General features: G+C 53.2%; 36 protein-coding genes (1 of these 36 running past the window's edge). 25 read left to right on the forward strand and 11 right to left on the reverse strand.

All coding sequences use genetic code 11. From position 1 onward, the window contains the following. Positions 1 to 776: 776 nt before the first annotated feature. The 4 genes from HFP08_RS20710 to HFP08_RS20725 all read right to left on the reverse strand — a co-directional run bounded on the left by HFP08_RS20710 (position 777) and on the right by HFP08_RS20725 (position 7,374). Positions 777 to 1,880 (reverse strand): nitric oxide synthase oxygenase, encoded by a 1,104-nt coding sequence (locus HFP08_RS20710; protein WP_168122520.1) that lies wholly within the window; start codon positions 1,878 to 1,880, stop codon positions 777 to 779. Between the two features lie 153 nt (positions 1,881 to 2,033). Beyond that, the gene (gene uvsE / locus HFP08_RS20715) at positions 2,034 to 2,981 is read right to left on the reverse strand and encodes a UV DNA damage repair endonuclease UvsE (RefSeq protein WP_168122521.1); all 948 of its coding nucleotides are present in this window, start codon (positions 2,979 to 2,981) and stop codon (positions 2,034 to 2,036) included. 114 nt (positions 2,982 to 3,095) lie between these two features. Continuing rightward, the gene (pepT, locus tag HFP08_RS20720; RefSeq protein WP_168122522.1) at positions 3,096 to 4,334 is read right to left on the reverse strand and encodes a peptidase T; all 1,239 of its coding nucleotides are present in this window, start codon (positions 4,332 to 4,334) and stop codon (positions 3,096 to 3,098) included. A gap of 148 nt (positions 4,335 to 4,482) precedes the next feature. After that, positions 4,483 to 7,374 (reverse strand): EAL domain-containing protein, encoded by a 2,892-nt coding sequence (locus HFP08_RS20725; RefSeq protein WP_168122523.1) that lies wholly within the window; start codon positions 7,372 to 7,374, stop codon positions 4,483 to 4,485. Between the two features lie 287 nt (positions 7,375 to 7,661). Between HFP08_RS20725 and HFP08_RS20730 the strand changes: the two genes are divergently transcribed. Then, a complete protein-coding gene (locus HFP08_RS20730) occupies positions 7,662 to 10,223 on the forward strand; it encodes a hypothetical protein (protein ID WP_168122524.1) in 2,562 nt (853 codons plus the stop codon). 118 nt (positions 10,224 to 10,341) lie between these two features. Here the strand turns inward: HFP08_RS20730 and HFP08_RS20735 are convergent, their stop codons facing one another. Next, positions 10,342 to 18,702, reverse strand: coding sequence for a carbohydrate binding domain-containing protein (locus HFP08_RS20735; protein WP_168122525.1), 8,361 nt, complete (start codon positions 18,700 to 18,702; stop codon positions 10,342 to 10,344). Between the two features lie 139 nt (positions 18,703 to 18,841). On the opposite strand from HFP08_RS20735, the gene HFP08_RS20740 reads away from it, so the two are divergent. The 7 genes from HFP08_RS20740 to HFP08_RS20765 all read left to right on the forward strand — a co-directional run bounded on the left by HFP08_RS20740 (position 18,842) and on the right by HFP08_RS20765 (position 28,582). Continuing rightward, entirely contained in the window at positions 18,842 to 19,885 is a 1,044-nt protein-coding gene (locus tag HFP08_RS20740) for a LacI family DNA-binding transcriptional regulator (protein ID WP_168122526.1), read from the forward strand. Positions 19,886 to 21,387: 1,502 nt separating this feature from the next. Further along, positions 21,388 to 22,347 (forward strand): ABC transporter permease, encoded by a 960-nt coding sequence (locus HFP08_RS20745; RefSeq protein WP_168122596.1) that lies wholly within the window; start codon positions 21,388 to 21,390, stop codon positions 22,345 to 22,347. A 12-nt stretch (positions 22,348 to 22,359) separates the two neighbouring features. After that, complete coding sequence (locus tag HFP08_RS20750; protein WP_168122527.1) at positions 22,360 to 23,232, forward strand: carbohydrate ABC transporter permease; 873 nt, start codon at positions 22,360 to 22,362, stop codon at positions 23,230 to 23,232. A 201-nt stretch (positions 23,233 to 23,433) separates the two neighbouring features. After that, positions 23,434 to 24,210 (forward strand): extracellular solute-binding protein, encoded by a 777-nt coding sequence (locus HFP08_RS29355; RefSeq protein ID WP_240941654.1) that lies wholly within the window; start codon positions 23,434 to 23,436, stop codon positions 24,208 to 24,210. Then, positions 24,207 to 24,971: a type 2 periplasmic-binding domain-containing protein gene (locus tag HFP08_RS29360; protein WP_240941656.1), complete on the forward strand. Its 765-nt coding sequence runs from the start codon at positions 24,207 to 24,209 to the stop codon at positions 24,969 to 24,971. The genes HFP08_RS29355 and HFP08_RS29360 overlap by 4 nt, the downstream gene beginning before the upstream one ends. A gap of 112 nt (positions 24,972 to 25,083) precedes the next feature. Next, positions 25,084 to 26,718 carry a response regulator gene (locus tag HFP08_RS20760; protein ID WP_168122528.1) on the forward strand — a complete coding sequence of 545 codons (1,635 nt, stop codon included), beginning with the start codon at positions 25,084 to 25,086 and terminating at the stop codon, positions 26,716 to 26,718. A gap of 22 nt (positions 26,719 to 26,740) precedes the next feature. Further along, on the forward strand, positions 26,741 to 28,582 hold the full coding sequence (locus tag HFP08_RS20765) for a cache domain-containing sensor histidine kinase (RefSeq protein ID WP_240941658.1): 1,842 nt from the start codon (positions 26,741 to 26,743) through the stop codon (positions 28,580 to 28,582). Positions 28,583 to 28,657: 75 nt separating this feature from the next. On the opposite strand, the gene HFP08_RS20770 is transcribed toward HFP08_RS20765, so the two are convergent. Beyond that, positions 28,658 to 29,707, reverse strand: a complete 1,050-nt coding sequence (locus tag HFP08_RS20770) for an acyltransferase (protein ID WP_168122529.1) — start codon at positions 29,705 to 29,707, stop codon at positions 28,658 to 28,660. 245 nt (positions 29,708 to 29,952) lie between these two features. On the opposite strand from HFP08_RS20770, the gene HFP08_RS20775 reads away from it, so the two are divergent. The 9 genes from HFP08_RS20775 to HFP08_RS20815 all read left to right on the forward strand — a co-directional run bounded on the left by HFP08_RS20775 (position 29,953) and on the right by HFP08_RS20815 (position 42,390). Next, entirely contained in the window at positions 29,953 to 32,388 is a 2,436-nt protein-coding gene (locus tag HFP08_RS20775) for an EAL domain-containing protein (RefSeq protein WP_240941659.1), read from the forward strand. Positions 32,389 to 32,490: 102 nt separating this feature from the next. Further along, a complete protein-coding gene (locus HFP08_RS20780; RefSeq protein WP_168122530.1) occupies positions 32,491 to 32,829 on the forward strand; it encodes a hypothetical protein in 339 nt (112 codons plus the stop codon). A 217-nt stretch (positions 32,830 to 33,046) separates the two neighbouring features. Beyond that, positions 33,047 to 34,855 carry a cache domain-containing sensor histidine kinase gene (locus tag HFP08_RS20785; RefSeq protein WP_168122531.1) on the forward strand — a complete coding sequence of 603 codons (1,809 nt, stop codon included), beginning with the start codon at positions 33,047 to 33,049 and terminating at the stop codon, positions 34,853 to 34,855. Beyond that, positions 34,845 to 36,479 carry a response regulator gene (locus HFP08_RS20790; protein WP_168122532.1) on the forward strand — a complete coding sequence of 545 codons (1,635 nt, stop codon included), beginning with the start codon at positions 34,845 to 34,847 and terminating at the stop codon, positions 36,477 to 36,479. Before HFP08_RS20785 ends, HFP08_RS20790 begins: the two co-directional genes overlap by 11 nt. Positions 36,480 to 36,593: 114 nt before the next feature. Continuing rightward, the gene (locus HFP08_RS20795) at positions 36,594 to 37,997 is read left to right on the forward strand and encodes an ABC transporter substrate-binding protein (protein WP_168122533.1); all 1,404 of its coding nucleotides are present in this window, start codon (positions 36,594 to 36,596) and stop codon (positions 37,995 to 37,997) included. Between the two features lie 117 nt (positions 37,998 to 38,114). Further along, positions 38,115 to 39,011, forward strand: coding sequence for a carbohydrate ABC transporter permease (locus HFP08_RS20800; RefSeq protein ID WP_168122534.1), 897 nt, complete (start codon positions 38,115 to 38,117; stop codon positions 39,009 to 39,011). 14 nt (positions 39,012 to 39,025) lie between these two features. Continuing rightward, entirely contained in the window at positions 39,026 to 39,889 is an 864-nt protein-coding gene (locus HFP08_RS20805; protein WP_168122535.1) for a carbohydrate ABC transporter permease, read from the forward strand. Positions 39,890 to 39,950: 61 nt separating this feature from the next. Further along, positions 39,951 to 41,306, forward strand: a complete 1,356-nt coding sequence (locus tag HFP08_RS20810) for an FAD-dependent oxidoreductase (protein WP_168122536.1) — start codon at positions 39,951 to 39,953, stop codon at positions 41,304 to 41,306. Between the two features lie 79 nt (positions 41,307 to 41,385). Then, on the forward strand, positions 41,386 to 42,390 hold the full coding sequence (locus HFP08_RS20815; protein ID WP_168122537.1) for an SGNH/GDSL hydrolase family protein: 1,005 nt from the start codon (positions 41,386 to 41,388) through the stop codon (positions 42,388 to 42,390). Between the two features lie 151 nt (positions 42,391 to 42,541). Here the strand turns inward: HFP08_RS20815 and HFP08_RS20820 are convergent, their stop codons facing one another. Further along, entirely contained in the window at positions 42,542 to 44,152 is a 1,611-nt protein-coding gene (locus HFP08_RS20820) for a sensor domain-containing diguanylate cyclase (RefSeq protein WP_168122538.1), read from the reverse strand. Between the two features lie 217 nt (positions 44,153 to 44,369). Between HFP08_RS20820 and HFP08_RS20825 the strand changes: the two genes are divergently transcribed. The 5 genes from HFP08_RS20825 to HFP08_RS20845 all read left to right on the forward strand — a co-directional run bounded on the left by HFP08_RS20825 (position 44,370) and on the right by HFP08_RS20845 (position 51,433). After that, the gene (locus HFP08_RS20825) at positions 44,370 to 47,435 is read left to right on the forward strand and encodes a hybrid sensor histidine kinase/response regulator (protein ID WP_168122539.1); all 3,066 of its coding nucleotides are present in this window, start codon (positions 44,370 to 44,372) and stop codon (positions 47,433 to 47,435) included. Positions 47,436 to 47,558: 123 nt separating this feature from the next. Next, complete coding sequence (locus tag HFP08_RS20830; protein ID WP_168122540.1) at positions 47,559 to 48,596, forward strand: agmatine deiminase family protein; 1,038 nt, start codon at positions 47,559 to 47,561, stop codon at positions 48,594 to 48,596. Positions 48,597 to 48,699: 103 nt separating this feature from the next. Beyond that, the gene (gene aguB, locus HFP08_RS20835) at positions 48,700 to 49,578 is read left to right on the forward strand and encodes an N-carbamoylputrescine amidase (RefSeq protein ID WP_168122541.1); all 879 of its coding nucleotides are present in this window, start codon (positions 48,700 to 48,702) and stop codon (positions 49,576 to 49,578) included. 248 nt (positions 49,579 to 49,826) lie between these two features. Beyond that, positions 49,827 to 51,161, forward strand: coding sequence for a sulfatase-like hydrolase/transferase (locus HFP08_RS20840; RefSeq protein ID WP_168122542.1), 1,335 nt, complete (start codon positions 49,827 to 49,829; stop codon positions 51,159 to 51,161). 50 nt (positions 51,162 to 51,211) lie between these two features. Further along, on the forward strand, positions 51,212 to 51,433 hold the full coding sequence (locus tag HFP08_RS20845) for a hypothetical protein (protein WP_481856590.1): 222 nt from the start codon (positions 51,212 to 51,214) through the stop codon (positions 51,431 to 51,433). A 375-nt stretch (positions 51,434 to 51,808) separates the two neighbouring features. Here the strand turns inward: HFP08_RS20845 and HFP08_RS20850 are convergent, their stop codons facing one another. Next, on the reverse strand, positions 51,809 to 52,690 hold the full coding sequence (locus tag HFP08_RS20850) for an AraC family transcriptional regulator (RefSeq protein ID WP_206109300.1): 882 nt from the start codon (positions 52,688 to 52,690) through the stop codon (positions 51,809 to 51,811). A 223-nt stretch (positions 52,691 to 52,913) separates the two neighbouring features. On the opposite strand from HFP08_RS20850, the gene HFP08_RS20855 reads away from it, so the two are divergent. The 3 genes from HFP08_RS20855 (at position 52,914) to HFP08_RS20865 (ending at position 54,542) form a co-directional block, all read left to right on the forward strand. Continuing rightward, complete coding sequence (locus HFP08_RS20855) at positions 52,914 to 53,093, forward strand: hypothetical protein (RefSeq protein ID WP_168122545.1); 180 nt, start codon at positions 52,914 to 52,916, stop codon at positions 53,091 to 53,093. Beyond that, positions 53,080 to 53,982 (forward strand): HNH endonuclease, encoded by a 903-nt coding sequence (locus tag HFP08_RS29365; RefSeq protein ID WP_240941661.1) that lies wholly within the window; start codon positions 53,080 to 53,082, stop codon positions 53,980 to 53,982. Before HFP08_RS20855 ends, HFP08_RS29365 begins: the two co-directional genes overlap by 14 nt. A gap of 149 nt (positions 53,983 to 54,131) precedes the next feature. Further along, a complete protein-coding gene (locus tag HFP08_RS20865; RefSeq protein WP_168122546.1) occupies positions 54,132 to 54,542 on the forward strand; it encodes a VOC family protein in 411 nt (136 codons plus the stop codon). Positions 54,543 to 54,555: 13 nt separating this feature from the next. On the opposite strand, the gene HFP08_RS20870 is transcribed toward HFP08_RS20865, so the two are convergent. From HFP08_RS20870 to HFP08_RS20880, 3 genes are all read right to left on the reverse strand, one after another. Next, positions 54,556 to 55,743 carry an anhydro-N-acetylmuramic acid kinase gene (locus tag HFP08_RS20870; protein WP_168122547.1) on the reverse strand — a complete coding sequence of 396 codons (1,188 nt, stop codon included), beginning with the start codon at positions 55,741 to 55,743 and terminating at the stop codon, positions 54,556 to 54,558. Between the two features lie 111 nt (positions 55,744 to 55,854). After that, the gene (locus HFP08_RS20875) at positions 55,855 to 56,841 is read right to left on the reverse strand and encodes an N-acetylglucosamine kinase (RefSeq protein ID WP_168122548.1); all 987 of its coding nucleotides are present in this window, start codon (positions 56,839 to 56,841) and stop codon (positions 55,855 to 55,857) included. Positions 56,842 to 57,220: 379 nt separating this feature from the next. Beyond that, positions 57,221 to 57,671: the 3' portion of an exo-beta-N-acetylmuramidase NamZ family protein gene (locus HFP08_RS20880; protein ID WP_168122549.1), read on the reverse strand. 695 nt of this gene lie beyond the right edge of the window; the window shows 451 of its 1,146 coding nt (coding positions 696-1,146); the start codon falls outside the window, past its right edge; it ends in the stop codon at positions 57,221 to 57,223.

Consider the following 57,671-nt stretch of genomic DNA (forward strand, 5'->3'; position numbering starts at 1 on the left):
CGACTTTGATTCAGCGTCAACTCCAACACTGGATCGCCGCTTTGCCCAGCTACATCAAGGCCTACCTACCTATTTCAAGCTGCGAAAGTTGAGTTATAGAGAACAAGAAGATATAGAGCGAGCAGCAGCCAGCAACAAAATTTGATGAAAAATTTCATTTTAATATTCCCTTCGAATTCTGCTTATCGATAGATCATTCATTAGCCGACTCTAGTAGGAAGATTCTTGCTTCCTATTGTACCATCAATTGCCATTTAAGGGTATTATGGTTTTTCAAATCTGCACGCATAAGAAAGCTTGCTTCGCCAAGGGGGGCTATACTATTTGAAATTCCATCGTTTCATCTTGCAGTCATTTATATAATTTGAGTAACGTACTTTTTTAGGCGATTTTAGCTATATGATGCTTTCAAAGCTGCTTTGCTCTGGAAGCTGCAGGTTGAACATAACGGAAAGATCTCGATAAGAGGCTTGGATGAAGCCAGGCGGAGCGCTAACGAAACTGGATAACGTTAAGAGCATAAAAAGGCATCCTATTCCATTCTAACGAAGATCTATCGTCTTATTTCATGGTTTTGGGCTGCAATCATGCTCGTTTGGATGAAATAACGATACCAATATTCGTTAGATTCATGCAGGCCGGAGATTCAGGCGTTTAACGTTATGAGTCTTCGTTAATCCAATTTGGTAGGTTGAGTTCAAATCATGCTTATGCAAATAGATGGAGGAGATCCACAAAATGGGCTTTAGTGCGCACAAAAAAACCGCAGCCATCAATCAGCTGCGGGTTAATATCGGCACGGGAGCCTGGTTGAAGAAGTTCGGCCGTACGACAGTATTGTCGAAGGGACGATGGAAGATTTCCGTTGTGGCAGGCGAGACGGGCGGGATAAGCCATACCCAGTTACCGGTGATCGCTCGACCGGCGGCTCGCTCATTCTCTTCGAAGCGGCCGAATTGATGCGCGGCCGTGTGATGATCGACGATAGAGACGCCTTGTCGCTTGAAGGAGTGCAGCACAGCGACATTAAGCTCAACCAATGCTTTATCACGCCATAAGCTAGACTCGCGACTTCGGTCAAGACCCATAAGCTCGGCCACCTGAGGCAGCTTATTATAACGGCTCTGATCGGCCAGGTTGCGGGCTCCAATCTCCGTCCCCATATACCAGCCGTTGAACGGGGCCGCGGTGTAATGGATACCGCCGATCTCCAGTCGCATATTGGAGACAATGGGAACGCCGTACCATTGAAGTTCAAGCTCGGAGAATGAGGCAATCTCGGGATGCACAATGTCTACTTCACAAATGATTTCGTCAGGAATTTTGAACCACCGCGGTTTGCGATCGCCAATCTGAATAACAAGCGGAAGCACATCGAAGTTCGTGCCGGCTCCGCGCCAGCCCAGCTCCATGCACCGCTTCGTCAATGCCACGGAATCGGGATCTCCGACAATGCCATCGGCGGACTCATAGCCCGCATAGCGGATAAGCTGATAATTCAAGATGCGGATTTCCTCATTGCCAGGCGAAGCGGGTCTGAGGGCGGTGACGAGCGGCCTTATCTTGCCTCCGTTGGTTGCCAGCTCGATGTGGGCGAGCAGCGCCTGGGCTATTTCCTCTTCCGTCTGGAGCCTTCTTGCGTCGATCACGTTCAGACTGTCCCAGAACAGTCGCCCGATACAACGATTATTGTTTCTCCAGGCAAGCTTGGCGCCATAGGCCAGTTCCTCCACCGTATGCGCGTAGCTCCCGCTTGACTGTATTTCCGCATGAATCTCGGTTATTCGTTGATCTCTCCAGCTGTCTTCAAGTTGTCTTTCCCGATGCAGCAAGCGGATGAAAGCATCCGCCTCCTCCATCAAACGTTGTGTCTCAAGCATAATCCGTCTCCCCAGTCTTATGTACTTCTATCATTATAACGGAAGGGGAGAGGCATTCCAAAGCGGCCGGAATGAATGCCCGTGAGCGGCAGCTTATCGCATATCGGATGATGTGACAGTCTATCCGCATGTGGATACGAACGCCATGAAGCTTCACCACTGCAGAACAGCGCCGTCCAGTCGCTTCACGCCTCGGATTTTGCCGAGATCCTCAGCCAGCTTGAGGGCGGCCAGATCTTTCATCTTCGCCTCCACCATCACGTCAACCTGCGGCACGTCGAGCTCGCGGCAGCGGCGGAGAAACGCGATCAATTGCTCGGGGTCAATATAATCATGATGCGCCCTGAAATCCTTCTCGTCCCGTGGCGAGGAGACGTGAATCTTGATCGGGATATCGTCCCATGACTCGCGGATGAACGGAATCATCTCGAGCGGACTCGTCTCGGAAGGGTTGCACCAGTCATGATGGAGATCGAGCATAAGCGGCCGCTTCATGCGCCGGCACACCTCGGCCGTTTCCTCCAGCGTATAGGTTTTGTCATCGTTCTCGAAGGTCATGCGCCGCTGAATATGCTTGGGCACGAGCGGGAAGTTGTCGACGAGCCGCTGCATGGCCGCCGTCTTGTCTCCGTACACGCCGCCGACATGAATGTTGATAATCGCTTCATCGCCAAGCCCCATGCCGTCCAGAATTGCCGCATGGTATTCAAGATCGCGAACGGCTGCGGCAACGACGGCATCCTTCCCGTTCAGCAGCGTGTACTGGCTTGGATGCATGCTGAGCCGCATGTTATGCTCCCGCGCGAACGCGCCGAGTCTCTGCAATTCCTCGCGATATTCTTTCGCCACATCAATGTCGACGTCGGGATGCGTAGCGAGCGGAATAAGCGACGAAGACAGCCGGAACAGCTGGATGCCATGGGCAGCATTGTAATACAGAATGCGCATCGTGGCATTCAGATTTTTGCGTCCGACGGCAATCGCATGCTGAAGCGCCTCTTCACTCGGACGCTGGGAGAAGAGCTTGTAGGTGAAGGTAGAGCTGGGCGTATTATTGTAGATCGCGAGTGCCGTTGAGACGAAGCCGAGACGAATTTTCATAGGTCACCGCCAGCAGAGCGCTGTACCACAATGGAGCCGCTCGCAAGGAGGATACCGTAATCGCCGTTGCTCGTCCCGTCAGGCGCTCCATACGACGGGGCAGCTTGTGAAACTTCAGCTCTGGGCTTCATAGAGTCGCACCATTTCCACAATAGTCTGAACGGCAAGCTGCATATGATCGACGGATACATACTCATAACGGCCATGATAATTGCGGCCCCCGGTGAAGATATTCGGTGTGGGCAGACCCATATAGGAAAGCTGCGAGCCGTCGGTGCCGCCTCTAATCGGCTCGATTAACGGCGTGATGCCGAGATTGACCATGGCTTGCTGCGCAATGTCGACGATTTCCATGACAGGCTTGATTTTCTCACCCATATTGAAATATTGATCCTTCAACTCAAGCTTCAGGCGCTGCCCGCTATACTTCGCGTTCAATACCTTGACGATCCTTGCCATCTCCGCTTTTCTCTCATTGAAATGATCCTGATCATGATCGCGGATAATATAGCGCAGCTCCGCATTCTCGACATCCCCTTCCATGGAGATGAGATGATAGAAGCCCTGATATCCCTCTGTATATTCGGGAGCTTCGTTCACGGGCAGCTCGTGGTGGAGCTCCATCGCGATCTTCGCAGCATGAATCATCTTGCCCTTGGCCGTGCCGGGATGCACATTCTTGCCCCGGATCGTAATATGGGCCGAAGCGGCGTTGAAGCTCTCGTATTGCAGCTCGCCAAGCGGGCCTCCGTCCATCGTATAAGCGTACTTGGCTCCAAATGCGGCGACATCAAAACGATGTGCGCCTCGTCCGATCTCCTCGTCCGGCGTGAATGCCACCCGAATTTTACCGTGCTTGATCTCGGGGTGGGCGAGCAAATAGACCATGGCGGTCATAATCTCCGTCAACCCCGCCTTATCGTCTGCGCCAAGCAAGGTCGTGCCGTCCGTCATAATAAGCGTATGGCCTTTGTATTCCGGCAATTCCGGGAAGTCGCGCGGGGAGAGCACAATGTTCTCCTCCGAGTTCAAGATAATATCTCCGCCGTCGTAGATATCGACGACCTTCGGCTTCACGTTCGCGCCCGTGAAGTCGGTCGCCGTATCCATATGTGCCAGAAAGCCGATGACCGGCACGTCCTTGTCCGTATTCGCCGGCAATGTGGCCATCACGTAGCCGTTCTCGTCCATGGTCACTTCCTGCATGCCGACGGCCTTCAGCTCCTTGACCAATTGTCGCCCGAGCGTCAGCTGCCCCGGAGTGGAGGGACATTCGGTATTGTTCTCATTCGACTGCGTATCAATCTTTGCATAAGAGATGAAACGAGAAATAATCTCGGATTTCGTCGTCACTTGCAGATCAGCTCCAATTCAGTGGGTTTTGGGTATGAGCCCAGTATAATACAATCGATGTTCAAGCCCAAATCGCGAAATCTCTCCCCCAAAAAATGCCAAGCGAAATCGCCGAATGGGCTTCACGATCGATGGCAGACGGAGACAGTTAAATTCCATCTTCCGGGATGTCCACGGCATGTCTCCGCATGAAAGCTGTCAACAGCGCGTAAAGCTTCTTGCGATGACTCTCAACCATACGGAATTCGACGCCGTAGTTGTGATATTCATTGCCCTCTGACGTCCAGACCAGCTGTCCGAGCGCGCTCACGCTCTCGCCAAGCATGACCCAGTGGAAGAGATAGATGACCTTGTTGTTAACCGGCAGCTTGAGCGGAGTTCGAAAGCATAAGCCGGCGAGTCCGATATTCTCCAGCATAATGGTCGAGCTGCCTACGACAACAGGCTTCTCGTCGACGGTGTGAATCGTCATCGTCGCCGGAATCGGCTCGGGAAGGTCGACCCGGAAGTATTTTCTTCTCTCAATACCAGGCTTGACCTTCAAGCTCTTGGGCGTCAGGAATGTGTTCTTGAGCTGCGCTTCCACTTCCTCGGCGCTGACGGGCTTGCTGAAGAAGAAACCTTGAATGACATCGCATTTCATCTTCTTCAGAATATCGAATTGGCCCTTCACTTCTACGCCTTCCGCAATGACCTTCATATTGAGGCAATGGGCAACCTGAATAATCGATTTCACGAGCATCTCGTTCTTCTCGTCCAGCATGTCGGCAATCAAGGATCGGTCGATCTTCAGACTGTGGAAGCGGAATTGCTTGAGATAATTCAAAGAGGAGTAGCCTGTTCCATAATCATCAAGCGAGAAGGTAATGCCAAGCTCCATCAGCTTGTTAAGCTCCTTGAGCACGTTGCTCTCATGTCCGAGCAAGGAGGTCTCCGTAATCTCGATAATGATGAGCGGCGCCGGTACTTCATAGCGCTTCAACATAGCCGACACCTTCTCCGCGAGCGCGGAGCGGTAGAAATGCTTTGCGGACATGTTGATTGCGACCGGCTTCAGCGGAATGCCGGCCTTGATCCAGCTCGACAACTGCTCGACAGCCTTCTTGAACACGTACTCATCGATCTTCAGAATAAGATCGCTCTGCTCGGCAATCGTGATGAATTCCTGGGGAGAGATAATGCCCCATTCGTCATGCCTCCAACGTACCAGCGCCTCCATGCCTACGATGCGCTTCGTGAAGGCATCTACCTTCGGCTGATATTCCAGGTAGAGCTCATGCCGATCCAGCGCTTTTCGCAGATCACGCTCAAGCGTGTACGTTTTGAAAGCGTCGATATCCGCAGCCTGGGCATAGATTTGATAGGTGTTTTTGCCCGTGTTTTTGGCGCGGTACATAGCTTGATCCGCCTTCTTCAGAAGCTCGTCAACCGTATCTCCGTCATTCGGATAGAAGCAGACACCTATGCTCGCGGAGATAAACAGCTGATAGTCTTGAAGCTGGAAAGCCTCCTGCAGTCTGGTGATAATATGCTCCATTCTCTCGTGCAGCTCCTCCTCGAATTCCTTCGTGGGGAAGAGCAAGGCGAATTCATCGCCTCCGACGCGATAGGCATATCCCATTCCTCTGGATACATGCTCGAGTCTGATCGCGCAGGCCGCCAGCAGTTGGTCGCCGATCTCATGCCCGAGAGAATCATTGATTCGTTTGAAGCCGTCCAGGTCCAGCATGCAGATGCCGAAGGATGTTTGAGTGCCGATCCATCTCTCCATATCCTGATTCAACGCGTTGCGGTTAAGCAGCTTCGTGAGTTGATCGTGGTTGGCGATATGGGCCAGCTGGTTGTCCGACAGCTTCTGCTTCGTAATATCCTGCACGATGCCGTCGAGCTGCACAAGCTGACCGTTCTCATCGACCGTCGGGATAATATGGTCCCGAACCCACTTGATTTCCTTGTCGTAGCCGACGATGATTCGGTATTCATGATTCAGAATTTCTCCTCGTTCGAGAATGCGTTGATTGCGCTCGACCAGGTCGATATCGTCGGGGTGAATGGCTTCCTTCCACATAAGCGGATTAGCAAGGAAAGCGCTTACGGGAATCTGATAAATACCCTCGCATGCTTTGGAGCAGAATGTAATTTTATTCTGGGCAACATCCATCGACCAGATGCAAACATCCAGATTGTTGAAAATAATGTGGGAGTGGCTTTCCTTGTTCTGCGCATCCGACTTCAGAAATTCGCGATCCGTAATATCCTGGAGAATCGCGAACATTCGACTAGGCTCGCCGCGCTTGTCCATGTGGAACACCAACTGTCCGCTAATGGAGCGATGAGCGCCGTCGGGCCGGATGATGCGGTATTGAACGGCAACCTCCTTCTGGCTGTCGACGGCCTCGATTAAGCTGTGCTGCAGAGCCGGGGCATCCTCCGGATGCACGAAGGCCATGAACTGCTCGAAGGTGAAATTCGGATATTGCGCAGGATGGATGCCAAGTATGCGATAGGCGTTATCAGACCATATGTATTCGTCGGTAGAGATTAGATATTTGCAGCTGCCGACATTCGCGAGCTTCTCCGATTCGTTCAGATTGATCTCCTGGTCATGTACGGTGGCTTGAATCGCATCGAGCTCGGAGAGGTCCCGATAGACGCCGAATGCGCCAACGAAAGCATCACTGAACATAATGGGAATGAGCATAATCTCGACATGCAGCTTCTCCTGAGTATGATCGTGAATGAACGATTTGAATTGCTGCGGTCTCTTGTCGGCCGCGCATCGGCGGAAATGATGGATGAACGTAGGGTCGCTGAATTGCTCCAGATATTTCGGAATTCGGTCAGGATGCAGCTTGGAGAAGGCAATAATTTGCTGATTATAGGCGACGACTTCGCCGTCTGTGTTCAGTATAATGACCGGAGAAGGGTGGTTTTCGATAAAAGAAAGATGAAGCGGCTGCTCCAGCAAATAATCGTAGTCAGGGTTGATCGCTATTATTTTTCCAGTTTGATGATTTCTTTTCTTCTTGAACAGCTTCATGGTGATCATCTCCTCAAATCGGAATGAGTAACGATAGTAACCTATCATGCAAGGTGAGGTTGTGGCGCATGTAGTTCTATTCTACTGCATTCGGCTTCATTTGTAATGGAGTTTATGACCGGCGACTCATAATTTTACGCACACAGTTTAAGGGATTATACCCTTTTCGTCAAAAAATGAAACAGAAGATAAAATGAATATCTATTTTCCATTCCTGCAATGATAAGGAACTTTTTGGCTACTTGAAGCGTTTAGATGATTATGGGCGGCAAATGGGGGGGATGCATATGATTCGAAAAAAGAAGAAGGCTTTTCTCATAGCAGCTGGCGTCTGCATGTTGATCGCGGCACTCGTGTTCTTCCTGGAGAACGAGCGCGTGAAGGCGCCGGCGGGGAACCATGCGGAAACGGCAGCGAATCAAGGCGGACAATCGACCAAGATCACCTTTGATGATCCTTCCGCAGAGCCGGTATCGACAGCTGCACCTGAGGATTTGGTACGGCGATCATCCGATGCGGAATTCATGTCTGATGCGAATGAACCGCATCTACTCTGGCAGCAAGAGGGTACGAGAATCTTCGCGCTTCAAGACCGTCTCTATTACGAGAAGGAGGGGGAATTGGCAGAGAGCCTCTATGAATGGACGAATCCAAATCCTGTTCAGGCGTGGATTGCAGGCGAGTATATGCTCCTCGGCGCGCAGTTGAAGGAGAAGGAGCAGAATGTCGAGAACGGGAACGGCATGCTTGGCGATTGGCAGGTCGTGAAGCTGGGTTCAACGCCCAGTATCAGCGCAACCAAAGTGAAGTTCTTCGGACCGCATGAGGTGCTGTCGGTGATGATCGCGGAGAGTCCGGAATTGTTCTTCATGACGACATTGAACGGTGACTCCTATTCGGAGTCTGTCATTGATCCATCGACGGGCGCATGGCATGGCTTGCGAAGAGGAGAACCAGATCAGGATATTCCAGAGAAGAAGAACGGCGTGGATGTGCTCAGTAATAACCGCGCGGTTTCAATGCAGGGTGGTCTGATGGTGCATGCGTATAGTCTAAACGGCAGCACGATCTTTTACCAGAAGAATGAGAGAGATTTCCTGGTTCGCTTCTATGACGGGCTGACGCTCAAGGATATGAAGCGGGTGCTTGTGACAGCGCCGGATTCTACGGGCGAATCGGATGGAGACGACTCTCGCATACTTGGTCGGTTCCGCGATCAAGCGGGGGAGGAGCGGATGTCTCTGCTTTATTCAGACGTATCCTTCCCGTTCGAGCCAAGGCTGTGGGCGGATGAATATCAATTGCTGAACGATGGCCGCACCTTCGTGCATGCCGATTCTGATCAATTGGAAGTAATTCAGTATGGGGAGGGCTTCGGTTATGAAGAAGGCTCGGAGGAAGCAGCGCCCCGCTCGCTGTCCTTCCCTCTGGATGGGGCAAAGCTGCTGCTTACGGATGGCGATTATATGAAGTTTGATGTCGGCGGGGAGGTGAAGTACATCTCGTGGCAAGATTTGATCTATGGAAATCTTGGCAATGCGGGTAGTGAGGGGAATGAGGGCAATGCGGTCAGCGCGGGTGAGGAAGGAGGCTGGTTTGACTGGGCGTCTCCGCTCGCGGACTTCAACCAGAAGCGGGAGGCGCCAGAGAATCGCGAAGAGGCTCGATCGAGTCATGTGATACCGGCATGGCCGGAGGATGAAGATAATACGAACGCGAAGATTCCGGATGAAGTCCGCGAAGCGAAGAATTCGCTCTATCAGGGGAGCGATTACGGCTTTTCGGAGACATATCGGCTGATTGATTCGGTGTGGTATATGCTGATCGACAATCATCTTCTGTCGTTCAAGGATCATTCTATTCATGAGCTTGGCGTTGTGCCTGTTACGATAACGGTCTCTGTCTCCGAAGGCTTCGGCGGCAACGGCGCGAGGGATTTCCTTCGAGCGGATGACGGTGGATGGATCATTGCGGATACCGAAGGAAATCGCGTGATGGAGCTGAATGAGAAGCTGGAGCTTGTGGCGGAGCAGGCGGTTCCGACGCCTTCCAAGCTGATGCTGGCGGGCGAGCGAATCCAGGTTGATTCGCTCGGGAGCGTAATTACGCTGGATAGCGACCTTAAGGTTGTCGGGACGGAGGAACAGGCCTACTACTCCACAGTGAAGCTGGCGAAGCAAGCGTATGATTGGTTTCGTCCTCAGCAATATTTTGAAGATGGAGCTTCAGGGCTGAGCTGGTATTATCTCTTTGGCTATGTGTATCAATATAATGGGGAGACTAACCAATTGCGCTCGTTCTACATTGGTCGAAACGAGAACTACAGAGGCATCGTGCGAATGATTCCTTACGAAGATGAAGTGCTCGTGCTGTTGGATAACCGAATAGACCTATTCGACAGGCAAGGGAAGTGGCTGAGCCGAATCGAAATTCCTCGCGCGCAGCCGGACGGCATCTACGATCGCACGCCTTATGGGGAGAACTCTTACGCGCTCGATGCGGAAGCGGGGAGACTGTATCTGCTGCAGGGCTACCAGGTGCTGGCCATTAATCTCGAGAGGAACAGTGTGCGAACCTTGTTCCAGCAAAATTACTCGGATATGGGCAAGCTGGTGCTGAGAAGCAATCATCTGTATTTCCTGCTTCACAGCAATGAATTTGATCGCTATGAATATTACCGTGGAGACAGCCTCCCGGCCAGGAAGACCTTGTACACGGAGCTTGTCGATGTGGATGTGTCGGATGGAAGACGTCAGCGTCATGTGGTCGAAGGCTATTATGAGGGCTTGGAAGTGAAGAATGGCGATAAGGGGAATCGGGCCTTTACACTGGTGGAATACAAGGATTAGCGTCGCTCTGAATGAAGAAGAACGGGCCTCTCTCCGATTGCGGAGGGTGGCCCGTTCTGTTCGTAAATGAAGTCATGGATGAATCAGATTGTGGTGTGACTAGCCCCGTATAGCATACTCAGTCGATCAAGCCGAATGCCTTCGCCGTATTCATGAGCACCGTCGCGGCTTGCGCGCGGGTGGTGATGCCGGCAGGCTCGAAGCGGTCAAGCGTCGTTCCTTGCATGATTTTAAGCGAGTAGACGGTTCGGACATCATCCTTGTAATCCGCCTTGACGCTGTCGAAGTCTGTGAAAACATCGCTCAGATCAAGTGTCTCGGCGTTCCCATCCAGCTTCAGATAGGCTGCCGCCGCTGCAATCATGCCTGCCATTTCCTCTCTGGTAATGGGCTGGTTGGGATGCAGCTTGCCGGCTGCTTGATCGTCGGATGATTCGTTCATCTTGTCTTCGGTCAAGCCGTCGAGCAAGCCCGCTGCGCGCGCCTTCATGACAGCGGGATAATAGAAGCTTGTCGCGGCGACATCGCTGTAGGCTTGCGCCGGAATATGGTCGCCTGTCATTGGCAGCGTCAGCAGATTCACGAGCATTTGGGTGAATTGCGCGCGTGTGACGGCTACCTCGGGCGCATAGTTTCCTGCGCCGATGCCATGGACAAGACCTTTGGCAGCTGCTTGCTCCACATTCGGCGTATACCATTTGTCCGCCGCGACATCATGAAAAGCGATGGCATTCTCGGCAGTGATGTAGACGCTGTTCGTATGTGAAGCGATGACGATATATCGAACCCCGTCAATGACTTCCGTCTTATGCGGGATGAATACAAGCTCGCCCGAAGCGTCATCCAGCTTCCATACGGCCCAATAGTCGGGCAGTGCATAAGGAACTTCGCTGCCGTCCGCACTCACCATTGTATCGGGAAGTCGAATGAGGCGCGAGATGCTGCTGTTGAAGTTCGACGCTTCAGAGATGACAGCCCCTGTCTTCGCATTCAAAATCTCAATCGTGTAAGAGGCGCTGCCAATCAGCTTACTGCCTGGATATTGCGTGGATACGGCCTCCTTGGTGGAGGCGTCCTCGCTGGTATCCTTCAGGGTGACCTTGAAGCTGATATCGTTCGCTGTAAGGCTATTGTTCTCCAGCAAGGTTGTCAATTCGGGAATCCGATCAGCCAGGTCTGTCGGAAGCCTGTATCCGCCGAACGGCGTCATCATTGCAATGACCGAATTCGGGTTCGCTTCCTTCAACCTGGACAAATTCCCGTTCGACACGCTCAAGTAAGCCTTGCCGTCAACAGGCGACAATGATGCCGCGTAGCTGTTGCTGCCAGGATTGAAGTCAAGCGAAGCAGTCGGCGCGCCGTTCATGTCGATTTCATTAGGCGCAGCGGAGTCGTCGTCACCGTCTGCATGGGAACCTCCATCGCTGTCATTGCTGCCTGTATCGGAGCCTGCATCGTTGCCATCTGTGCCCGCGCCGCCGTTTTCGTCTCCGTCATTTCCTGCGCTCGAGCCGCCGTCGTCGCTGTTTTCCCCGGGAGTGTCCACCGCTTCGTCCCGCAAAATAATCTGGCCCCACTTCTCCCGATTCGTCGAATTTCCATCGACGCCGTTCCAGTAGAATTGGCGCTCGCGGCCCTTCGCTCCGCCTTCGTCGAAGCCCATGTCATAACGGATGACGGTTCCATCCTTCGGTTCCGTGATGCCGATATCCGCGAAGGCAATCTTCGCGTCGATCGTGTAACCAAGCCCGTCTTCGTCGAGGCTTGCGGCCATCAGGATGTCCGGCTGCTCTTCTTGTTTGAAGCCGGTCCAATAGTAAGCGGTTTGCATGGCGCCGCTTTCTTCTTCTGCGGCAGCGAGCAGAATCTGGCTGTCGCTGAACTGCATGGAGCCGCCGTCATTCACGTTCCGCGGACCGAAGAACAGCTCGATCGCGTCGCCCGCCCATAGATAGGCGTTGGCGGCCGGAATCGTCTTGCCTTTAAGGACATTCGGACTTTCCATCGGCGTTGGATCGTCGATATGCGCGCGGAAATAGAAGTAATCCTCATCCCATGTCAGTTGCATACGGCTGCCGATTCCCGTCTGATTAATGCCGAGCACGAGATCGACCGAGGTTAGCTCGGCGGAAGCCGCCTCGCTCCAGTCCGCGCTGAAATCTCCGATGACGGGAGCCGCGTCGCTCTTCGCGACGTCCAGCTTCTTGTCGGAGGCGCGCTCGACCTGTCCGGGCTTGAACGCATACTGATAGGGCTCATCATTGCCCAGAATCAGATCATAGATTTTCCCGTTGCTCTCGGATATGGAGGCGAGGAAATCCTGATAGGGACGACCCGCCACGTTCAGCAATCCGATCGCTCCCGCCTCGCCGTTCAGACCTTGGAACCATCTTCCGGTAGGCGCTTGATCGAGGAAGGAGAACCAATTGGCCCCGACAATGATGCCGGATGCGGCGGCCTTCTCCACATAGTTGCGGTACATGAGCCCCTTCTCATGCTCATCCTCGGCCATCCGCGCGGCGAACGTGAGTCCCGTCGTCGGGTCGCCGTAGTGGAACTCCGTCATGATGAACGGCGTTTCTCCGGCGATGTCGTAGAGATGCTGCAGTCTGTCCAGGTTCAGATCGTAGGTGTAATAGTTGTACGTCAGCACATCCATATATTTGCCGGCGGCTTCTGCCAGTTCTTCGCTCAGCTTGCTGTCGTTCATCACATTCGCCAGCCATCTGTCGCCCATAACAAGATGGTCAGGATCATATTTCCTCGTGTAGAAGGCGATCTTCTTATACAATTCGTCCAGGTAAAGCTGCGTGAAGGCATCCATATCCTGCATGGCAAGCTCCGTCTTCACGGAGAATGAGCTGCTCTTCAGCGCATCGAAGCTGCTGTAATCGAGCGCCCATGCCGTATTGAAATCGGCGATGTCGCCGTATTTTTCTTGCAGCATTTCGACCAGCCGCAACTTGCTGCCAACATTCGCTCCAGCGGCCGGCACAGCTGATTTCAGCTTGTCATAAGGCATTTCATTCGCGAACATATAGCCGATCAGCTCGGAATTGCCTTGATTCGCGGACAGCGCCTGGAAGCGCTCGTCCATCTGACTTTCCATATCCGGATGGAAGATATCAAACAATCCAGAGTCGCCGATTTTCAGATTCGGCATCGGCAGCCAGGCAACGGAAGGCAGGCCTTCCGCGTTCGACCACGCTCCGAGCCCGGTGAAGCCGAGCGATCGCACGAGATCTACGCTTTCCTCCGAATATTGCGCTTGACTGAACGGCTGCCCTGTCTTGCGAATGAGGTTGGCGACATAGAAGGAGAAGTTGCCGTTGCCGTCGTAAGCTGTGGCGAACTCGCCGGTCTTCTCCGGCAGCCAGTCATACACCTCTTCCCGGCCGTTTACGACCGTCATCGTCTCGTCCACATAACCCGTGCCGTTGACGGCAAGGTTGAAATAGAGATTGCCGAGCGGATCGACCATGACGGATTTGTCCCCCAGCTTATCCATATGGAAGTAGCCGGTCGCCTCGAAGCCGTAGGTGTCCTTGCTGCCCAAGAGACCGCCATAGCTATCGCGATGGGTCGGCGCCGTCAGACCGTCCAGGAACTGCCGATCTTCTATCGCGGCCTCGGCGAACTCGTCGTCGTTATGGATTTTGCCCGAGAATTCGGCGGCTTTGATCTGCCCGTATGGATCGACGATAATATCATCCGCGTTGCGATACGTGAACGTTCGAAGGATGCTCTTCTTCTTGCCTTCCTTCTCCGTCCAAGCGGTAATCGAAGCGGAATTGTCCAGCACGATGGGAGTCGTGTACAGTGTTTTGCCGACTGCGCCGTTCAGGCTGTAGTAGATCGCCGCCCCGCTCTCCGTCGTACTCAGTGTAATGGACTGGCCTGCCGTAATATCGCCGGAATCCGGTGTTGCGGCAACAGGAGCGGAATTGGCGTTCAGCACTATGCTTGCGAGCTGCGTGGAAGGCGCGGCATCATCTTCCGGCAAAGTGATTATGAGGCTGTGCGTCCCAGCCGGAATCGCATAGCTCTCGTATACGGTAAGCGGCAAATCGTTCTTCGCCGAATTCGGATAGCTGTCGGTTGTTAAGGCGATTTCTTGATAAGCATCGCCATCCGCGGATACAGCGACGGTAATCGGAGCGGCGTCGGCAGCTCCGTACGCAGCTATCGACAGGGCATGCAGCTCATAGGGCAGCTCATAGACGAGGCTGCCGTCTCCGGCTCCCGCCCGCGCAGCTCTTGTTGCGTCGCCGCCGTACCAGCCTGCGTTATGGGTTGCAATCATCATATTCGACTGCTCTATTGTCAAGCCGAAGTCGCTTAGTTCATCGATCAAGCCGTCCGTCAAAACCAGCTCATCGACCTTGACGATGGAGAAGGTTCCGCCGGAAGCTGTCCAATTCATGTCGCCAAGCTCGAAGTCGCTGTTTGTAATCAGGTTATTGCCGCCCGAGTCTGCCGCGTAGAGCAGCAGGTCATCGATATAGAGCTCTCCTTCGCTTGAATCCGATACGAAGGACAAGCTGTAATCGCCTGACGCGGGCGGCGTCACGGTGAAGGATTTTTCCGCCCAGATGCCGGGGCCCGTCCCCCCGGAGCCGCTCTCCTCCGCCGGAAAGCTCTCGTCCGCGATAAGCTGCTCATCCGAATTGCCTCGCAGTCGCACGGACAGGTCGGCATCGCCTTTGCTCCAAAATTTGAACGTGTAGTGCTCGCCCGCTGTTAACGGAAAAGCGGGGGAGAGGCTGCTCGCAGCCCCTGCCCCTTCCTCGGAAGCGCTCAGCTTCATCGCCCAGCTTCCGCTGTGCGCGTTGTCGCTGTCGCCTTGCAGCGAATAGTCGACTGGCGCGAAGTGGTTGGCGGGATGCCACCATTTCGCTCCCCCGTCCTCGAAATCATCGCTGATCAGCGTGCTGCTGCCGTCGGCTGTCGCGAGCCGCACATCATCGATGTAGATTAGACCCGTTTGGCCGCTATTGTCCCGATCGCCAAGCTTGATATTGTATTTGCCCGTCGCGGTCGGCGTATACATGCCGGACACATACTGCCACTCGCCAGTCGCATCGAACGGCTTTACGAGCACCTCCGCCCACGAGGTCGTGTTCTGGATGACGAGCGCCATGCGGCCGCTGCCCTTGATCCAGGCTCCGAAGTTGTAGCTTGTGCCGGCAGTGAGCGTCGGCTGTGCGGAATAGCTGGAGCCGTTCGTGTCGTTCGTGCCCTTGATCGATGCGGTCAGCGACCAGACGCCGCTATGCGTGTAAGATGTACGCGAGGGCGTACTGACTGTCGCAAGAGCGCTGGATCCATTGCCGTTTGTTTCCGGCTTCACGTATTCGCCCGTTGCTCCCAGCAGCAGGAGGTAATCAATTTTGAGCGTATCGAAATTGTCCAATTCGTCATTCGCGTTAATCTGCAGCTTGACAGTGGCTCCTTCCGGAATTTGCACATCGTCAAGCACGACATAGCCGTAGCTGTCCGACCAGGAGCGGCCATGCTCTTCGAACAAAATATTCGCTTTCACCAGCACATTATTGACATACAGCGAAGCCTTCTGATTGGATTGCCAGCCTTGATACACAATGGCGACGCCGTCATCCGCTTCATTGGCATTCTGGAAGGTGAGCGCGTTGCCTGCTTTGTACATGACGGCGAATTCGCCGCCGGAAGCCCACGGATCGCCGTGATAGCGGTAAGCGGGACCCGACAGCACGCCGTCCTCGCCTTCGATCTTCACATACGGCTCGCTGATGTCGGCAATGTCCGACGGTTCGATTGCAGGCGAGGTGTCCGGAGCGCCGTCCGGGTTCCACAGCTCGCTGAACTTCGCGGATGCCTCCGGGAAGCTTACGGTGTCATATAAGTCATGGTCGCCGTCGCTTGCGGATACGTTGAAGTAGACATGCCAAGCGACATTGTTGTCCCCAATCCATTCATGCATTTTCTCGATAAAATAAGCATTGTCCGCGCCGCCCATGCCGTCGTCCTTGCGCAGGGCGAGCCCCCATTCGCAGATGCCGAGCGGAACGCCCTGATCGGCCGCGAAGTCGGCGATCATGTTCAGGCCCCAGTTGCCGTCGTTCACTTCCGCATTCCAGGCAAGCTGCTGTCTGGCAAGTCGATCCGTGGGATCCGCGCTTTGATAAGCGGGACCGTAAATCGATGAACCGCCGCTTGTCGCCCAGGTTTGGTCATAATGATCGATGCCGACGAAGTCGACATAATCTCTGCCGGGGAATGCCGCTTCGAGATCGACGCCCCAGATGGAGGTGGAGGGATTCCACACGAATTTGAAATGCTGATCGGGAATGCTGCGAAGCGTCGTCACGAACTGGCGGAAGGCTTCCGCGAAATCCTCGCATTTCTGCAGATGATCGGGATCATTCGCGTTGCCGACGGACCAGATATACCAGCCGCCGTTGAATTCATGGCCGAAGCGAATCGTGGCATTATCCATGCCGGCGGCCATTAAATTCTCGCCAAGCTGCAAGTAATGATCGTTATAATCGCCGTCGGCCGCCTCGGCGAGACTGCCTCCGGATTTCGGGAACGGATAGGCCGCCCATAGCATGGAGGAGGCGTAAGGCGTGTTCTCCCAAGCCTGGAGACGATTGCCGCCCTCCAGGTCGTACCACGTATTTTGCTCGAGAAAATCCTCTGCCAGGTAAGGCGTTCTGCCGATCCAATCGCCGAAATCCGTTACGCCTTCGGGATTGCGATCCCAGGAGTAGACGCCCAGGTTGTTAATGCCGTCATACTGCTCGGCAGGGGGATTATCCGACTGTTCGGGATAACGAATGAACACATCGCCTTTGTCTCCGCCCCAGTACTTCAGCTGCTCCTCAAAGCCGTTGTTCAGAAGCAAGTTGGAGCCGTCTGTCTGACCGAAGAAAACATCGTCGATGTACATCTCTCCGGCCGCTTCCGCTTGCGGCAGGACGTTGCCCGCGCTGTCGGAGATGGTGAAGGTGATTGTTCCGGAATACGTTCCGGAGTTGAAGCTTGAAGTCACATACGTCCATGTATCGGTTGCCTTCGGTCGAATGTAGTTGATGTTCTCGCCGCTGCTTTTCGCGGTCTTGACGGTGACCGCTCCGCTGCCCTTCATCCACAGGCCGAAGGTGTAGTCCGTGTTCGCGGCGATGCCTGCAACCTGCTGCGTAATCGTCTTCCAGCTGTTCGTCTGTCCTTTCGTGATGGCTTGCAGGGAGCGATTGCCCGCATAGATGTTAGTCAGATTGTCCGGATTGGTGTCCGGCGGGTCAGTAGCCGGAGGCTCCGTTGTCGGCGGTTCGGTGGCAGGCGGCTGCGTGGCTGGAGGCTCTGTAGCCGGCGGTTCAGTCGGACCGCCGGTGCCGTCATTCTCGGCAATCCCCTCGGCCGCGGAAAATACAATGGGAGAGCTGTTGTTGGCCGTAATCCAGTTATCCAGGCCGCCCGCCGCCTCGAAGCTCGGATTGGCTAGGAGATTCACGCTTGATCCCTTTACGCCGAAGAAAACATCGTCAATGTGCATGATGCCCTGAGCATCCGCTTGTGAAATGCCGGATCCCGAGAAGGAAGCGCTGTCATAGATGGAAAAATTAAGGTTATCAGTAGAATCGGCCGTATAATCGGCCGTCCAATAGGTCCAATCGCTTGTCGCCATTTGACGCACGAAGGTAAGCGTGCTGCCGGATACCGAGCCTCGCGACAGTTTCATTGTTGCCGCCCCGTCGCCTTTCACCCACATGCCCATTTCATAGACGGTGCCTGCCGTCATGCCCGTCACTTGTTGAGTAATATAGGCCCAGTTGGACGAGTTTCCCTGGAGATTCGCTTGCAGACTATGCTCACCGGTGTATACTGTTGTATCAACGGGAGGGTCTACGGGATCAGAGGGATCTCCGGAGCCGTCTGTTCCTTCCGCGACCGCAAAGACATCCTTCTCGTACTTGTTCCAATGCGTGGAGTCGTCCTCGAAGCTTGCGTTCTGCAAGAGATTCGTGCCGGAGCCGTCCGCGCCGAAATAAGCATCGTCGAGCAGCATCGTTCCTGCGACGGTCGATTGCGGGAACGCAGTCGCAGCGCTGTCGACGATGGAGAATGTCATCGAGCCCGACTTCGTGCCGGAATTGAAGCTGACGGATTGATAGACCCATTCGTCCGTAGCCGCTGGGCGCGAATAAGCAACGGTCGAGCCGGCCGACGATACCTTCATGGTGACGATGCCGCCGCCCTTTACCCAAATCCCGAACGTATAGTCCGTGTTGGGAAGGATGCCGCTGACCTGCTGCTCATAGTAAGCCCAGTCGTTCGCGTTCCCTTTCAGCTCGGCTTGCAGCAGATGCGTTCCGGTATGCGCTTCCAATTCAGGGGAAGCGGCCGATGCGATATAGCTTCCATGGAACAGGGATAGGATCATGGCAGCGACGCCTAGCAGCGCTGTCGTTCGTTTCAGTCTTTTGAGTAGATTCATCATAACCTTCCTCTCGCGATTAATTTTCCGTGCAGACCATGGGGGAGATGATCGCCTTCATTCTAGGAGAGAAGGGGGCAGAGAATATAGTTTCATTTTTGTTTCAATAAAAAACCGCAGCCCATCCAAGGAGGAGACGTTTGTGCCGAAGAAGAAGGGAATTACGTTGCAGAGAATAGCCGATGATCTGGGCCTGACCATTCATACCGTATCCAAGGCGCTGCGCGGACTTCCGGGCATGTCGGAGTCGACTCGCAAGGAAGTGGTCGAGCGGGCGCGCGAGCTTGGCTACCGGACGAAGGAGCAGGAGGCGGGCATGTCGGCGGAACGCATTCCTTGGGCGTACGCAAAGCCAAGAAGATTCGCGATGCTCATCATCGGCGATACGTATTTCCATCGGCAGCAGCTGCAAGGCGTTCGCATTCGAATGGAGGAGCTTGGCCATTCGCTGTCGCCGCTCATTGTGCCTAGCTCCTTGCCGGAGGCGGACGCAGTGAAGTTTCGCGGCTGGCTCGAGCGCAATGAGCTGTACTTCGCAGACGGCTTGTTCCTGACGGCGGCGATTCCCGAATGGATGGAGGCGGAGCTGCTTGCGCTTCCGATTCCCAAGGTGCTGATCAACTACCCGCCGGATTTGGCGGATGTGGACAGCGTTATCTGGGATGTGGAATATGCGGTGCAGCGCTCGGTGGAGGAGTTGTATCGTTGTGGGCATCGGCGTATTCTGTACGCCGTGGATATTGAACCGCTCAGGGGCTTTCATCTGCGCTGGAAGGCATTTGCCGCGGCGGTAGAGAGACTCGGGCTGCCGGAGCTTGCCGATCCTGAGTTGCATATGACGATTCCGGCGGGCGACCGGGAAAGCTGGATGGAGCAGCTGCTCGGCAAGCTTGGCACCGGGCGTTTCACGGCTGTGATCAGCGCGGTTCCCGGTATGGCCGAATGGATCTATGCCGCCGCCGAACGGCTCCAGCTGAGCATTCCGAGGCAGCTCTCCTTGGTGGGGATGGAGAACGAAGCCAATTCGGCTTTTCCCCGCATGTCGCGGCCGCTTCTTCTTGTGCGGGAGGCGGGCGAACGCTCGGCGGAGCTCATGCTGCGCCGTATCGCCAATCCGTTGTTGCCTTACGAGCAGGTGCGGCTGCGAGGCTCGTTCTACGAAGGGAATACGATCGCTAAGCTGTAGACGATGCGGGGATGCAGAGATAGCAGGGATACGGACTTGCAGCATTTCAGCGTTGCAAGATATCAGGATATGGCCCTTCAGCATTTCGGCGTTTCAAGAATGCCGGGATATGGCCCTGCAGCATTGCAGCGTTTCAAGAATGCCGGGATATGGACTTCCAGAGGTGCATTGTCGGTAGCTGCAGTGTTACAGAGCTGCATAATTGCAGCATCTCAGAGGTGTGGAGCTACAGACCCGCATAGTCGCAGGAGTACCGGGATGTATCATGCAGCCAATGCAATACTGCTGCCAAAGATGACGAATCTACATGCAGCAGCCACAGACGACCTTGACGGGTCGTTTTTTTGTTTTCTCAACTCGCGGGACGGTCTGCAGGAGTAGAAAGTAACTCTGGAACGTGGAAATGGGGCGCGGGACGGTCTGCAGGAGTAGAAAGTAACTCTGGAACGTGAAAATGGAGCGTGGGATGGTCTGCAGGAGTAGAAAGTAACTCTGGAACGTGAAAATGGAGCATGTGATGGTCTGCAGGAGTAGAAAGTAACTCTGGAACGTGGAAAAGGAGCATGTGATGGTCTGCAGGAGTAGAAAGTAACTCTGGAACGTGGAAAAGGAGCGCGGGATGGTCTGCAGGAGTAGAAAGTAACTCTGGAGCAGGGAACTTGGGATTGAACAGGTCTACGCTCGTTTGAGCTCGCACGCCCAGATCGAGCGCTGCAAGTCGATAAACTCGACTTACGCGCTCCCGCGCGCTCCCATCCAGCGCTGCAAGTCGATAAACTCGACTTACGCGCTCCCGCGCGCTCCCATCCAGCGCTGCAAGTCGATAAACTCGACTTACGCGCTCCCGCGCGCTCCCATCCAGCGCTGCAAGTCGATAAACTCGACTTACGCGCTCCCGCGCGCTCCCATCCAGCGCTGCAAGTCGATAAACTCGACTTGCGCGCTCCCGCGCGCTCCCATCCGGCGCTGCAAGTCGATAAACTCGACTTACGCGCTCCCGCGCGCTCCCATCCAGCGCTGCAAGTCGATAAACTCGACTTACGCGCGCCCGCGGGCCCACAACCGGCGCTGCAAGTCGATAAACTCGACTTACGCGCGCCCGCGCGCTCCCATCCAGCGCTGCAAGTCGATAAACTCGACTTGCGCGCTCCCGCGGGCCCACAACCGGCGCTGCAAGTCGATAAACTCGACTTGCGCGCGCCCGTGGGCCCGCATCGAGCGCTGCAAGTCGGAAAAACCGACTTGCCCGCACCCCGTCGCCCGCACCCCGTCGCCCGCACCCCGTCGCCCGCACCCCGTCGCCCGCACCCCGTCGCCCACATCCAGCGCCGCAAGTCGGAAAATCCGACTTGCCTCCTCCCACCAAAAGCATACTCCGAACGAGTCCGCCCAACAAAAGTAGGATAGTACCAGAAATGAAAGGATTGCCTTCTACTCGACTCCCCGCTGCTTGGCTAATATGGAGTTACGACAGAGAAACGAAGGTGATGCAGATGAAGGTGATGGAAGTAAGCGAGCCATCCGCAAGCGCCAATACGGGCGCAAATCTCAAGGTAAAGCGAAATCGCTGGAAAATAGTCCGCAACAACCTGGATATGTATATCCTGTTGATCCCAGGCATTGTCTTCCTCTTATTATTCAAATATACGCCGATGTACGGCATTGTTATCGCTTTTCAGGATTTTAATATCTTCACTGGCATCTCGGGCAGCGAATGGGTGGGGATGGAGCAATTCAGCAAGCTGATTCATTCGGAGGAATTCATTCAAGTGTTCGTGAACACGCTGCTCATCTCGCTCTACAAGATCGTGCTTCTGTTCCCGATTCCGATTGTTATCGCTCTTATGCTCAATGAAGTGCGGAAGATGTTCTTCAAACGAACGATTCAGACCATTATCTATCTGCCGCATTTTCTCTCCTGGGTTATTATTTCGGGTTTGTTCATTAATATTCTCTCGCCGTCCAGCGGCATCGTGAATCAAGTTATTGATTCGCTCGGCGGCAATCCGATCTCCTTCATGACGGACAATGATATGTTCCGAAGCGTCGTTGTCTTCACGGCAGGCTGGAAGGAAATCGGCTGGAACGCCATCGTGTTCATCGCGGCCATCGCCGGTATCGAGCAAGAGCAATACGAAGCAGCTTCGATCGACGGAGCGGGCAGGATTCGCAAAATGATTTCGATCTCGCTTCCCGGCATTCTGCCTATCATCGTGCTTATGTTCATTCTTCGCATCGGCAATCTGCTGGAAGCGGGCACCGAGCAAATTCTGACGATGTACAATCCGCTCGTCTACGAGAACGGAGATGTCATCGGGACCTTTGTCTACCGATTAGGGCTCGGACAGCAAAATTACAGCTTCAGCACCGCGGTTGGCTTATTCAACTCACTGGTCGGATTCCTGCTCATTGTGATCGGGAACGGACTTAGTCGGAAGTTCCTGAATCGCAGCATCTGGTAGGAGGCGAACAACATGCAGAGCAAGAAGCTTGGAGATTATACGCTTGACAGCATCATCTACATTGCCCTTATCGCAATGGGACTCATGACATTGCTTCCGTTCGCGAATGTATTATCGAAGTCGATCAGCGAAGAGTGGGCGATCGTCTCCGGCAAGGTCGGCATCATACCTGTCGGTTTCCAGCTCGATACGATGAAATACGTCGTCACCAACGGCCAATTTCTTCATTCCCTGTTCATATCCATCTCGGTGGCGGTCATCGGAACGCTCCTGTCTCTTCTGCTGACAGCCTTGACGGCGTACCCGCTGTCGAAGCGCGAGCTTCCCGGCATCGGCGTTGTCATCGTCTTGTTCATCTTCACCATGATGTTCAACGGCGGCATCATTCCAAACTATCTGCTCATCAGACAGCTCGGCATGATCGACAGTCTCAGCGCGCTCGTTCTGCCGGCGCTCATCAGTGTGTTCAATCTGCTGGTAATCAAGAGCTACTTCGAAAGTTTGCCGATCAGCCTGGAGGAATCGGCGAAGCTCGAAGGCGCGCGCAACTATACGATACTCTTCCGCATCATATTGCCGCTCAGCGGACCGGTGCTGGCGACCATCGGCTTATTCTACGCCGTCTATTATTGGAATGATTATTTCAATCCGCTGATCTACATCAACAGCACGGATTTGAAGCCGCTGCAGCTTTATCTGCAAGATATCGTGATCAATGCGGATTCCTCCAAGCTGAATCAAAGCGCGGATGATCTGATGAACGTGCCGGCGGAGGGCGTCCGATCGGCAACCGTTATCGCTTCCACCATTCCGATTCTGCTGGTGTATCCGTACTTGCAGAAGTATTTTATCAAAGGCGTCCTGATCGGTTCCGTCAAAGGCTAATTCAGCAGGCAGGGCGACAAGTGAGGCCAAGTCATGTAAAGCAATGTCGAGTCATGTTAAGCAAGGTTGAGCAAGCGCGCATTAGCTTTCCCGAACAAACCGGGGCATACGCAGCCAGGTCTCTCGCAGCCGTGAATTCTCTGCCTTGGATTTGCCGGGGAATTAATGATAAATTAAGTATACAATCAGGAGGGTCTAGCTATGAGAAAAGGATTCAGAACGATTTCAGTGCTGCTGTTGACAGCGATGCTCGTCATGGTAATGGCGGCATGTTCCTCGAACAACAACAACGGGAACTCGAATGTGAATGGAGCGAATACGGGGTCGAATTCGTCCACGAATGATTCGAACGCATCCAAACCGGAACTGAGAAGACTGAGCATCTGGCAAAATGAAGATTATAATACGTATCCCGTCGCGAAGCTTCTGGAGGAGAAAACAGGCTACAAAGTGAAATACGACATGCTTCCGCAGGACAAGGCGGCAGACAAGCTGAATCTGCTGATGGGCTCGGGAGAAAATTATGATCTCGTCACCTACGGCGCGGATATGGCGCTGTACTCCGATTACGCTCAGAAGGGCGCGCTCGTGGATTTGCAGCCGCTCATCGACGAATACGGACCGAACATCAAGGAAGCGGTATCCCAGGAATCGATGGATGCGCTCAAGGTTGACGGCAAGCTGTATGCGCTGCCGGTTAAGGTTAACTATAAAGTAGGCACCAGCATTCTGATCCGCACGGATTGGCTGGAGAAGGTCGGAATGCAAATGCCGACAACGACGGATGAATTGGTTGCCGTATTGAAAGCGTTTAAAGAGAAGGATCCCGGCGGCAACGGCAAGCAAAATGTTCCTCTTACGATAAGAGGAGATCAAGCGATGCTCGACGATATTACGGGCGCATTCGGCATGCCGAATGCCTGGAATGACGTGGATGGCAAGCTTGTGCCGAGAGTGCTTGATACTCGGATTATGTGAATTATGTATCCTCTCTCTACAAGGATGGCTTGATCGACCAAGAGTTCGTTGCGAACAAGGATGCGACGGCGAAGGAGAAATTCTCCAGCGGCAAGGCTGGCGCGATCATCGTTCACTGGGCGGATGTTCCTTCCCTGTCCGACGCGCTTACGAAGAATGTTCCGGACGCGACATTCGCATATGTCGGCGCTCTGAAAGGACCGAACGGCGAAGCGGGCTTCTCGGCTAATATCGGCTTCGACCGCATAACGTTTATCCCGAAAGCTTCCGATCATCCGGAGGATGCGATCAAATGGATTAACGCTACGCTCGAGTCGGATACCTTCAAGGAAATGGCAATCGGCCAAGAAGGCGTGCATTACACCGTTGAAGACGACGGCGGCTTTATGCCGATTCTTCCGATCTTCTCCGATGAGCGCAACCTGGCGAACAACTTCCTGCTGGCAGGCGATGAGAGGGTATATCCGGATTACTGGCAAGCGCGCGTTCGCAAAAGCCCGGTTATGTTCGAAGTGTTCAAATCTCTGAACAATGATCTGCCGGACGAATACAAGATCGACAACGTGCTTAGCATGGCGCCGTTCCTGCCCCAGTACGCGAAGAATAACCAACAGCTGGAACAGATGGTTGGCGATTACACGGTGAAATTGATCGCAGGCGCGGAATCGCTCGACGGATTGGCCGACTTCCAGAAGAAGTATAAGGAAGCTGGAGAAGAAGCAAGCGAGAAGGAAATCAATGAATGGTATACGAATAAATAAGCTTGCGAAAGAATAGAAGCATGAGATTAGCGGCGGCGCGCTCTTGGAAGCGCGCGCCGCTTTCTTGACGATATCATGATCCGCGGGCGGCGGAAGGGGAGGGCTTCTGAGGATGTACAAACTTCTGATTGTGGATGACGAGCCTACAGTAAGATTGGGGCTCGGCACTTACTTCAACTGGTCCTCGTTCGGCATTGCGTTGATGGGCGAGGCAGATGACGGGGACGTCGCGCTGGAGATGGTTGAGAAGGAGCAGCCGGATCTCATTCTGACCGATGTTCGCATGCCGAATCTCGATGGCTTGACGATGGCTAAGAAGGTGTCGGAGAAATACCCTCATTGCAAAATCATCTTTGTCAGCGGCCATGACGATGCCGATTATTTGAAGTCTGCGCTCAAGGTCAGCGCGGCGGATTATATCTTCAAGCCGGTCAATCTGCAAGAGCTGACGGCGGTCATCCGGCGCGTAGTGGCCGAGATGGACAACGATCGTGCGGAGCAGCTGCAGAAGCGGGACCTGCTCGTCAAGCTGAAGGAAGGCATGCCGCTCTTGCGAGAGAAGTTTCTGCTGTCACTGCTCGCGAGCAGCGCTTCCAAAGCGGATCTTCGGGAGAGAGTATCCTTCCTCGGATTGAATCTTCCCCTTGACGGAGCCTATTGGGTCATGGTGATTTCAATTGATGATATGGCCGAGGTGATGGGCAGCCGAACGGAGCGGGATCGCCAGCTTCTATGGTACTCCGTTCAGAATATAAGCGAGGAATTGATTGGGAATTATCTCGGAGGCTACGTCTTCGAATTTCAGAATGGCGAGTTCGCATGCATTCTGAGGGCGGAAGGCGATCAGGAGCAGGCGGACAGCGCGGAAGCCCTCTTCGCGCTCGCCGGCGAAATACGCACGAACCTCGAGAAATATTTGAAAATCGGCGTCACAATCGGCATCAGCGATCAAGTCGACGAGCTTTCCGCCCTGTCTGCGGCCTACAAGCAAGCGCGCGAAGCGGCGGATTACAAATGGTATCTGGGCAAGAACCGCATCATTACAATGGACAGCCTGGAGAATCGGGATTCGGAAGAGGGGCGTTTAAGCCGCTATGATTGGGTGTACAACGAGCAGCTGATTTCCGCGTTGAAGGCGGATGACGAGGCGAAGCTGCGGGGCATTCTGGACGAAATATTCGCGGATTTGAACCGCAACCGGCGCGACGGATTGAAGTACGGGCGCAACGTATGCTTGCAGATCGTGCTTGCGGCGGGACAAATTCTGCTGGAAATCAGCGCGCAATCCTCGGAGCTTGAATCGTCGGAGACCGTTCTGTGGGAGGCGTTGTTCGAGAAGGAAACGCTGGAGGAGATGCGCTTATTAATTGAAGCTTATCTCTCAGCGGTAAGAGAGCGCATTCGGGAGAAGCGGTCCGGCAAGCTGGCGAATGTGGTGGAGAGAGTGAAGGCGGTTATCGGGGAGCAATATTCGAACGGGGCTTTAACGGTTTCCGAGATTGCCAAGGCGGTCTATTTGTCCCCAACCTATGTCAGCCTCCTGTTCAAGCAAGATACGGGACAGACGATCAACGAATACTTGACGCATGTGCGTGTGGAGAAGGCGAAGGAGCTGCTCAGCGATCCGCAATACAAGTTTTATGATATTTGCTATGCGATCGGCTATACCGACCCGAGTTATTTCACCAAGCTGTTCAAAAAAGCGACCGGCGTAACGCCGAGCGTATACCGTGATCAATATGCGTAGACTCTCAGAGCTCTTGTCCAGATTGAACATCTTGAGCAAGGAGGCTATCCACCGTTTCTCCATTCCTCGCCCATGGCTGATTGCGTATCTGCTGCTCATTGTCGTTCCTGCGGCCATATTCCTGTACGGGTATTACGAACGCTCGGCCTCCATCTTGAAGAACGAGGTCGTGCGCACGATGCATCAAGCGCTGAAGCAGGCGGGCAGCAACTTATCCTACCGCATCGAGCGTATTGAAGATATCAGCGATGCAGCGTTCATGAACGTCAAGCTGTATGAGTATCTGTCCATTCGCCCGGATGATCGGTCAATCGGCACGCAAATCGAGGTGATCAAGGATTTGCGGTATCTTGTCGATACGGTGCAGTCGAATTCGGATGTATTCCATATGAGACTGTTCGTCGATCAATCCAAGGTATACTCCGGCGAGCGAATTAACTTCTTCTCGCTCGACAGCTTGAAGGATGATCCATGGTATCCTGCCATTATCGACGCAGGCGGCGGCATCGTTTGGTCGGGGGTATACGAGGAGAATTTCCTTGATGTCGGCAATGCCGAGATTATCTCCGCCGCGCGCATGATGCGCGATCCTGACCATTACGACAATGTAATCGGCGTCTTGATGATCGACATCCAGGCGAGGATGGTGTCGGATATCCTCTCCACGCTGCAATTCTCTCCGGGTACTCAGGTGTATCTCGTCGATTCGAACGGCATCATCCTCTATCATCCCGACCCCGCGCTCATTGGCACGAGAATTAATGACACAGTGGCCGAAGTGCTGCAAGGGAGCGAAGGAACAAGCACGGCGAGTATCGATGCCGAGGTGAACGATATTATGTACACCACGCTGCCGCAGGTGGGCTGGCGGTTGATTGCCCAAGGCACGGAGTCGCAGCTGTCGCCGGAATCGCTCAAGCAGACGAAACGGTCCGAGTGGACGTCGATCGTCGAATATTCGGCGCTCTTCCTGCTGCTGCCGTTCGTTCTGCTCGCGATTATCGTCAGAGGCATGAACCGCAGGGTGAATCATGTGATCACGGCGATTCGCAGAGAAAGCAAGGATATGCGGGACGGCAAGGAAACGAGGGACGGCGGATTGAACGAGCTTCCGCAGGTGAATGGCGATTTTCACATGCTGGAGCGAAGCGTCGATCATCTCATTCTGCGCGTGCGGACATTGGTAGAGGAGAAATATACCTCGAAGATTCATGAACGAGAGGCGCAACTGCAAGCGCTGCAGGCGCAGATTAATCCTCATTTTCTCTATAATACGCTTGATACGATCAATTGGACGGCTATTGGCATGGGCGCGACGGAGATCAGTCAGATGATCGACAATCTGGCCAAATATTTCCGCCTCAGCCTGAACAAGGGCAAGAGCGTCGTCAGCGTATCGGATGAGCTTCAGCTTGCCGAGGTGTATCTGGAAATTCAGCAAAGCCGCTTTCTGAATACCTTCGATTTCGAGCTTCGCTGCGAGCCCGGACTGGAGTCGCAGCTTATGCCGAAGCTCATCCTGCAGCCGATCGTGGAGAACGCGCTGCTGCATGGCATACGCAAGGCGAAGGATCGACGCGGGAGAATCGTCATCAACGCAAAGCGTGAGCAAGATGATCTGTTGTTCACGATTGAAGATAACGGCATCGGTATGGAGGATATACTGGTTCAGCAGTTGCTTACGGTTGCTCCGCATGAACAGAGCATCCTCCGGGGCAGCGGCAATGGCAGCTCTTACGGTCTCTACAATGTGAATGAGCGAATCAAGCTGTATGCCGGGGAAAGCTACGGCATCAGCATCTCATCCCTCGTCGGCGTCGGCACCGTTATCGCCGTGCGCCTGAAGCTTGACATGGCAGAGTAGTTCGGTTACCCCTTGAGACGAATCATAGGAATGAATGAAGGCACCCTCCCGGGTGCCTTTTCAATTGAAATACAGCTACTTCCCCCAAATTACCCATGAGAACTTCATTGGTTTTGTCAGTCGAACAATCAGCCAGGAGCAAGCAAGCAAAGCGAAGAACAACATCAGATTGTACAGAGAATAGAAAGGACTTTGCGGCAGCGGATGATAGATGCTGCGACAGACGGTCAAGACGGCGGGATGGACAAGATAGATGCCGAACGAGGCCGCGCCTAATTGGAGTATGGAGCTTGTTATCCATGTCACGCGTTCACAGAGCAGCTTGCCGACCCACAGCAGACTGATTCCGACCATAATGGCATATCCGTAATACAGGATGTCATAGACGGAAAGCGGGTACCTCATACCGTCTTTCGCGGCCAGCAGCAGAATGATGTAGAGGAAGCCGATCGAAGCAGCCAGAGCGAATGTCCACCATAGCTGTCTGCTTCGAGCAGTGAATGCGTTGTATCTCATGCCGATAGCTCCACCGACGCAGAACACAGTGAAATAATTCAGCATAAGCGCCGCTTTATGATCGAATGGATGGACCCAATGATGCACGTAGTAGAAGGCGGCATGTACGACAATACCGAACAGCGTCAGTTGGTACGGCCTCATTCTCCATTTGCGCACAAGCGCAACCAGGAACGGGAAGACGAGATAGAACTGAATGATGATCGTCATGAAATAAAGATGATAATAAGACTTCCCCCACACCAGGCTCCAGAAAAACTCCCTTGGCTCAAAGCTCGGCAGTTGATGATGGAGGAGAGGGGTAAACAGCCTGTACAGCACCGACCAAAGAACGAAAGGCAATACAATATAAGCGATCCGCTTGCGGTAGAAGACGAGAGCCTGCTTCCAGCTCCAATCATCGTGATAGCGATAGAACAGCACAAGTCCGCTGATGAACAGGAATACGGGCACGGCGAACATGCTAAGTTGATTCACGATCAAATAGACGGGAGCGGACAAGCTTCCCCAGGGCACATCCGCACGAGGGCTGGCTGTCACATGAATGAGCAGCACGGCTGCGATCGCTATAGCTCTTGCCACATTTATTTCGGAAATATTTCTCTTCAAGGTTTTTTCTCTCCAGATGTCGAATGTTAAGACTTTGTTAATTATAGCTCTTCGTTTGAGACCTGAATAGATGTAATATTATAGTATGTCTAGCTATACGGTACCTTTGCGCCCGGCGAGGTTTTTTTGACCAGCGTCTATTACATCCCGGCTCGGAAAAACCGAATATATAGATAAGGAATGTTGTCGCAACTTGTCGAAAGGATAAGGCTTCAACATCGGATGAACGGGAAAGAGGAGCAAGTATGGAACATATGGAGCATGTGCACGGCACCTATGATTGGCCGCTGGTCGTTTTCTCTTATATTGTGGCGGTAGTGGCTTCTTACACGGTGCTTAATCTGGTAGGCAGAATCAGCTCGACAACGGGTCGTTTTCGAGTGATTTGGCTGTTGTTCGGGGCGGTGGCGATGGGAATGGGGGTATGGTCCATGCATTTCGTCGGCATGCTGGCCTTCTCGCTGCATGAACCGGTCGCTTATGACCCGATTATTGTACTTATATCCGTCGTGGCGGCAATAGCGGCTTCCTTCTTCTCGTTGTCGATCGTGTGCAAGCGTGAATTGCAAATCAGGCAATTAATGAGCGGCGGACTGCTGCTTGCCGCCGGGATATCGGCGATGCATTATATCGGGATGGCGGCGATGCAGGTTGACATCACGTATAATCCCTGGTATTTCGCCTTGTCCATCGTGATTGCGATCGTCGCTTCCATTGTGGCGTTTTGGCTTTCGTTCTACTTCCATAGGGGAAGCGGGAGAGGACTCCTATGGAAGAAAGCGCTGAGCGGTTTAATTATGGGAGCGGCGGTAGTCGGCATGCATTACACGGGAATGCTGGCGGCTGATTTTTATATGGGCGGCAAGTCGGATTCGATGATGGGCATCGTGCTGGATCAGAAGCGGCTCGCCTATTTCATTGTTGGCGGCACTTTGGTTACGCTGGGGTTGTCCATGTACGCGATGTTTATCTCGGGGCGCATGGCACGCAAGGATCGGGAGATTGAAGCAGGGTTCAAATGGCATGAATCGCTATTCAACAACAATCAGGACGGCATTATTACCGTTGACTTGCAGCAGCGCATTATCGGCTTTAATCCCGCGATGACGGAACTGACCGGTTTTACCGGTGATATGCTTATGCATAGGCCGATAGGCGATGTGCTGAATTTTATCGTAGAGGAAGAACGCGAGCAAACAAGAGAAATGTTCATGCGCTCCTTCGCCGGGCAAACTCAGAATTACGAAACAGCTGTCATTCACAAAGATGGCCGAAGAATTGATCTGAGCGTCATTAATGTGCCCGTTGAAGTCGATGGAGAAATTGTCGGAAACTATATTATGGCCAGGGACATTACGGAGGAGAAGCGATCGAAGGAGAGGATTCAGCATCTGGCCTTTCATGATGAACTCACGGGATTGCCGAATCGAAGAAGATTCGATCAGCTGCTGTCGCTCGAAATTACGAAAAAAGCTTCCCGCTTCGCAGTCATGGTTATGGATATCGACCGTTTCAAGATGATCAATGATTCCCTCGGTCATCTCTACGGGGATATTTTCCTGAAGGAAGTGAGCAAGCGGATCAGCGGGAGCATTGCAGGCAAGGAAGCGGTTCTGGCCAGAATGGGAGGCGATGAATTCACGCTGCTTGTTGGAGGCCGATATAACGACGACGAGCTTGGCGTGATGGCAGAGGAAATTATTCGGGAGATCGGACAGCCTTATCATTTGAAGGACAACGATTTCTATGTGACAGCCAGCATCGGCATCTCTATCTATCCGGGTGACGGTACGGATACGGTGCAACTGCTCAAAAACGCGGATACCGCCATGTATGAAGTGAAGAGGAACGGCAAGAATGGCTACAAGTTCTACTCCAGCGAGCTGCATAAGAAGTTGCAGGAGAAGATCGAATTGGAATCCGATTTGCGCAAGGCGCTCGCGCTCGATGAGTTCTTCCTGCATTATCAGCCTCAGATTCGAGCCGGTGACGACACGATTATTGGCGTAGAGGCGCTTGTGCGGTGGAACCATTACAAGCGCGGCATCATATCTCCGGGAGCGTTCATCCCGATTGCCGAAGAGACCGGGATGATCTACGAGCTTGGCACATGGGTGCTCAGGGAAGCGTGCCGGCAAATGAAGCAGTGGCATGATGCGGGAGGTCCGTTAATCCCGGTTTCGGTCAACCTGTCCTCGCAGCAATTCCATCAACCGAATCTGACGAGGTATATTCTTGAGATTTTGGAGGAGACAGGCCTCGAACCGCAATACCTGGAGCTGGAAATTACGGAGAGCATGATGATGGATCCCGTTGTGTCCAATCCGGTTTTGAATGAGCTGACCGCTAACGGCATTCGCATCAGTCTGGATGATTTCGGAACGGGTTACAGCTCGCTCAGCTATTTGAAGCTGCTTCCGATTCACAAGCTGAAGATCGACCGATCCTTTATCCGTGACATTACAGTGAATGCGAACGACAAGGCAATTGTGGCCACGATTATTTCCATGGCGCAGCATTTGAAGATGGATGTGATCGCGGAAGGCATCGAGACGAAGGACCAGCTTGATATTCTGACGGATAATGACTGCAGCAAGATTCAAGGCTATTATTACAGCAAGCCGCTGCCGGCAAACGAGCTGGAGAAAGCCTTCCTGGAAATGATGAGGGCCGCAAAATAAGCGGAGCGGACGACAAGGCATAGCGCATAGCGTTTCAAATTTCCAGTCTTGGGTAATTCATTGGTAAGCCATACAACGACAAGCTGGAAAGCGGTGATTAGGATGACAGTCAAATATCGTGTCTCTTGTTTTGACAGTGAGCTTATCGTGAAGCAAATGGAGGAAGAGTGTAAATCGAAATTTCAGCTGGGCATTCAGCATGGCAAAAATCCGCTCGGCTTTGGCAACAAGATCGCCGTCTTCGACAACGAAGAGGAAGCGGTTCAGAGCGCCAATCAGTTCTGCCACTTCTACACGAAGGCGAAGGAGAGCGGTTACCAGTTCAAGTCGATCCATTTTGTGAAGAAGGACAAGCCTGAAATTCTAATTGCGGATGTTCTGCACAGAGCATGGACGGATGAAGAAATTGAAGCTTTGCTGGGACGGACCACTATGCAGTGAGTGAGCTTGAACAAGCGGACTAATCAATCTATAACAAATTCAGAAACCCCCGGCCGTGCGCGGCTGTGGGTTTTTTTCGCGTTACAATGCAATGGTTCCACCGTATTTCAACAGTCTTTCTACCGCTTATTCTTTTCTTGCCGCAGCTGGTATAATTAATAGTTCTAAGGCATGACAAGATGAATTGGCGGCATAATAAGGAGCAGGATGTGACAGAATGACATGGAACCCAGGGCATCGTTCTACATGGATGCAACCGCTATCTTTTCGCAATAAGCTGAAATATGCTTTCCTCGCCGTTACAATTATAGCGGTTCTCGTGACAGGCGTGCTGTCTTATTATATATCCGCTTCAACGCTGGAGGAGAAATCGCTTTCGCTTACTCAGGACACTGTTGTGAAGTCCTCTCAAATTCTAGATGAAAAGCTGAACAAGCTGATGCTGGTCATGATGACCTTCATGATCAGCGAGCCGTTCAAGGAAATGCTGTCGAGCGTATCGGCAGGCGATTCCACGACCTATTACAAGCATTTGAATAACCTGGACAATGTATTTTCGCAAGCGCGGGTAGCAGAGCCGCTTATCCATTCCATCTACGTCTCGACGCCGATCGGAGATTTCTATCCGTTATCGATTAACCGTAATCATTCGGTTACGTTCCGGGATACAGCGCTCTATGACCGGATGGTGGAGGCGAATCGCAATATCTGGATCGAGGGTCACGAGGATCAGCTCTTCACGGGTAAGCAGCGTGTTGTCTCGCTCGTTCTCGAGCCCATTTCGGATGTGAACGTGAGGCTGCATGATGTGTACGTGGTCGTCAACATTCGCGAGAGCGGGCTGCTTAGGTTGATCGGCCCGAATTCGCAAGGTGGTTCGACGCAATTTCTGGTGGATGGCGAGAGTGAGCTTGTGACGAGAGCGACAAGCGAGCTTGTTCAGAAAGCGGTGGACAGCGGAGCGCTCGCGGAGCTGATCCATGGTCAGGATGCGGGATATACCATTCATAACCTGAACAACGAGCCCTATTATTTCAATTACGCGTCGCTCGGGCTTAATGATTGGAAGATTGTCGCCATTCAATCCAAGGCGAATGTGCTTAAGGATCTGACCTATTTGAAGTGGACCATGGTGTTTATCGCGATTGGCTGTTTCATAGCGGTAACGCTGCTTTCCACCGGCTTTATCCGTATCCTGCTGCGTCCGATGCAGCAATTGATGAAGGTGATGAAGCGGGTCGAAAATAATGATCTTACAGCCAGATTTGAGGTTCACAATGGCGATGAGCTCGCTCAAATCGGGCTTCGATTCAATCGAATGCTGGAGCAGATTGTCAGTCTCATTGATGATGTGAAGCTCGCGGAGACGAATAAGCGGACGACTGAAATCAAGGCGTTATCGGCTCAGATGGATCCGCATTTCCTCTATAATACGCTGAATACGATCTATTGGAAGATGAAGCTGAACAAGACCGAGGAATCGAAGCATATGGTCGTCTCTTTATCCCGTCTATTCCAGTTGGGGCTGAACAAAGGCAAGGACTTCACGACGCTCGAGAAGGAAATGCAGCATGCTCGTCAATATCTGGAGCTGCAGAAGTATTGTTATGAGCAGCTCTTCGATTATAGCATTGAGCTGAAGGAGGAGTCGCTGCGAGAGTTGGAGGTGCCGCGCATCATGCTGCAGCCTCTCGTTGAGAATTGCATTTTGCACGGCTTTAGCGGCATGGAAGCCGGAGGAAGTATCGCGGTTGTCATCGAGATGACCGATGTCCTGGAGGAGAAAGAAGAGCGACAGTTCTGTCTGATTCGCGTTGAGGATAATGGGGCAGGCGTTGATGCGGATACGAAGAGAGAGCTGATGCAGCATGGCTCGAGCAAGGGATACGCAATCAGCAATTTGCTCCAGCGATTACAGTTGTATTACGGCGAGGAGGCGTCCTTGTCTATTGATAGTGAACCCGGACAAGGCATGATCGTACTGCTCTCTATTCCAGTGAAGGGAATGATCGACGATGAAGCATGAGGAACGAATCAGCTTATGCATTATAGATGATATTCGCAGCGTTGTGGAAGGCTTGTCCTCGCTCGATTGGGAGGAGCAGGGTATAGAGATGATCGGGACAGCGTACAACGGAGAAGACGGACTTGCGCTGATTCAGGAGAAGAGCCCTGATATTATCGTCACGGATATTCGCATGCCGCGCATGGACGGATTAACCATGCTTCGCGCCGTGCTGGAGCATAATCAAGCGTGCAAGATGATTCTAATCAGCAGCTACACGGATTTCGACTATGCAAGAGAGGCAATCAAGCTCGGCGCTTTCGACTTTGTCGTGAAGCCCTTTACCGAGGAGGACATTCTCGCCGCCGCTGTCAAAGCGAGAAATCAGATTATAGAGGAACGGAACAAGCTTCTGAACGTGGAGGCGATGGAACGCAAATTAAGAGAAAGCTTTCCGCTTCTGCGCCAGGAATATGTCTCTCTGCTGCTCAGTCTTCCCGTCCCCTGGTCCCAGGCATCGGAACGCTGGGCTTACCTGGATATGCAGCTGGCGCCGGAAAATATTGCCGTCATGCAGCTCGAAATTGACGGCTTTCAGGAGCAAATTGAGCAGATGAGCGTTCACGAAAGGGAGCTTACCAGATTCACATTGCAAAATATTGTAGAAGAAACGCTTAACGAGCATACGCGAAGCCTGGTTTTTCGATTCAAGCAAAACCGATTTGTCGCGATGATGAATGCGAGTCATATTAATGAAGGGATTGCATGGGCGGAGCAATGCTGTCGTAATATCGAGCAATTTACGAAGTTTACGATATCTATCGGAGTTGGCGGCGTTGCGGCTGGGATCAGCGGTCTTCCCGAATCATGCAGTCAGGCGGAGCGGGCGCTCCTGCATCATCTCTATACCTCGGGCAATGGGGTAATCAGCTATGAGGATGTCTCGCAGATGGAACAGCCAATTACGGTTACGCTGGATTATAAGGATGAGCTGCTGCTTGTGCTTCGCGCCGGCAATGCGGCGAAAGCAGGGGAATTGCTTGCGAATATGGCTAAGTCGCTTCAGGAGCTTTCCGAGAAGCCGAATCCCGATTATCTGTTAAGTCTGTACGAGGAGCTTGCCGCCGCAGCTATGCGCATCTTCCATGAATTGATTCCATATCCGGAGATACAGCCTTTGGCAGATCGATTCAAAAGGATTCAACAAGCAACAGGCCTTGCCTTCAGCGCCTTGCAGCAGCAACTGGAAGCTCTGTGCAGGGAAGGCGCCGAACTGGTCCGGAAGAGCACAATGTCAGAGGGGCAGTCGATTATCTATAAATCGATTGAATATTTGAATGAACATCTACATCGCGAGGTCACGGTATCCGAGTGCGCCTCGCAGGTCCATCTTAGCGCGAGTTATTATTCGAGCTTATTCAAGAAAATCATGGGCATGACGATTACGCAATATATGACGGCAGAACGAATACGGATTGCCAAATCGCTGCTTGTCGGCGGCACTCCGGTGCAAGAAGTTGCGGCTGCGGTGGGGTACGAGGAACGTCGTTATTTCAGCGATATGTTCAAACGGACCACGGGAATGACGCCCTCCGAATTCCGCGACAGTTATCATGCGGGAGGCGCGACTGACGGGATATCATGAAATGACCGCACCAGGAGAGTGGCTTCGCCACGCTCCTTTCTTATGTCTAACCATTTATACTGAAGTCAAGCCAAGGCAATCGTAAGCTATCACATAGAAAAAGGGGAATTGCACATGAAACGTTCAATCGGCATCATTCTTATGGCAGCGCTGGTTCTTATGCTGGCGGCATGCGGCAACAACAATGCAGACAACAAAGGCAGCAATAGCGGTAACGGAGGCGCATCGAACAATCCAAGCCCGTCGGCCTCATCCAAACCGGCAGAGAAGACGACGATTTCCTACTGGACGGATGATCGTCATGACCAAGAATATATCAAGGAGCTTATCGCCGATTTCAATGCGAACAATCCCGACAATATCGAGGTTGAGCTGACTGTGCTGTCGGAGAACTATAATCAAAGCGTGGATATCGCTTTCTCTGGCAATCAAGCTCCGGACTTGCTTCGTCTGAAGAGCGCGAATACGGGCACTTTCGTGAAGAAGGGCTATCTGGCTCCAATCGATTCGTATATGACGGATGAATTGAACGAGAAGTTCTCGACGATGATCATCGACGGCGTGAACAAATTCGACGGCAAGCTCTATTCCTTGCCGAACACGGGCCTCACTCTTCGCCTTGTGTACAATCAGGATCTGTTCGACAAGGCGGGCATCGCCGCTCCGCCTCAGTCGCTGGAAGAGATGGTTGCCGATGCGAAGAAAATTACGGAAGTTGGCAAGAAGGACGGAGTGTACGGCTTCGCGCTTAACTTCAAAAATCCGAAGAGCGCCTTCGACCGTTCCGTTCGCGAGATTCTGTCGCTAAGCGGTCATCAAGGTTTGGGCTTTGATATTAACACCGGCAAATTTGACTTTGCTCCATACTCGCAGGTTGTAGATTATTACAAGCAAATGTGGGATGACGGCAGCGTGCTTCCTGGAGCGGAATCGCTCGACATCGATCCGCTTCGCGCGCAATTCGCTGCTGGCAAGATCGGCATGTATCTCTGCTTCTCGACTGAGCCTGGCGTGTATCAGGATCAATTCCCGACTGAGATTAATTGGGGCGGCGCGCTCCCTCCGACAATTGACGGACAACGCGGCGGCACCTCCGAGATCGTATCCGCAGGAACATGGATGGGCATAAGCGCCACTTCCGAGCATAAGGATGCGGCGTGGAAATTCATGGAGTACATGCAAGGCGATGAGATTATGACGACTTATCATGAGAAAGGCTTCGGCATTGCGATTGTTCCTAGCATCGCAGAGAAAGCGAAGCAGCCGGATGTGAAGGGCATGGAGGGCTTCCTGGTAGGTAAATTCGATTCCATGTGGCCGGTATCTCCGACCGTAACTCCGGAAGGCCTTAACTATGGCGACGCGTTCTTCAAGTACATGATCGAGGGCGGAGATTTGAACAAGATTGTTGCCGACCTGAATACTCGTTACAATGACGCACTGGATAAGGCGATAGAGAAGGGCGACGTAACGGTAACGCCTGATCCAGATTTTGATCCGAAGAAGCTTCAAGGATAATCAAGAAGCAGGCGAATCCAATAGCATGTCGGCGGCCTTCGCGCAATACGGCGAAGGCCGCTTTCCTTCCATGCGCCTGACGGCTAGAGACATCGATTTCCCTAGGAGGAGAGAAAAGTGGCAAAACTACGGAGATTGCAGGAAAACTCGCTGTTTCTGCTCCCAAGCGTTATTTTCACCCTTGTGCTCGGCATTTACCCGCTGGTATGGGTGCTCCGCTATATGTTCTACGATTATTCCGGCTATGGCCAAGAAATCTTCATCGGCTTGGATAATTTCGAGCGACTGCTGCGGGATGATCAGTTCTGGGATTCGGTCGTGAACACGATGGTGTTCGCAGGCGGCAAGCTGCTTATTACCATACCGTTGTCCCTGCTGCTGGCCGTTATTCTTAATGCCAGCTTCAAGGGCCGCAACTTTCTGCGGGCGGTCTATTTCATGCCAACGGTCGTATCTACGGCTGTCATTGCGGTCGTGTTCTACATTATCTTCAATTCCTACAACGGCATGGTGAATCAGCTTCTGCTCAAGTACCATATTATTGGCGCTCCGATAAACTGGCTCGGACCCGATCACGCGATGCTGACGGTTATCATCGTTGCGGCTTGGGGAGCGGTCGGTAACTATATGCTGCTCTTCCTCGCCGGCTTGCAGGGCATACCGAAGGATCTGTATGAGAGCGCGTCGATCGACGGAGCGAACGGCGCCCAGCGGTTCTGGCGAATTACGGTTCCGATGCTCGGACCCGTCATGCAAGTGGTTATTATGCTGGCGATTATCGCTTCGCTGAAGGGCTATGAGAGCATCATGGTAATGACGGAAGGCGGTCCGGTCGGCAAGACAGAGGTTATGTATCTCTATCTGTATAAGCTGCTGTTCCCGGTATCGTCAGGTCCTCCGGTGGATCAGCAGATCGGCTACGGCAGCGCTGTCGGCTTCGCAACCGCGCTTATCGTAGGCGTGATTACAGCGCTCTATTATTATCTCAGCAGAAAAATGAACAAGGTTTACTAGGAGGCTGATCGAGCATGAATCAAGAGGTGGAAAAAACAAAAGGGCCGATTGGAAAATGGGCGACACGAATTCTTGTTCTTGTTTTTCTGCTGGCTACGACGATTCTCACGGTATTCCCCCTCATTATGATGATGACCGGCTCCTTGATGTCGAGCTCGGAGCTAATGACAGGTTCGGGTATTCTGCCTGAGAGCTGGAAGTTTTCGAATTACAAGGAAGCTTGGGATCAGACGAATTTCGCCAGATTTACATGGAACAGCGCATTTCTCAGCATCGCCTCGACCGTTGGAACGCTGCTTGTCGCAGCTATGGCGGCTTATGTTGTGGATCGCAGAGAATTTCCTGGCAAGAAGCTTTACGTGGCTGTGCAGGCCTCCACGATGTTCATATCGGTAGGCGCGGTTGTCCTGCGACCGCAGTATGATTTGATGGTGAAGCTGCATCTCAACAATTCCTTATGGGGCGTCATCCTCATTCTGATCAGCGCGCATGCGACGACCTTCTTCATTCTCACCGGCTTCTTCAAGTCGATTCCGAGAGATTTGGACGAGGCGGCGATGATCGACGGTTCGGGCTTCGTGCGGACTTTCTATCGCGTCATTCTGCCGCTCCTCGCCCCGGGGCTCGGCGTATCCGGTCTCTTCGCGTTCCGACATGCGTGGAATGAATATATTCTGCCGCTCGTCTTCACAATGACCAATCCGCATCTGCAGACGCTGACGGTCGGACTGGCGAATTTGCGCTACGGCTCTTCGGCTGCAATGCAGACGAATCTGATGCTGGCCGGAGCATGCTTGTCCGTGCTTCCGATGCTGGTTGTGTATCTTGTCGCGAACAAATCCTTTATGCAAATGACGGCGGGCTCGTTGAAGGGCTGATCTCTATAGCTGCGGGAACGTTTGGGGAAAACAATGATGAAGATTGAAGGAGGCGCAATGAGTGGAACAGCATGACTATGTAAAAATACCTGAGAGCCGCATTCCTGTGTCGAAGTCGGTGGATGTGGTTGTCATCGGAGGCGGCGCATCCGGGATCGCATCCGCAATCAGCGCCGCAGAGAACGGCGCGAGCACGCTTCTAATTGAACAAAGAGGATTTCTGGGCGGGATGGGCACGGTCGCTTTAGTGCCGGCATTTTGCCCATTTACCGATAAAGAAAAACCGATTATACGCGGCATCGGACTCGAACTGATGGAACGCATGAAACGCGCCTGCACGGAGGAGTATTGGGAGAAGTATGAGCACATGCTCGACTGGGTGCCGATTGATCCCGAGGTGCTGAAGCGTGTCTATGACGATGCCGTGCTGGAGTCGGGAGCGGAGCTTCTCTATCATACCTTTGTTGGCGAGATTGTCATGTCCGAGGACGGCAAGCGAGTGGAAGGCGTTGTGACCGTCAACAAAACAGGACGTTCGGTTGTACGTTGCAAGTATGTGATCGATGCGACCGGCGATGCGGATATCGCGGCCATGGCGGGCGTTCCGTTCCAGAAGGGCGGCGAAGAAGGTGAGCTCCAGCCGGGCAGCATGTGCTATATGCTGGCGAATGTCGATCGCGCACGTTTTCAGCGGTTTCTGGAGGAGACGGGCGATACAGGCCAACTGCATAAGACGGTGGAGCGAGCTATCGAGGAAGGCGCATTGCCCGAAGGCCGCAAGTCGATCTCCGGTCTGGCATGGGTCAGCGACTATCTCGTCGGCGTCAACTTCGGCCATGTATTCGGCGTCGACGGTACGAAGGCGGAGGATCTTACTCGCGGAGCGATTGAAGGACGTCGCTTGACGGAGCGTCAGCTGCGCTTCTTCCAGAAGTATGTTCCGGGCTTCGAACGGGCTCATCTAATCGCGACGGGCGAACAGCTCGGCATTCGCGAAACAAGACGTATCCAGGGCGATTATGTGCTGACGGCCGAGGACTTCATGGAGGCGCGATCCTTCGAGGATGAGATTGCGCGGAATGCCTATTATATCGATATTCACTTGGCCAACAGCAAGGCGAACATGCATTTCACGCATTTGCCGCCGGGAAAATCGCATGGGGTGCCTTACCGGGTGCTGTTGCCTGTTGGCATTGACAATCTGTGGGTACCGGGACGCGCGGCATCCGCTGACCGCGCGGTGCAGGGCTCGCTTCGGGTTATGCCGAACTGCTTCGCCATGGGACAAGCATCGGGAACGGCTGCGGCTATGTCTCTGGTGTCAGGCGGGCAGTCCAGAGATGTACGGGTGTCGTTGCTTCAACAGCGGCTTCTGGAGCGCGGCGCATGGCTCGGCGAGAAGTATATAGACAATTAAGCCCTCCGAAATAGGTTGAATCCTGCTTACAACAGGCTTAAACTAGAAAGAAATGCTAATTTTCGAAAGGGTGTTGGAAGTGAAGGCGTTGCAATTGTCGGAGGAATGGTTCGCGGGAGTGGTATCCGTAGAGAAACGGGAGAATGGCTGGAAGCCTTGGCGTATTCCTTATCGGGATTATGAGCTGTTTCCGCCTGACGGCCTGAACGGACATGGGGAATTATGCGGCGGCGCGCGCTTGCGCTTCCAGACCAGCTCCGAGTCCATTCATCTGCGCTGCGAGCAGGTGCAGGAAGAGGTTAAAATCGATTGCATGACGGACGGCAGGCTATTCGGGACGGCCATAATCGAAGCGGGCGGCTCCGAGGCGAGCTGGACGAGATTGCCGTCTGGCGGCAAAATCATTGAGCTGTGGCTGCCGCAAAGAGCCGCAATGACCATTACGAAGGTCGAGATTGACGACCAAGCGACGGCTGAGCTTGCGCCGGATCATCGTCCGAAATGGGTGGCTTATGGCAGCTCGATCACCTTATGCGGCTCTTCAGACAGTCCGACTCTGACATGGCCTTCAATCGCGGCCCGCAAAGCGGATTTCAATGTTACCGCGCTAGGTTATGGCGGTAATTGCCATCTGGAGCCGATGGTAGCCCGCATGATTCGCGACTTGCCCGCTGATCTGATTACCCTCTGTCTCGGCATTAACGTGCAAGGCAAGAACTCGCTTGGACCGCGCACGTTCCAGGCTGCTATTATTGGACTCATTCAAATCATTAGAGAGAAGCATATCGGCACGCCGATTATTGTCACATCGCCCATCTATGCTTGTGAACGCGAGACGTCGGAGAACCTAGTCGGCTACAGCCTTATTCGCATGCGTGAAGAAATTTCCGAGGTGGTTGCCATGCTTCAGAAGCGCGGCGACGACAATTTGCATTATCGCAGTGGCTTGGACTGGTTCGGCGAAGAGGACGCGCATCTGCTGCCGGACAAGCTTCATCCGAACACGGAGGGCAGCCGCCTGATGGGGGAACGTTTTCAGGACTGCATTCTGCAGTCGGTTGAAGTGAGAGGTTCCAATCAATAGTTTTCAATGCAAGCTCATCTTGTTATGACAATGCGACTGTAACCTATTTAAGGTCGTTTTTGTCTAACTTGATGAGCCTTTTTTTTGAGGAGGAATTTGGATGATCCACTGAATAGTGATGCTGTTTCTTATCCATATAGCACTATCATTATCATTGGTAGGCTGCAGGCAAATTATGCGTATAAGCTCTAGCGATTGTCGTCTGATTGCGTCCGGCATGCTTGGATTGGTACAAGGCTTGGTCCGCCAAGCTGAACAGCTTCTCCGGAATGTTGGCATGCATCGGGAATTCTGCAATGCCGATTGAGATTGTGACCGGCTTGCCTACCGGAGTAATCGTCGTTTCTGTTTTTTTGCGCAGCTGCTCGGCTAACCAATAAGCTTCAACGGCTGTGAAGCTAGGCAGCAGCACAACGAATTCCTCGCCTCCGTAACGGAAACATCGTCCGTTGTCCTTAACGATGGCGTCAATCGTTGAAGCAAGCTGCTTCAGCACCTCGTCTCCTGCGGGATGCCCGTAGGTGTCGTTCACTAGCTTGAAGTGGTCGATATCGATAATCATGACGGAGTAAGGTTGCGAGCGGAGCGACCAGGTTTCCATCATTTCATTCAGCGTTCGTCGATTGCTGAGTCCCGTCAATGGATCGGTCTTCGCTTTCTGCTCCAGTTGATCTTGATTCTTCTGCATCGTATCAATGGCTTCGGTTACCGACCTTGTCAAATAATCCGCTTCTCGATTCCAATGCGATTGAATGGGAGGCAGTTGGACATGTCTGCCGGAAGAGAATTCCTTCATTAAGTTCGCCAGCTTCACGAACGGTCTGGTTAATCTCTCAGCAAGAATGATCGAGAGAACCAAGAGCGCGAAGAACGGGAGAAGGGTGTAGAGCAGCATCTTGCGAATATGCTCGTTCAATCGCTCCTGTATGGAGGACATCGGCGTTTGCTGAACAATGCCCCAACCCGTCTCGGGCACGACGCTGTAAGCCGCCGCCATCTCAATGCCTAACGTATTTGTGGTAATCTCCATGCCGCTGCTTCCGTTCAGCATACGTCGCACAATGGGATTGGCGGTCACCTGGTCGCCGATTCTGGATTTATCCGGATGGTAGATCAACTTTCCGTTGTTATCCACGACATAGTAATAGGAGTTGTACAAATCCATCGCGCTTTGCCCAAGTATTTCGTTAAGAATATTATTCTCTTCCAGATAGATAGTGCCTCCGATTAATCCTCGATAGCTGCCCTTCGAGTCAAAGAACGGTTCGCTGATAAGCAGCAGCAATCGTCCTGTCGGGGCCACGAATGGCGCGGACACGTAGGGGTGTCTGGAACGCAATGCGGCATCTGTTTGCTCGTTCGTAATGTAGGTATTCTTTAATCCGACGCTCAGAGGAGCAATATTGCGAATCAAGCCCGTCTCGTCCACCCATGTAATGGAGTTGAAATAACGATTCGTGTTCTGGATTAATTCGAGGCTGTGCTGCGCCTCATCGTCGGTCAAATTTTTATTTTGATCCAAATACTGTGTCGTTTCCTGAAGACTGGTTTTCATGGATTTGAACAGGAAATTAACCGTATCCTTCATCTTCTCGGATTTCGAATAATTAAGCGCTAACGTTGTTTTGATCAGCGAGTCCTTCTCCGATTTGTAGGATGTGACCAGCAGGATAAGAAGGGTGCACAGAATTGAAGCGGCTACCAGAGCGGTGAGCAAGGTAGAGAATTTGATTTTATGTTTTTGGGTATAGGAAAATTTCATAGAATCACCTCATATGCACTTCATAATTCGACAATTCCCTACATTATACTACATGCTAGAGGTGGAAGGTCCATTTATTCTGCGATTTTATAATTACGCATGGCGCAAAGTGAAGGAATTGTCGCCTCCGTGTCGAATCACTATTACCATTATGACAAATAAGAAGCTTATTATGGTTTTGCTCATTTTTATTTTGTGTATAACTGGAATTAGATTATTGTGGCTCTATCTGCAAATGGCTCCCGGACAGGCGAAGGCGGATGAAGGACGGTTGAATCTGTATGATTGGGATTGGGATCAGGCCCCGATCGTGGCTCTTAATGGCGAATGGGTCTTTTACCCGCATCAGTTCATTATTCCAGGGCAAGCAGAGCCTGCAGGAGCGAGGCTTGTTCGTCTTCCCTCGCAATGGGATGCCGCCATGAAATCGGATGGCGGCGCTGACCGAGGATATGCCTCGTATCGCTTGCAGCTCCATATAGACGCCTCGCTCGGACAGACTTATCGGATTCGCGTTCCTTCCGTTCCATCTTCTGCGGCTTTGTACGTAAATGGGCAATTGCTTGCTCAATCGGGACAGCCTGCAAGCGCGGCCGAGAATGTCGTCAAGGGATATGTTCCATTCTCGGGGGAGTTCAAGCCAGAGACAAATCAATTGCAAATTGTTATTCTCGTCTCGAATTTCGAGGATCATGCGTTCAGCGGCATTCTTCAGCCCGTTAAGATTGGAATTGCATCCCGGATGGAGAAGTCGACATTCCTCGCGATGGGGATTGAAGGAGCTGTATGCTTGCTTCTGCTTCTCTATGTCATTTTTTCTTTTATTCTTTTTTTCGTAGGAGTGCGACAGCGGGCTATTATCTATTTTGCATTACTGGTAGCATGCGCGATAGTGAGCATCCTGATTGATGATGAGCGGCTGTTGCAGCGTGGAACCTCCATTAGCTACGAATGGGTAACAAAGCTGCTTCTGCTTTCTTTTATGGGCGCTTCTCTATTCAATATGCAGTTTATCAGGACAATGGAGTCTCCTTACCCTCTGCCGGTCTTCTCTCGCTGGTTGATGCGTCTGTGCTTGTTGTATGCGGCGCTGATCGTCGTGCTGCCATCAAGGCTGCTCAGCTATACGGATACATTCCATACCTTGCTGACAGCCGTACTTTTCCTGATGGCTCCGATACTAGCCTTTCGCGCTTATCGGAAGGGAGATGCCGACATGCTCTTCATTCTTCTGGGCGTCTCAGCGATAATGTCGAATATGACATGGGGGATTATTAAGAGTACCGGGTTGATTGAGAGCGGGTACTATCCATTCGATACGATTATTGCCTTTCTTTTCTTTTCCTTGTATGGGTTCAAAAGATACTTTCGCGCGACTTCCTCCAGCGTGATGTTGGCTGAGCGCTTGCTCCAGGCAAATAAAAAGAAGGATGAGTTTCTCGTCAATACGGCTCACGAGCTTCGTAATCCGTTGCATGCGATTATGAATATGGCGCAGGCTATTCTGGAGAGCGGGACAGCCAATCAAGGTTCTCGCAACGAGGAACGCTTGCGATTGCTGCTCTCCGTTGGCAAGAGAATGACCTTCATGCTGAATGATTTACTTGATTTGGACCGGTTCAAGGAAGGGAAAATCCGCTTGAATCCGGAGCCGGTGCATCTTCAGCCGCTCGTGGTCGGTTTGCTGGATATGGTGAGCTATATGACGGAAGGCAAACGGATTGTCATTAAGAATGAAGTATCCAGACGTCTTCCGCCGGTCTATGCGGATGAAGGCCGTTTGCTGCAAATTTTGTTTAATTTGCTGCATAACGCGATTAAATTTACGCATAAGGGTGAAATTTGCATTCAAGCCGAAGCGGTTGGCGGCGAAGTTCGTATTCATGTAGCCGATACGGGCATCGGGATGGATGAGGCGACTATGCTGCGGATTTTTCACCCTTATGAGCAAGGAGGAGGACAGTCCGGGGAATATGTATCCGGTCTTGGTCTGGGACTTGCGATCAGCAGGCAGTTGGCGGAGCTTCATCATGGAACAATCAAGGTCAGCTCGAAGAGGAATGAAGGCTCGATATTCACCTTGCATTTGCCCTCCGCCGCTTCAATGAAGAGCAAGGCATCGCTTAATGAAACGGAAGAGTTAGAGACATCTGCCATTCAGCAGCAATGGGACATGCTCGATCATCCCATGCTTGATATGAAAGTAGAGACGAGAGATGATTCTTCACTGCATTCCTTGCTCAAGCACCGAGAGAAACCCCGTATTCTGGCTGTGGACGACGATCCCCTGAACTTGCATGTGCTTGAGAATGTGCTTGATGGAAATCGTTACATACTCGTGTCGGTTGCTTCTGCCAAAGAAGCGCTGGAACGGCTTCATTCCGAAGCATGGGATTTATTAATAACCGATATTATGATGCCAGGGATGTCAGGCTATGAGCTAACGCGAGAAGCTCGCTTGCATTTCTCGCATTCCGAGCTGCCTATATTGCTTTTAACGGCAAAAAATCAAATACAGGATATGGAAACAGGCTTTGCATATGGAGCCAATGACTATTTGAGCAAGCCTGTTGATCGCACGGAGCTGCTTGCACGGGTATACGGGCTAACGGAAGCCGCCAGAGCCGCTCGGGAGCAAGCAAGGATAGAAGCAGCCTGGATGCAGGCCCAGATTGAGCCTCATTTCTTGTTTAATACGCTAAACGCGATTGCAGCGTTAAGTGAAATAGATACGGAGCGAATGCGTAATCTGATTGATGCATTTAGTGAATATTTACGCAATAGCTATGATTTTCAAAATTCAGATCAGCTTTCGACCTTGGACAAGGAATTGAAGCTTGTACGCGCCTACTTGCGAATCGAGCAGGAACGTTTCGGCGATCGCTTGGAGGTTGTATGGAGAGTGGATGAGGAACTGACTCCGCAGCTTTCGGTGATTTCAATACCGCCGTTAACTATTCAACCGCTTGTGGAGAATGCGGTGCGGCATGGGATAATGCCGCGTGCGCAAGGCGGAACGATTCGAATCTCGGTTTCCAGCGAGACTGCCCATATCAAGATCGCGATTCACGATAATGGAGTCGGGATGGACAGGGAGAAGATTGCGCGAGTGTTGTCCCCCGGTGAGGGTAGAACACGAAAGGGAATCGGGCTCCGCAATACCGATTATCGACTAAAGAAGCTATACGGAGCAGGGCTGAGCGTTATAAGCGCGCCGAATGAAGGCGCTGCTCTGTCCTTCCTCATACCTCACGTTCTATTGGGGCACACAGAGAAGCCGTAGGGGAGTCCGTTTGATCAATTGTTAGTGGCAAGGTTTTGTTATATGATAGGAACGTCCCGACTGGGACATGATAAGGGCTTTGGAAGTGAATGGAATGAGAATGATATGGAGGCAGAACGACGAATGAATCCAAAACAATGCAAGTATACAATGCCTGCGGAATGGGCGGCCCATGAACGCACCTTCCTCGCTTGGCCGATCCGGGAATCGATGGTGTATCCGGACAACTATGAGCGGGTAAGCGGAAGCTATTATACGGAGCTCGTCAAAGCGATTGCCGAGTTCGAGCCGGTCACCGTAATCGTCAATGCGGCGGATCTGGAGCGCGTGAGCGGTTTATTCGCGGAGCTCGACAATGTGGATTGTCTGGCGATTGACCATAATGATGCTTGGCTGCGCGATAATGGCCCGACCTTCTTGCTGAATGATGCGGGAGAGCTTGCGGGCGTCAACTGGAGGTTCAATGCTTGGGGAGGCAAATACGAGCCTTGGGATCTCGACGATGCCGTAGCTCCACAGGTGCTTGAGCATGTCGGCGTGCGGAAATTCGATGCGCCGATCGTGATGGAGGGCGGCTCTATTCATACGGACGGAGAGGGAACCTTGCTCACCACCGAGGAATGCCTGCTTAACACGAACCGCAATCCCGAGCTGAGCCGCGAGGAAATCGAGGCTTGCGTGAAGGACTATGTGAACGTGGAGTCAATCATTTGGCTGAAGCGGGGGCTAAGCGGCGATGAGACGGACGGTCATGTAGACAATGTGGCTTGCTTTGCCGCGCCGGGCAAGGTGATTCTGCAGGTTTGCCATCACCCCTCGGATGACAATTATGAAATTACGCAGGAGAATCTGCGCATCCTGAAAGAAGCGGTTGATGCTCGCGGACGAAAGCTTGAGGTGATCGAGCTGGAGCAGCCGCCCTATGCGGAGTATGAAGGAGCGAGGCTGACGCTGAGCTACTTGAACTTCTACTTCGTCAATGGCGGCATCATTCTGCCGATATTCGGAGGCGCGGCCGCAGAGACGGACCGCAAGGCGATGGAAGCGCTGGCGGCTGCATTCCCCGATCGCCGGATTCGGACGATCGACGGCATGACGATCATAAGCGAAGGCGGCAACGTGCATTGCACGACGCAGCAGATGCCGGCTGGGCGCAGGTAAGATTAGACCGCTGCGATAGGAGCGGCTCTGGCTCTGCCAACAGTTATCGGATTGACACGGAGAAGCGAGAGGGAATGGTTATTTTCGAGGAGGGTGATTGGCCATGAGAATGGTGAAGGTTGCGGCTACGCAGATGAGCTGCAGTGCAAATATAGAGGAGAATATCCGCAAGGCGGACGAGTTGGTGCGGGAGGCAGCGTCGCAAGGAGCGCAGATTATTCTGCTGCAGGAGCTGTTCGAGACGCCGTACTTCTGTCAGAAGGAGAAGTCGGATTATTACGCTTACGCGACCGAGCTTGAGGAGAACAAGGCGGTTAACCATTTCCGCGAGGTGGCGAAGGAGCTTCAGGTCGTACTGCCGATCAGCTTCTATGAGAAGAAGAACAACGCGCGCTACAATTCGCTTGCGGTTATTGACGCGGACGGCGAGGTACTGGGCAAATATCGGAAGAGCCACATTCCGGACGGTCCGGGCTATGAGGAGAAGTTCTATTTCAATCCGGGAGATACCGGATTCCAGGTGTGGAAGACGCGGTATGCGAAGATCGGCGTCGGCGTGTGCTGGGATCAATGGTATCCGGAAGCCGCTCGCTGCATGGCGCTGATGGGCGCGGAGCTGCTGTTCTATCCGACAGCTATCGGCTCGGAGCCTCAGGACGGCTCGATCGACTCGAAGGATCATTGGCAGATGTGCATGCTGGGTCATGCCGCCTGCAATCTGGTGCCAGTCATCGCGTCCAATCGGATCGGCGAGGAGTCGGATGAGGATTCAAGCATTACGTTCTATGGCTCATCGTTCATCGCGGGTCCGCAGGGGAACAAGGTGGCGGAAGCGGGCCGCTCGGAGGCGGGCGTTCTGGTCGCGGAATTTGATCTGGATCAGTTGGAGGTTCAGAGGATCGAATGGGGCATCTTCCGCGATCGTCGTCCCGAGCTGTACGGCGCGATCGCTTCGTACGATGGGGAGCAGAGACTCAGGTAAGAGGCGGCAGTCGATTGGCAATAGCCATTCATGATGAGCGCTGCAAGTCGGGACAGACGACTTGTGGCGCTTATTTGCGTTCTATTTTTCATACAATTCCGAGCGATTGAACCTTTTGACGACAAGACTCTGATATAAACGATTTTATCAAATCCACAATTTTTGCCTGGAGACTTCGCAATTATTGTGGATTGTCATGAAGGCCGGGCTTATGTACATTGGAAAGAGGAGAGAAAGGAGGAGCAGGAATGAAAAAACGTCCAAACATACTGTTTCTGATGAGTGACGAGCATCGGGCCGATGTTGCGGGATACGAGGGGAACGCGATTGTTCGTACACCCTTCCTGGATGAGCTTGCGGCGAGAGGGACGGCATTCAGTCATGCTTATACGCCTTCGCCCATCTGCATTCCGGGGCGGCAGAGCATGATGGCGGGGCAATTCCCGCGTCACTGCGGTTGCGAGGTGTATGGCGAGGATTTGGCGCCGGGCCATATGACCTTCTCGCGAAGGCTGTCGCAGTACGGCTATCAAACGGTTGCATGCGGCAAGCTCCATCATTACGGCCCCGATCAAATGCAAGGCTGGATCGAGAGAATCGGCAATGATACGAAGGTAGCGCCGTCCTTCATACCCCACCGTTCCATGGAGGATTTCGAGAAGCTGCACAGACCGATGAACAAGTGGTCGGACGCGAAGGAGATTCAGCGTGCGGGAATCGGGAAGGGCCCGGTCGTCGAGAAGGACGAGTATACGGTGCAAGGCGCGATCCAGTTCATTAATCATTATTTCAACAGTCCGTATTACGACAGGGAACAGGATGCTCCGCTTCTGCTGAAGGTGAGTCTGGTTCAGCCGCATTATCCGTATCTGACCTCGGAAGAGAAATTCAATTATTACTTGAATCGCGTGCAGCCGTACTTGTCGGAGAAGCCGTCCGAGCATCCGTTTCTTGCAGAGAGACAGGTCGTTCCGGGCGCGGATGCTTCCGAGCGAGAAATCAGGAGGGCGACGGCCGCTTATTACGGCATGGTCGAAACCGTTGACGACATGTATAGACGGGTTGTGAGCGCACTGGAGCATGCAGGACAAAGCATGGACGATTGGGTCATTATCTATACGAGCGATCATGGCGAGATGCTCGGGGAGCACGGCATATGGGAGAAACAGAAGTTTTACGAGGGAAGCGTCCGCGTGCCGCTCTTGATTGCCTTGCCCGGACAGAGCGGCCAAAGGAAGGTTGTTGATGAGAATGTCAATCTATGCGATTTGTTCGCCACCTTATGCGATATTACGGATATACCGATGCCGGACGATCTGGACAGCCGCAGTCTCCTCCCGCTGATGCACGGCGAAGAAGACGGGGACTGGGATAATGAGTCGGTTTCGCAATTCGGCGGCAGGAATCTAATGATCAAGCGGGATGAATTGAAATATCAGTATTACGGCCCCCATATGCCGGAGGTTCTCTTTGATCTCGCGGAAGATCCCGGGGAGCTTGAGAATGTAATCGAGCATCGTCGATACGCCGAGCGGGTCGCCGAATTTCGACGTAGACGCAAGGAACTGCGATTCGGTCTATAGCTGCTTATCCAGCTACCTCTTGCCTCTCCCCTATGGCGGAAGGTTTACGGATGGGCATGAAGCATACCGATGAAGGCATTATGAAACACATTCGCGCGCATCTGGTATTTTTGAACGCGCATGGACATGCGTTTACGGGAGAGGCGTTTGCAGCTCAGACACGATTCTTCCTCGAGGACGAATTCCATCTGAGGATGCTGGAGGATCAGCAGACGGGGCTGGCGTATTATCTATCTGCGGCGGCCGGAGCTTATGCTGCGATGGGATTCTAATGAATAAGGAAGATTCATAACGTTAAACGCCTGAATCTCCAGCCTGCGTAAATCTAACGAAGATTGATATCGTTATTGCATCAAAGGGAGCATGATTTCAGCCCGAAACGATGGAATAAGACGATAGATTTTCGTTAGATTTGAATGGGATGTCTTTTTACGGACTTAACGGTATCCAGTTTTGTTAGCGTTCCCAAGCCGGCTCTATTCAAATCTCTTACCGAGGTTTCATCCTAGATGTCAAAGAAAAGCCTGCTTCTGGCAGGCTTTTTTCGCATATTCGCCGAGCCTCCCGTCACGACCGCTGGATTCCGGGGAGGCTGCGAACGGAGCAGATTATTCATTTGCAATAATGGGAGTGCCTGCAACTCGGCCTTACTTCTTCACAACGGGAATCCATACCTCGCTTCGATAGTCGTCCGCGTAAGGATTGCCGGGAGGATAGACCTCGATTTCGGGGCCGCCCGCATGCTCATAGCCCGTAGCCGGGAACCATTCCTGGAAAATACGGCTGAACAAGGTCTGGATGGCGCCCGGCATCGGACCGGTTGCGGTGAAGACGGCCCACGAGTAGGCGCCTACTTCTCGTTCGGAGAAGCCCGGGCTTCTCAGAAGCTCGCGAGAAGCTGCCGAATGCTCTTGAAGCTGCCTGCCGATCATATATGTGAATTCCTCGGAGCCGGGTTTCATATCCAGGCATAGCCCCACTAGTTCCCCCGCATCCTCCAGTTCTGCGAGCTTGCTAACCAAGCCGTCTTCGTTCGCCCTTCCCCAAAACTTTGGAATTTCACGAAGGTTCTCCCCCTCCTTGCAGGTTGTATGAAGCTCCTCTCCAATGACGGTGAAGCCGGCTTTCTCTTCCATGCGATAATCCATTTCCTTCTCTCCCTTCAAAGATAGCTGGAAGCTTATACGCGGAAATGCTTTGAGCGGAACGCCTGACGAGCGGGCAACGGAAGGAGATATACCATGAATTTTGCGAAAAGCTTTCGCGAACGCTTCCGGGGATTCATAGCCATGCTTCATTGCAACATCAACGACCTTGGCCGAGGTCGAAGCCAGCTCCTGCGCGGCGAGCGTCAGCTTGCGTCTTCGCATATATTCCGCGAGCGTCATGCCGATTAGCATATGGAACATGCGCTGAAAGTGAAAAGGCGACATATAGGCTTGCCGGGCGATCTCGTCGATCGCCGGTGATTCCAGCAAATGATCCTCGATATAATCGAGCGCATCCTTCATTCTTTGCAAAGCTTCCATTCGCATAACCTTCCTTCGATATACAGAATAGCATGGGTTCCTCTGTGCATCCTGACATTCTGTGCGGACTTGGAACAGGTCGATATGGACTAGAACGGAATTGTCCCAGGATGGCGGAACTTCCCATGTTGGATAGATAAGATATGTCCGAAATGTGCTATACTTGGGGCATGACAACTATACATAGGGATCATTCAGATTCATTATATCAGAAGACGAAAGCATGCTCGCAATGCGGAGCGATCAAGCCTCTCGCCGATTTCCTGCGCAGAACGGGCAGGAGGTCGGGGAAGCAGAGCCGCCGCGGCACATGCAGGGCATGCAGACAACATATAGCATCGCATTCAGCGCCTACAACGCCTTCGCAAAGCTCTGGCGAACGCGCAACGATGATGGCGAGTGAGGGGGATGCGTCAACAGGGAGAGCTCTGGCCGATAAGCTGCATACGATTAGTCAAGCGGATAAGCCGGAGCAGGCCATTGCCGTGGAAGCGGCTGAACGGACGGGATCGGTATCTTCTGCGGCTACCGAGCGCAAGAAGCCTAAGCGCAAGCGGAAGAGAAGAAGCGGCTCAATCGGGAAAGGAACGCATGGCGACGTGTCAATAGGCGCAACGGGAGAAACCGTCGGAGTATCGCACTTCGGTGTGCATGAAAGGAGCAAGGGGACTCAACAAACAACGAGGCGCGAGGAGCCTGCTCGCGACAAGCCTGCCGGCGACGCGTCAAGGCAGGAGAAGCCAGGTAGAGCCAAGTCTGGCGCTATGGCAGGCAAGAATCATCAAAGGAACGAAGCGTCCAAGAGCAGCTTGCCGGGCGGCAAGACGCCTGGCTATTCGGCAAAAGGAAGGAGATCCGGGGCGGCTACCGGACAGGCGATGTTGCCGCGAGACCGCCATGACCCGCATGACGCGTCCATGCTGAAGCCGACCAGGCAAGGCTTTATCCGCATGCGGGGCAAGTCGGACAACGGACGCAAGTGGTATCAGGAGATCGATCCCGAGCTTGCAGAGGTGCTGGTGAAGGAAGGCGCCGCGGTCGTCGTCAATCGAAGCACGATCAGACGTTTGTTCAGCAATAAGGAGTTTCGCCGAATGGTCTTGACGCGCGATGCATATACTTGTCACTTCTGCGGGAAATACGGCGACACGATCGATCATAAACTGCCGCGCGCCAAGGGCGGCCATACGACGCCGATGAATTGCGTCTGCGCTTGCTATGAATGCAATCAATTGAAGGCGAGCCATGATCTCGACGATTTCATGACGCGTTTTTCGGATCAGCTGGAATGATTGAACGCAATGATGTTGCGAGTCTGGATTCATGAGTGAGGAAATTCTAGAAAGAGTTGAACGCTACTGACATGATGTTGTCAGCAGCGTTTTTTTATAATCAAGCATGTAGACTATTATACGATTTCGAATTGGAAGGATGATATCTTGTGAATTTTGCTTCTGTACGCATCATTACTGATGACGTGGATCGTCTCGTCGAGTTCTATGAGGAGGTTCTGGCTGTTTCGGCGGAGCGCCTCGCGCCTGTTTTTGCCGAGCTCCTCGTGTCGTCATGCACATTGGCAATCGGCCACTCCCAGACCACGCAGCTATTCGGAGCCGACTCCGCAGCGGCGGCTCAAAATCATACGGTCATTCTCGAGTTTCGCGTGGAGAATATCGAAGCCGAATACGAGCGCTTGAAGTCGATTGTCCAGGATTGGGTAATGGAGCCGACTACGATGCCATGGGGGAACCGTTCTATTCTATTCCGCGATCCCGACGGCAATCTCGTCAACCTCTTCGAGCCGGTGACCGAGGAAGCGATCAAGCGTTTTCGGCGACAGGCGCTGACGTAAACCGTGAACTAGCTTACGGCAAAGCGAGCTTGCCCATCACAGTCGGGTGTTCCGCTCCGGTCGCCGCGGGGATGTTATTGGCATCGCCGCAGAGGAAGCCGTGTCCGAGCAAAGCGAAGATTACCGCTTCTTTCGCGTCGTCGGCAAGGCCGAGGGAGCCGGTGTTGATGATGGTTTGCTGCGGAAGAAGCTCGGCCAGCATCTTCATCAGCGCGCGATTGTGCGCGCCGCCGCCGCTGACGAGCACTTCGTCGATCGGGCAGCGGGGGATGACAAGCTTCTGCACCGCGTTCGCAATTGTGTGCGCGGTGAAGGCAGTGGCCGTTGCGACGATATCGGCAGGCTCGAGCTGCTTCTCCGCGGCTTTCGCCAGGAACTCCGCCGTATAGGCGGCCCCGAACAGCTCACGACCGGTCGACTTCGGCGGGGCCATGCGGAAGTAAGGATGCGACATCAGCTCTTCGACGAGCGCCTCGTCCGGCTTGCCAAGCGCTGCCCATGCGCCTCCATCGTCATAGCTCATTCGGCCTTCCGTCAAGGTATGGACAGCCTGGTCGATAATCATGTTGCCGGGTCCCGTATCAAAAGCGAACAGCTCCTCGGGACCGGCCCCTGCCGGTACGGCCGTGCAATTGCCGATGCCGCCGATGTTCTGGAGCAGACGACCTTTCGCCGCATGACGGAACAGGATGAGGTCGCCGTAGGGAACGAGCGGCGCTCCTTGTCCGCCGACGGCCATGTCGGCAGGTCTGAAATCGCCGACAGTCAAGATGCCTGTGCGCTTCGCGATAACAGAGAGGTCGCCAATCTGCAAGGTTGATCGAGCGAGGAAGGGGTCGTCTGGGACGGCTTCCGGCATATGCCAAACGGTCTGTCCATGCGAGCTTATGAAATCGATGTCCTCGGGCCGCAGTCCCCCTTCCTTAATCGCTTCAAGCGCAGCAGACGCGAACAGCTCGCCCATGTAGACATTCATGCCCGCAATGCGCGACACATCGGAGGATGCGGGGTCGCAAATCTCCTTCAATCTATCGCGAAGCCGATCGTCGTAAGGGCGTGTATAGTAATGCAACAGTTGTACCTTCGCTTTGAGGCCCATTCCGTCGATTCGAACGACGGCAGCGTCCACGCCGTCGAGCGAAGTGCCGGACATGAGACCAACCGCCAGCGCGCCCCCCATCCTCGAGCTCCATTTCAACATGATTCAATCACTCCTTCAGATATTCTGATCGCAATAGTTGACAAGGTTGCCGATGCTCCTTCCCGTGAGAGCGGCCGTTCCAGAAGAGCCCGGCGCGAACTGCCTATGCTGTCACAGCGCATCCAGCGCCAGTATAACAGCGCCGTAGGCGGCATCCTTCTTCCCATCGATGCATTGCAGCATCGGGAATTTCTCTCTAAGCATCGTCTCGAACGCCTCGCGGATCTGTCGATTACGCTGCAGTACGCTTCCGAGCAGGGCAAGCTCGCCGTTCGCCATGTCCAGCTTCTGAACAATCGCCGCCGCGGTTTCGACAAGCGAGAAGGCGTGCTTCTCCGCTATCGCCAGTGCAGCCGCATCGCCCGCATCGCAGGCTACCGACAGCAGCGGCGCAAGCGCGGCAATATCTTTCTTGCCTCGGTTCTTATCATAGACAAAACCGACAATATCGCTAATGGTTTCAAGCTTCAGCCATTCGTAGACGAGCCCGGACAAGAGGGTGGGATTCAGTCTGCCGTCATCGGCTTTCACGACGGCGGAGAGCAGGTCGCGCCCGATGCTGTAGCCGCTGCCTTCGTCATCGATGAGATGGCCGAAGCCGCCGGCCCGGTGGGTCTTGCCGTCCGAGTTGCGACCGTAAGCGATCGAGCCTGTGCCTGCAATGAGAATCATGCCTGTCAATCCCTCATGCGCGCCGCATAACGCCGTTTCATGATCGCCGACAAGCACGAGCTTGCCCCGATATCCCGCCTCCCGCAGTCCGGAGGTAAGCCGGCCGCTTACAAGCGGATTGCTGATGCCGGCAGCGCCGATGCAGATGACCGAGCAGCCTTCATCTTCATCTGTCGCAGGAATGGTGCGAGCGCCGTCAACATGGCCAGAAGCGTCTTCATGGGCGCCTCTCTCAGTTGAGTGACGACGGCATTCATGACAAATCACCTCATAGATCTGCGCGAGCGTAGCGCGAATAGCCGCTTCCTCGCCGCCATTGTAATTGAGAGGTCCCGCGACGAATTCATGGATAACCCGTCCATATTCATCTGCAATGGCGACAGCGGTCTTTGTGCCGCCGCCGTCCAGCCCCGCAACGTAACGCATGTGGATGCACCCACTTTCTGTTTATTTTGCGCGATTCTTCGCTTGAAAATCATGTGTTTGAAGCGATATCCCTGTACACTATGAATCGACAGCTTCCTTTGCGGCCTTTAGAAGCTCGTTTTTACTTATTCGGATGTTTAACAGACATTTTGTCCGTTTAGCAGATGCCCCTTATTACCTTCTCTTACGGTCATCCGCGAGGCTGTCGATTACCTGTGGATCACCTGCTTATGGAACACCTCAGCCAGTTCCGCATTTGAAGCTGCAGCTCTGAAAATCAGCATTGCAGCCCAGCCCACAGTTAATCGACAGCCTCAATTGTGACCGTTAGGCTACACTCCGGAATTAGGGGGGCTGACCGATCTCCCCGAGCCGAGCCTCAGTACAAATGAAAAGCGCTTTTCCTCTTGGCAAATGTTCGGCTCTCTTCCGCAAAACCCGCAAGCAGGCTCTTCACATCGACCGTCACTTCCCGGTACGCGCTGTCTCCGCACAACAAATCGATGAACGGCCTGCCGCCTTCCCGAACGGGAGGGAGGAACGCGAACGCCTCGGGGAACAGCTCCTTCACGGTGAATAATAGCGTAACGCCAAGCTCGACAGGACGCAAGAGCGCTTCATCCAGCACATGGACATAGACGCCGCCGCACAGCTCTCCTTCGTGCTTGGAAAACGTCGGCTTGAAATAAACGGGGCGGAAATGCGCGCCGAGCAGCCCCTTCTTGTTCATCTCGGCAGCCAGCCGGTCCGCATCGACAAACGGCGCGCCGATGATCTCGAACGGAGCGGTCGTGCCGCGTCCTTCGGACAGGTTCGTACCCTCGAACAGG

The organism is Paenibacillus sp. HB172176 (assembly GCF_011947265.1).
In the GTDB taxonomy this organism is placed as follows: Bacteria; Bacillota; Bacilli; order Paenibacillales; family Paenibacillaceae; genus Pristimantibacillus.

Coding starts and splice junctions, on each gene's coding strand:
- aguB (WP_168122541.1), top strand. CDS start 48,700: ATGAGAATGGTGAAGGTTGCGGCTACGCAGATGAGCTGCAGTGCAAAT.
- HFP08_RS20785 (WP_168122531.1), top strand. CDS start 33,047: ATGACATGGAACCCAGGGCATCGTTCTACATGGATGCAACCGCTATCT.
- HFP08_RS20840 (WP_168122542.1), top strand. CDS start 49,827: ATGAAAAAACGTCCAAACATACTGTTTCTGATGAGTGACGAGCATCGG.
- HFP08_RS20780 (WP_168122530.1), top strand. CDS start 32,491: ATGACAGTCAAATATCGTGTCTCTTGTTTTGACAGTGAGCTTATCGTG.
- HFP08_RS29365 (WP_240941661.1), top strand. CDS start 53,080: ATGATGGCGAGTGAGGGGGATGCGTCAACAGGGAGAGCTCTGGCCGAT.
- HFP08_RS20750 (WP_168122527.1), top strand. CDS start 22,360: ATGCAGAGCAAGAAGCTTGGAGATTATACGCTTGACAGCATCATCTAC.
- HFP08_RS20710 (WP_168122520.1), bottom strand. CDS start 1,880: ATGCTTGAGACACAACGTTTGATGGAGGAGGCGGATGCTTTCATCCGC.
- HFP08_RS20790 (WP_168122532.1), top strand. CDS start 34,845: ATGAAGCATGAGGAACGAATCAGCTTATGCATTATAGATGATATTCGC.
- HFP08_RS20760 (WP_168122528.1), top strand. CDS start 25,084: ATGTACAAACTTCTGATTGTGGATGACGAGCCTACAGTAAGATTGGGG.
- HFP08_RS20735 (WP_168122525.1), bottom strand. CDS start 18,702: ATGATGAATCTACTCAAAAGACTGAAACGAACGACAGCGCTGCTAGGC.
- uvsE (WP_168122521.1), bottom strand. CDS start 2,981: ATGAAAATTCGTCTCGGCTTCGTCTCAACGGCACTCGCGATCTACAAT.
- HFP08_RS20850 (WP_206109300.1), bottom strand. CDS start 52,690: ATGGAAGCTTTGCAAAGAATGAAGGATGCGCTCGATTATATCGAGGAT.
- HFP08_RS20775 (WP_240941659.1), top strand. CDS start 29,953: ATGGAACATATGGAGCATGTGCACGGCACCTATGATTGGCCGCTGGTC.
- HFP08_RS20855 (WP_168122545.1), top strand. CDS start 52,914: ATGCTCGCAATGCGGAGCGATCAAGCCTCTCGCCGATTTCCTGCGCAG.
- HFP08_RS20820 (WP_168122538.1), bottom strand. CDS start 44,152: ATGAAATTTTCCTATACCCAAAAACATAAAATCAAATTCTCTACCTTG.
- HFP08_RS20870 (WP_168122547.1), bottom strand. CDS start 55,743: ATGTTGAAATGGAGCTCGAGGATGGGGGGCGCGCTGGCGGTTGGTCTC.
- HFP08_RS20845 (WP_481856590.1), top strand. CDS start 51,212: ATGGGCATGAAGCATACCGATGAAGGCATTATGAAACACATTCGCGCG.
- HFP08_RS29355 (WP_240941654.1), top strand. CDS start 23,434: ATGAGAAAAGGATTCAGAACGATTTCAGTGCTGCTGTTGACAGCGATG.
- HFP08_RS20725 (WP_168122523.1), bottom strand. CDS start 7,374: ATGAAGCTGTTCAAGAAGAAAAGAAATCATCAAACTGGAAAAATAATA.
- HFP08_RS20795 (WP_168122533.1), top strand. CDS start 36,594: ATGAAACGTTCAATCGGCATCATTCTTATGGCAGCGCTGGTTCTTATG.
- HFP08_RS20805 (WP_168122535.1), top strand. CDS start 39,026: ATGAATCAAGAGGTGGAAAAAACAAAAGGGCCGATTGGAAAATGGGCG.
- HFP08_RS20830 (WP_168122540.1), top strand. CDS start 47,559: ATGAATCCAAAACAATGCAAGTATACAATGCCTGCGGAATGGGCGGCC.
- HFP08_RS20730 (WP_168122524.1), top strand. CDS start 7,662: ATGATTCGAAAAAAGAAGAAGGCTTTTCTCATAGCAGCTGGCGTCTGC.
- HFP08_RS20745 (WP_168122596.1), top strand. CDS start 21,388: ATGGAAGTAAGCGAGCCATCCGCAAGCGCCAATACGGGCGCAAATCTC.
- HFP08_RS20875 (WP_168122548.1), bottom strand. CDS start 56,841: ATGCGTTACGTTGCGGGGCTGGACGGCGGCGGCACAAAGACCGCTGTC.